This is a genomic window from Candidatus Methanoperedens sp. (assembly GCA_012026795.1).
Taxonomy (GTDB): Archaea; Halobacteriota; Methanosarcinia; order Methanosarcinales; family Methanoperedenaceae; genus Methanoperedens.
In genome coordinates this window covers 115344-172502 of record VEPM01000007.1, presented here as the reverse complement: position 1 = coordinate 172502, position 57159 = coordinate 115344, and the positions used below count along the sequence as shown (strand labels likewise).

Annotated in this window: 59 protein-coding genes (1 of these 59 cut by a window edge); 41 read left to right on the top strand and 18 right to left on the bottom strand. The window is 38.7% G+C overall.

Annotated features, from left to right (window positions below):
• Nucleotides 1-14 precede the first annotated feature (14 nt).
• Entirely contained in the window at nt 15-284 is a 270-nt protein-coding gene (locus FIB07_03540) for a hypothetical protein (GenBank protein NJD51920.1), read from the top strand.
• Complete coding sequence (locus FIB07_03535; protein ID NJD51919.1) at nt 284-877, top strand: sarcinarray family MAST domain-containing protein; 594 nt, start codon at nt 284-286, stop codon at nt 875-877. Before FIB07_03540 ends, FIB07_03535 begins: the two co-directional genes overlap by 1 nt.
• 235 nt (nt 878-1112) lie before the next feature.
• On the opposite strand, the gene FIB07_03530 is transcribed toward FIB07_03535, so the two are convergent.
• Entirely contained in the window at nt 1113-1982 is an 870-nt protein-coding gene (locus FIB07_03530; GenBank protein NJD51918.1) for a hypothetical protein, read from the bottom strand.
• 423 nt (nt 1983-2405) lie between these two features.
• On the opposite strand from FIB07_03530, the gene FIB07_03525 reads away from it, so the two are divergent.
• The 11 genes from FIB07_03525 to FIB07_03475 are packed head-to-tail and all read left to right on the top strand — an operon-like array spanning nt 2406 to nt 14436.
• Nucleotides 2406-3446 (top strand): (Fe-S)-binding protein, encoded by a 1041-nt coding sequence (locus FIB07_03525; GenBank protein ID NJD51917.1) that lies wholly within the window; start codon nt 2406-2408, stop codon nt 3444-3446.
• Nucleotides 3443-4012, top strand: coding sequence for a heterodisulfide reductase subunit C (locus FIB07_03520; protein NJD51916.1), 570 nt, complete (start codon nt 3443-3445; stop codon nt 4010-4012). The genes FIB07_03525 and FIB07_03520 overlap by 4 nt, the downstream gene beginning before the upstream one ends.
• Entirely contained in the window at nt 4009-4923 is a 915-nt protein-coding gene (locus FIB07_03515; GenBank protein ID NJD51915.1) for a heterodisulfide reductase subunit B, read from the top strand. Before FIB07_03520 ends, FIB07_03515 begins: the two co-directional genes overlap by 4 nt.
• Nucleotides 4920-7979 carry a CoB--CoM heterodisulfide reductase iron-sulfur subunit A family protein gene (locus tag FIB07_03510; protein NJD51914.1) on the top strand — a complete coding sequence of 1020 codons (3060 nt, stop codon included), beginning with the start codon at nt 4920-4922 and terminating at the stop codon, nt 7977-7979. Before FIB07_03515 ends, FIB07_03510 begins: the two co-directional genes overlap by 4 nt.
• Nucleotides 7976-8485 (top strand): hydrogenase iron-sulfur subunit, encoded by a 510-nt coding sequence (locus tag FIB07_03505; GenBank protein NJD51913.1) that lies wholly within the window; start codon nt 7976-7978, stop codon nt 8483-8485. Before FIB07_03510 ends, FIB07_03505 begins: the two co-directional genes overlap by 4 nt.
• Complete coding sequence (locus FIB07_03500; GenBank protein NJD51912.1) at nt 8482-10491, top strand: CoB--CoM heterodisulfide reductase iron-sulfur subunit A family protein; 2010 nt, start codon at nt 8482-8484, stop codon at nt 10489-10491. The genes FIB07_03505 and FIB07_03500 overlap by 4 nt, the downstream gene beginning before the upstream one ends.
• The gene (locus FIB07_03495; GenBank protein NJD51911.1) at nt 10488-10946 is read left to right on the top strand and encodes a hydrogenase iron-sulfur subunit; all 459 of its coding nucleotides are present in this window, start codon (nt 10488-10490) and stop codon (nt 10944-10946) included. The genes FIB07_03500 and FIB07_03495 overlap by 4 nt, the downstream gene beginning before the upstream one ends.
• The gene (locus FIB07_03490) at nt 10946-12100 is read left to right on the top strand and encodes a formate dehydrogenase (GenBank protein NJD51910.1); all 1155 of its coding nucleotides are present in this window, start codon (nt 10946-10948) and stop codon (nt 12098-12100) included. Before FIB07_03495 ends, FIB07_03490 begins: the two co-directional genes overlap by 1 nt.
• On the top strand, nt 12093-12509 hold the full coding sequence (locus FIB07_03485) for a hypothetical protein (GenBank protein NJD51909.1): 417 nt from the start codon (nt 12093-12095) through the stop codon (nt 12507-12509). The genes FIB07_03490 and FIB07_03485 overlap by 8 nt, the downstream gene beginning before the upstream one ends.
• Nucleotides 12506-13921, top strand: a complete 1416-nt coding sequence (locus FIB07_03480) for a hypothetical protein (GenBank protein ID NJD51908.1) — start codon at nt 12506-12508, stop codon at nt 13919-13921. Before FIB07_03485 ends, FIB07_03480 begins: the two co-directional genes overlap by 4 nt.
• A gap of 5 nt (nt 13922-13926) precedes the next feature.
• Nucleotides 13927-14436, top strand: coding sequence for a hypothetical protein (locus FIB07_03475; protein NJD51907.1), 510 nt, complete (start codon nt 13927-13929; stop codon nt 14434-14436).
• 28 nt (nt 14437-14464) lie between these two features.
• Here the strand turns inward: FIB07_03475 and FIB07_03470 are convergent, their stop codons facing one another.
• The 9 genes from FIB07_03470 to FIB07_03430 all read right to left on the bottom strand — a co-directional run bounded on the left by FIB07_03470 (nt 14465) and on the right by FIB07_03430 (nt 24776).
• Nucleotides 14465-15973 (bottom strand): SAM-dependent DNA methyltransferase, encoded by a 1509-nt coding sequence (locus tag FIB07_03470; GenBank protein NJD51906.1) that lies wholly within the window; start codon nt 15971-15973, stop codon nt 14465-14467.
• Nucleotides 15974-15998: 25 nt separating this feature from the next.
• The gene (locus tag FIB07_03465) at nt 15999-16469 is read right to left on the bottom strand and encodes a hypothetical protein (protein ID NJD51905.1); all 471 of its coding nucleotides are present in this window, start codon (nt 16467-16469) and stop codon (nt 15999-16001) included.
• A complete protein-coding gene (locus FIB07_03460) occupies nt 16469-16804 on the bottom strand; it encodes a hypothetical protein (protein NJD51904.1) in 336 nt (111 codons plus the stop codon). Before FIB07_03460 ends, FIB07_03465 begins: the two co-directional genes overlap by 1 nt.
• Before the next feature lie 72 nt (nt 16805-16876).
• On the bottom strand, nt 16877-18076 hold the full coding sequence (locus FIB07_03455; GenBank protein ID NJD51903.1) for a hypothetical protein: 1200 nt from the start codon (nt 18074-18076) through the stop codon (nt 16877-16879).
• A gap of 133 nt (nt 18077-18209) precedes the next feature.
• Nucleotides 18210-18620 (bottom strand): hypothetical protein, encoded by a 411-nt coding sequence (locus FIB07_03450; protein ID NJD51902.1) that lies wholly within the window; start codon nt 18618-18620, stop codon nt 18210-18212.
• Nucleotides 18598-20094, bottom strand: a complete 1497-nt coding sequence (locus tag FIB07_03445) for a hypothetical protein (protein NJD51901.1) — start codon at nt 20092-20094, stop codon at nt 18598-18600. The genes FIB07_03450 and FIB07_03445 overlap by 23 nt, the downstream gene beginning before the upstream one ends.
• Before the next feature lie 165 nt (nt 20095-20259).
• A complete protein-coding gene (locus FIB07_03440; protein NJD51900.1) occupies nt 20260-20472 on the bottom strand; it encodes a hypothetical protein in 213 nt (70 codons plus the stop codon).
• Entirely contained in the window at nt 20469-23315 is a 2847-nt protein-coding gene (locus tag FIB07_03435) for a DEAD/DEAH box helicase (protein NJD51899.1), read from the bottom strand. The genes FIB07_03440 and FIB07_03435 overlap by 4 nt, the downstream gene beginning before the upstream one ends.
• Before the next feature lie 564 nt (nt 23316-23879).
• On the bottom strand, nt 23880-24776 hold the full coding sequence (locus FIB07_03430) for a Fic family protein (protein ID NJD51898.1): 897 nt from the start codon (nt 24774-24776) through the stop codon (nt 23880-23882).
• A 158-nt stretch (nt 24777-24934) separates the two neighbouring features.
• Between FIB07_03430 and hemB the strand changes: the two genes are divergently transcribed.
• Nucleotides 24935-25912, top strand: a complete 978-nt coding sequence (gene hemB, locus FIB07_03425) for a porphobilinogen synthase (protein NJD51897.1) — start codon at nt 24935-24937, stop codon at nt 25910-25912.
• Nucleotides 25912-26346 carry a hypothetical protein gene (locus tag FIB07_03420; protein ID NJD51896.1) on the top strand — a complete coding sequence of 145 codons (435 nt, stop codon included), beginning with the start codon at nt 25912-25914 and terminating at the stop codon, nt 26344-26346. The genes hemB and FIB07_03420 overlap by 1 nt, the downstream gene beginning before the upstream one ends.
• Here FIB07_03420 and FIB07_03415 read toward each other — a convergent pair.
• The 6 genes from FIB07_03415 to FIB07_03390 form a co-directional block, all read right to left on the bottom strand.
• Nucleotides 26305-27273 carry an SDR family oxidoreductase gene (locus FIB07_03415; protein ID NJD51895.1) on the bottom strand — a complete coding sequence of 323 codons (969 nt, stop codon included), beginning with the start codon at nt 27271-27273 and terminating at the stop codon, nt 26305-26307. The genes FIB07_03420 and FIB07_03415 overlap by 42 nt on opposite strands.
• A gap of 32 nt (nt 27274-27305) precedes the next feature.
• Nucleotides 27306-28310, bottom strand: coding sequence for a nucleotidyl transferase (locus FIB07_03410; protein NJD51894.1), 1005 nt, complete (start codon nt 28308-28310; stop codon nt 27306-27308).
• A gap of 25 nt (nt 28311-28335) precedes the next feature.
• The gene (locus tag FIB07_03405; GenBank protein ID NJD51893.1) at nt 28336-29619 is read right to left on the bottom strand and encodes a UDP-glucose/GDP-mannose dehydrogenase family protein; all 1284 of its coding nucleotides are present in this window, start codon (nt 29617-29619) and stop codon (nt 28336-28338) included.
• An 89-nt stretch (nt 29620-29708) separates the two neighbouring features.
• Entirely contained in the window at nt 29709-30314 is a 606-nt protein-coding gene (locus tag FIB07_03400; GenBank protein NJD51892.1) for a rhomboid family intramembrane serine protease, read from the bottom strand.
• Nucleotides 30311-31537 carry an NADP-dependent malic enzyme gene (locus tag FIB07_03395; protein NJD51891.1) on the bottom strand — a complete coding sequence of 409 codons (1227 nt, stop codon included), beginning with the start codon at nt 31535-31537 and terminating at the stop codon, nt 30311-30313. Before FIB07_03395 ends, FIB07_03400 begins: the two co-directional genes overlap by 4 nt.
• Nucleotides 31538-32209: a hypothetical protein gene (locus tag FIB07_03390; protein NJD51890.1), complete on the bottom strand. Its 672-nt coding sequence runs from the start codon at nt 32207-32209 to the stop codon at nt 31538-31540. It lies immediately after the preceding gene.
• A 320-nt stretch (nt 32210-32529) separates the two neighbouring features.
• Here FIB07_03390 and FIB07_03385 point away from each other — a divergent pair, with 320 nt between their 5' ends.
• The 20 genes from FIB07_03385 (at nt 32530) to asnB (ending at nt 49004) form a co-directional block, all read left to right on the top strand.
• On the top strand, nt 32530-32784 hold the full coding sequence (locus FIB07_03385) for a DUF2283 domain-containing protein (GenBank protein NJD51889.1): 255 nt from the start codon (nt 32530-32532) through the stop codon (nt 32782-32784).
• Nucleotides 32785-32850: 66 nt separating this feature from the next.
• Nucleotides 32851-33054, top strand: coding sequence for a DUF104 domain-containing protein (locus tag FIB07_03380; GenBank protein ID NJD51888.1), 204 nt, complete (start codon nt 32851-32853; stop codon nt 33052-33054).
• Nucleotides 32987-33451 carry a PIN domain-containing protein gene (locus FIB07_03375; GenBank protein NJD51887.1) on the top strand — a complete coding sequence of 155 codons (465 nt, stop codon included), beginning with the start codon at nt 32987-32989 and terminating at the stop codon, nt 33449-33451. Before FIB07_03380 ends, FIB07_03375 begins: the two co-directional genes overlap by 68 nt.
• Nucleotides 33452-33803: 352 nt before the next feature.
• On the top strand, nt 33804-34025 hold the full coding sequence (locus FIB07_03370; protein ID NJD51886.1) for a hypothetical protein: 222 nt from the start codon (nt 33804-33806) through the stop codon (nt 34023-34025).
• The gene (locus FIB07_03365) at nt 34022-34474 is read left to right on the top strand and encodes a type IV pilin (GenBank protein ID NJD51885.1); all 453 of its coding nucleotides are present in this window, start codon (nt 34022-34024) and stop codon (nt 34472-34474) included. Before FIB07_03370 ends, FIB07_03365 begins: the two co-directional genes overlap by 4 nt.
• A gap of 52 nt (nt 34475-34526) precedes the next feature.
• Complete coding sequence (locus FIB07_03360) at nt 34527-34739, top strand: hypothetical protein (protein NJD51884.1); 213 nt, start codon at nt 34527-34529, stop codon at nt 34737-34739.
• 434 nt (nt 34740-35173) lie between these two features.
• Entirely contained in the window at nt 35174-35545 is a 372-nt protein-coding gene (locus FIB07_03355) for a VOC family protein (protein NJD51883.1), read from the top strand.
• Nucleotides 35546-35575: 30 nt separating this feature from the next.
• Nucleotides 35576-36103 (top strand): SRPBCC domain-containing protein, encoded by a 528-nt coding sequence (locus FIB07_03350; GenBank protein NJD51882.1) that lies wholly within the window; start codon nt 35576-35578, stop codon nt 36101-36103.
• 57 nt (nt 36104-36160) lie between these two features.
• Nucleotides 36161-36841 carry an isoprenylcysteine carboxylmethyltransferase family protein gene (locus FIB07_03345; GenBank protein NJD51881.1) on the top strand — a complete coding sequence of 227 codons (681 nt, stop codon included), beginning with the start codon at nt 36161-36163 and terminating at the stop codon, nt 36839-36841.
• 178 nt (nt 36842-37019) lie between these two features.
• Nucleotides 37020-37733 (top strand): class I SAM-dependent methyltransferase, encoded by a 714-nt coding sequence (locus tag FIB07_03340; GenBank protein ID NJD51880.1) that lies wholly within the window; start codon nt 37020-37022, stop codon nt 37731-37733.
• Between the two features lie 12 nt (nt 37734-37745).
• Nucleotides 37746-38753 carry a radical SAM protein gene (locus FIB07_03335; protein NJD51879.1) on the top strand — a complete coding sequence of 336 codons (1008 nt, stop codon included), beginning with the start codon at nt 37746-37748 and terminating at the stop codon, nt 38751-38753.
• A 15-nt stretch (nt 38754-38768) separates the two neighbouring features.
• Complete coding sequence (locus tag FIB07_03330; protein NJD51878.1) at nt 38769-39476, top strand: class I SAM-dependent methyltransferase; 708 nt, start codon at nt 38769-38771, stop codon at nt 39474-39476.
• A gap of 92 nt (nt 39477-39568) precedes the next feature.
• Complete coding sequence (locus FIB07_03325; GenBank protein ID NJD51877.1) at nt 39569-39991, top strand: hypothetical protein; 423 nt, start codon at nt 39569-39571, stop codon at nt 39989-39991.
• Nucleotides 39988-40917 (top strand): hypothetical protein, encoded by a 930-nt coding sequence (locus FIB07_03320; GenBank protein NJD51876.1) that lies wholly within the window; start codon nt 39988-39990, stop codon nt 40915-40917. The genes FIB07_03325 and FIB07_03320 overlap by 4 nt, the downstream gene beginning before the upstream one ends.
• Nucleotides 40917-41849 (top strand): asparagine synthetase B, encoded by a 933-nt coding sequence (locus FIB07_03315; protein NJD51875.1) that lies wholly within the window; start codon nt 40917-40919, stop codon nt 41847-41849. Before FIB07_03320 ends, FIB07_03315 begins: the two co-directional genes overlap by 1 nt.
• Before the next feature lie 32 nt (nt 41850-41881).
• Entirely contained in the window at nt 41882-43450 is a 1569-nt protein-coding gene (locus FIB07_03310; GenBank protein ID NJD51874.1) for a polysaccharide biosynthesis protein, read from the top strand.
• A 99-nt stretch (nt 43451-43549) separates the two neighbouring features.
• Complete coding sequence (locus FIB07_03305) at nt 43550-44842, top strand: 4Fe-4S ferredoxin (protein NJD51873.1); 1293 nt, start codon at nt 43550-43552, stop codon at nt 44840-44842.
• A 4-nt stretch (nt 44843-44846) separates the two neighbouring features.
• The gene (locus tag FIB07_03300; protein ID NJD51872.1) at nt 44847-46085 is read left to right on the top strand and encodes a polysaccharide pyruvyl transferase family protein; all 1239 of its coding nucleotides are present in this window, start codon (nt 44847-44849) and stop codon (nt 46083-46085) included.
• Complete coding sequence (locus tag FIB07_03295; GenBank protein NJD51871.1) at nt 46085-46996, top strand: glycosyltransferase family 2 protein; 912 nt, start codon at nt 46085-46087, stop codon at nt 46994-46996. The genes FIB07_03300 and FIB07_03295 overlap by 1 nt, the downstream gene beginning before the upstream one ends.
• 64 nt (nt 46997-47060) lie before the next feature.
• Nucleotides 47061-49004: an asparagine synthase (glutamine-hydrolyzing) gene (gene asnB, locus FIB07_03290; GenBank protein NJD51870.1), complete on the top strand. Its 1944-nt coding sequence runs from the start codon at nt 47061-47063 to the stop codon at nt 49002-49004.
• Between the two features lie 55 nt (nt 49005-49059).
• On the opposite strand, the gene FIB07_03285 is transcribed toward asnB, so the two are convergent.
• On the bottom strand, nt 49060-50121 hold the full coding sequence (locus FIB07_03285; protein ID NJD51869.1) for a glycosyltransferase: 1062 nt from the start codon (nt 50119-50121) through the stop codon (nt 49060-49062).
• 13 nt (nt 50122-50134) lie between these two features.
• Nucleotides 50135-51388 carry an alginate lyase family protein gene (locus tag FIB07_03280; GenBank protein ID NJD51868.1) on the bottom strand — a complete coding sequence of 418 codons (1254 nt, stop codon included), beginning with the start codon at nt 51386-51388 and terminating at the stop codon, nt 50135-50137.
• 144 nt (nt 51389-51532) lie between these two features.
• Here FIB07_03280 and FIB07_03275 point away from each other — a divergent pair, with 144 nt between their 5' ends.
• The 6 genes in view from FIB07_03275 to FIB07_03250 are tightly spaced (at most 18 nt apart) and all read left to right on the top strand, a layout consistent with a single transcriptional unit that may run on beyond the window.
• The gene (locus tag FIB07_03275; protein NJD51867.1) at nt 51533-52987 is read left to right on the top strand and encodes an MOP flippase family protein; all 1455 of its coding nucleotides are present in this window, start codon (nt 51533-51535) and stop codon (nt 52985-52987) included.
• A 14-nt stretch (nt 52988-53001) separates the two neighbouring features.
• Nucleotides 53002-53973 (top strand): glycosyltransferase family 2 protein, encoded by a 972-nt coding sequence (locus FIB07_03270; protein ID NJD51866.1) that lies wholly within the window; start codon nt 53002-53004, stop codon nt 53971-53973.
• A gap of 18 nt (nt 53974-53991) precedes the next feature.
• Nucleotides 53992-54846: a glycosyltransferase gene (locus tag FIB07_03265; GenBank protein ID NJD51865.1), complete on the top strand. Its 855-nt coding sequence runs from the start codon at nt 53992-53994 to the stop codon at nt 54844-54846.
• The gene (locus FIB07_03260) at nt 54843-55754 is read left to right on the top strand and encodes a glycosyltransferase family 2 protein (GenBank protein NJD51864.1); all 912 of its coding nucleotides are present in this window, start codon (nt 54843-54845) and stop codon (nt 55752-55754) included. The genes FIB07_03265 and FIB07_03260 overlap by 4 nt, the downstream gene beginning before the upstream one ends.
• A gap of 1 nt (nt 55755) precedes the next feature.
• Nucleotides 55756-56676, top strand: coding sequence for a glycosyltransferase (locus FIB07_03255; protein NJD51863.1), 921 nt, complete (start codon nt 55756-55758; stop codon nt 56674-56676).
• A gap of 18 nt (nt 56677-56694) precedes the next feature.
• A protein-coding gene (locus tag FIB07_03250; protein ID NJD51862.1) for a hypothetical protein crosses the window boundary here: on the top strand, nt 56695-57159 show its beginning. Its footprint extends 1206 nt past the window's final position; only the first 465 of its 1671 coding nucleotides appear in the window; it begins with the start codon at nt 56695-56697; its stop codon lies off the right edge, out of view.

Sequence of the window (57159 nt, the reverse complement as noted above, 5' to 3'; positions counted from 1 at the left end):
CGTGGTCGATTGATGTGGAAGGTGAATTCGTGAAGTTTGAGGTGCAGGATATTGATAATGAAGTGCATCCTGATCCGATTTTCGGGCATGAGGCGCAGGTGTATGTGAGGGAAGAAAAATTGACAAAGGATATTGTAACTAATTCATATATTGGATCCAATAAACCAATCCAGTTTAATTTCACTACAGGAACCTTCATCATCGTACCGCCGGGTAAATTAGCAGGAATAGGAGATAAAGAGGGAGATATTATCGAAGAGTCCCCGGGATTTAAGGTGATATAATGAAAATTAGAATATCAATATTGTTTTTTTTAATAGTTTTATTTTTGGTTATTCAAATAGCATCAGCTGAAGAAAATGAATATGGTATCGTTAGAGCATGGTTTAACGGACAAAATGCTACTGTAGAAACAATAAATGGCATTAAACTTAAAATTGGACAACCTATTGAGGTAAAGGTTGAAGTAATTTCAAAAATTAAAGGCGACACTTCATTAAAATTGAAAGAACCAGGAGTAACTAAGGCTTTTGATGTTTTAAGTGGACCAAGTCAAGAGGAAGAATGGCTAACAAACATGAATATAGAATCTGGTTGGTCAAAAACATATACTTGGAAATTAGTCCCTAATGGAGCTTGGAAAGGCGGAAACGCACCTATAAACATAGTGGTTCAATTCAATAAAGGAATGAATGATAAAACCATCCAATTCACCATCGCTAACCCCTACATCCTCGATGAGCAGTACTCCGGCGCCGCCACGACTCCCGCGCCGGAAATAACAGGAACTGGCGCTCCGGCGAAAGAGACGCCGTTTCCTTCAGTGGTGTTTACGCTGGCGATCTTGCTTGCTATCTCGTGCCGGAGGCGCGGATAAATTGAACCTATCCTGAAAATAAACGATTATATTTGGAAATGAGAAGCAGGCAAATAGGGATGCAGTAAAGTTCCTGTCCCGCGGATTCAAATTGCCGTTTGCTGTGAGTATGAGGGCATACCATGTGGATGAGAATATGCTGTGTTGAGTAAATTTTCAGTGATCCAGTATTTTTCTCTACGCTTATACCCCAACGTTATGAAGATTATCTGCAGATCGTGAATCCTGTAATGGTTCACTTTCCCTTGCCAGGCGGAACATGTGGCATATATGGGGTGGGAATGAACTCAACAGAAGGTCGGCGCATGCCCGATTGCTGGTATAGTTCCATGAGTTCATAGACTTCCATGGGCATCTGGTCATTGACCGGCAAACCCAGTTCTTTTGCCTGCTCAAAATCAATCGGATAATCATGCGTCCACCGTCCTTCGCTGAGCATCCTTGCAAGTTCTGAGGCTTTTTCAGGAGTATTGTGTTCAAGCAGCAGGGAATATACTGCATTATATACCTGGTCAATAGCCTTTTTTGCCACATCACCAAGAATGAGCGTCTGGTCATTCCTGTTAGGATTTGGCTGCTCCAGTGCCTTCAGGATTGAAACCGCGGGATAGTACCCCTGCGGCCCGCCAAGCTGCGGATCGACCGGGCCCAGGACTGCATTTGGGTCCATGACAATCTCATCGGCTGCCATAGCTATCAGGGAACCGCCGGACATTGCATAATGAGGGATAAAAACAGTTACTTTTCCTTTGTGGCGTTTAAGGGCGCAGGCTATCTGCTCAGCAGCAAGCACAAGTCCGCCCGGCGTATGCAGAACAAGGTCGATTTGCATATCAGGCGGTGTCATGCGTATAGCCCGAAGTATGGCCTCAGAATCCTCAATATCTATGTACCGGGCAAGCGGAAATCCGAAGAAGCTCATGACTTCCTGCCTGTGTATCATACTGATTACGCGGCTATTGCGTTTTGTCTCAATAGAACGCATGATCATCTGACGCTTTGACAGAAGTATCCGCTTTTGTAATACAGGTATAAAGAATGAAATAAATATGAGTATCCACAGGATGTCCGTGATATTGATATTGAAACTATCCAGAATCGCCATATAGTCACCTGTTTATCATTTTATAATTCTATGCAAAATTTCCATTAGTTTATTATCTCACTTCCAAGAGTTTATAATTTATCCTGACTCCCTCTATCCCCCACTTTTATCATAATCAATCATTTCATTCGTATTAATACGAACCAAAATCTTTATTACTGTACATATCATTTACATGAATTGTAAATATGACCCGACAAAGCAGGAGAAAAACAACTGATAAGCTGCATTGCACATTCAGCGCAATTATTGATATGTTCCAGAGTAAAGTAACATGATTAATAATTATGCTCCATTATTAATAATGAAGTTGTATTAATAATAATTCATCTCTGCATCGTTAAAAATAGAAAGATTTAAAACCAATCAATCCCTCTCAATATAAAAAAACGTTACAAACAAATTAAATCTGATGGGTACAAAATGAGTAACGCACAATCATGTTATCAGTGTGGTAAATGCACATCCATATGCCCCATGCGGCGAGTGTCAAGAACATCTCCTCGAAGCTCCATTTACAATGCTAATATCTATGGGCTTGAGACACAGGATCTCTGGACATGCCTGACATGCGGATTATGTCCGCAGGAATGTCCCCAGCAGGTGGATTTCCTGGGTTTTATCAGGGACGAACGGCAGGGAAAACAGCCTCTTTCTATTGCGCATCTTGGCGTGTTCACTGAGCTTGCTGAGTTGAGTTCAAAACTCAATGGGAACACTGCTGCTAATATTACTGCTAAATCCGGCGATTCAAAAATCGGATACTTTCCCGGCTGCGTGGACTCACTTGATTTATTCCTGCATGATGTCAAAACCAATTTCGGGGAAATAACAACTTCATCTGTCAGGCTCCTTGAAAAACTGGGTATGAAACCCCAGGTCCTGAATATGAAATGCTGCGGCCATGATGTCCTCTGGCAGGGAAAAAAAGATGCCTTTGATGGCCTTAAGGCATATAATAAAAATTACATAAAGGAAAGCGGTATAGATACCCTTGTAACAAGCTGCGCCGAATGCTACCGCACTTTTTCAAAGGATTATGACCTGGGGATAAAAGTAGTTCATACATCACAGCTCTGGGATAAACTGGGATTGAATATCAATGCTGATGTTACATATCATGACCCTTGCAGGCTGGGAAGGCACATGGGAGAATTTGATGCGCCGCGAAAAGCGCTCGTCTCAAACGGTGTCACGCTAAAAGAGATGGAGCATTCAAAGGAAAAAGCCCTGTGCTGCGGTGTGAGCAATTTCATGAACTGCAATGAGCAGACAAAAGCGCTTCGGATTGCAAGGATGAATGAGGCTGAGGCAACAGGCGCAAAGACCCTTATCACCACATGTTCAAAATGCCTTGCTCATTTTAATTGCCTGAAGAGTGAAAAAGATGCGGTAAAGAAGTATGATTTTGATGTTGTTGACCTTAGCGTATTCCTCGCAAGACAACTGGAGGCGGGAAAATGATTAAATCAAGCGATCTTGATCCGAATTTCAAATATGAGATATCAAATGAACCAGGCGGTGAAAATATAAAGAAATGCTTTAACTGTACAGGTTGTACGGTTGGCTGCCCGGTTATGGAAATAGATAAAACATATAATCCGCGCATGATAATCCGGAAAGCCCTTCTTGGAATGAGAAAGGAAGTCCTGACCGATGATTCGTTGTGGCTCTGCGCCTCATGTTATATCTGCTATGAACGCTGCCCGCAGGATGTTAAAATAACCGAAGTGATAGGAGCAATAAGGGCGATAGCCCAGCGCGAGGCAAAAGCCGGGAAAATTAAGCTCACAAATGAAAAACCACTGTTCGATCATCTGTTTATTGATTCTGTAAAAAGTAATGGCAAATGGTATGAAGCAGGGGTCAGCGGCACATTCATGCTTAAAACAAAAGGTATCGGAGGAGCAATCGGGTATGCTCCTATGGGATTTGAATTATTCAAAAAGAGAAAATTGAGTATCCTGCCCCATAAGATTAAAGGAACAAAAGAAATAAAGCGCATTTTTGAGGAAGTGGAGAAGAAATGAAGCTTGCTTATTATCCCGGATGCACGCTTCATGGCACAGCGCGCGAATACGATGCTTCCACAAAGGCTGTTTGTAAGGCAGCAGGCGTTGATCTTGTCGAGATCGATGACTGGAACTGCTGCGGCGCACTTGAAGCCATATTTGATAAAGAATTATCGATGGGTCTGTCCGCACGCAACAACTTCAAAGCCCAGAAAACAGGTCTTGACCTTGTGATCCCGTGCAGTATATGCTCACACAATCTTTCAAGAGCAGACACTGCTTTGAAAAATAATGAAGCCTTCAGGGCAAAGATCGAAAGAGCCCTTGATGAAAAATACAAAGGCGTAAAAATAAAACACCTGCTGGATGTCATGGTAAATGATATAGGAACAGATACGATATCCAAAAAATTCACAAAATCATTAAAAGGCATAAAAGCGGTTGCTTATTATGGCTGCCTTCTTGTGCGGCCCTCTGAAGTTTCAAAATTCGATAATCCTGAAAATCCCATGTCTCTTGATAACCTGATCAAATCAACAGGCGCAGATTGTCTTCCTTTCACCCAGAAAACAAAATGCTGCGGCGGGAACCTACTTATGAGCAAGCAGGATTACGCATTCCTCCTCACGAAAAAGTTATTCGATGAAGCAAAAGCAGCTGGCGCAAATTGCGTTGTTGTGGCATGTCCCATGTGCCATATGCTGCTTGACGGCCAGCAGACAATGATCGAGAAGGCCAATAATATTGTTATCGATATGCCTGTCCTTTATTTTACACAGCTTATCGGGCTTGCCATGGGTATTAGCGAAAAAGAGCTTGAGCTTGATAAGAATATGGTGCCAACTTCTAAGCTAATCGGATCGATCGGAAAGGGAGAAACAAAACTGGAAGTAAAAGCTAAACCGGAAGAAGCGGAGGCTGCAGAATGAAAGGCTCGGTAGCTGTAGTGGGCGGGGGCATCGCCGGAATACAGGCAGCTCTTGATCTTGCTGACAGCGGTTTTAAGACTTATCTCATAGAATCAAGGCCAAGCATAGGCGGGGTAATGTCACAGCTTGATAAAACATTCCCCACAAATGATTGCGCCATGTGCATCCTATCCCCAAAACTTGTGGAAACTGCAAGGCATCCTAATATTGAATTACTCGCTTATAGCGATGTTAAATCCATCAGCGGCAAAGCAGGTGATTTCAAAGTTAAAGTGATAAAGAAAGCGCGCTATGTTGATGAAACAAAATGCACAGGCTGCGGATCATGCACTGAAAAATGCCCATCAAAAGTCCAGGATGAATATAATGCAGGAATGAGTAAGCGCAAATCCATTTATATCCCGTTTGCACAGGCGATACCCAGGATTGCCACGATTGATGCTGCCCACTGCATGTTCCTCACAAAAGGCAAATGCGGAGTATGCAAGAAAGTTTGCGGCCCAAAAGCTGTGGACTATGAACAAAAAGATAAAGAGATCGAATTAGATGTAGGTTCAGTTGTGCTTGCCACAGGTTTTAAGCCATTTGACCCCTCCATTCTCAAGAATTACAGGTTTGATCATCCTGATGTGATCACATCACTGCAGTTCGAGCGCCTGCTCAGCGCAAGCGGCCCGACACAGGGACACGTCACAAAACAATCTGATGGCAAGGTCCCGAAAAATATTGCTTTCATCCAGTGCGTGGGCTCACGGAATCCGCACATCGACAGGAAGCACTGCTCTTCAGTGTGCTGCATGTACGCAACCAAGGAATCCATAATTGCAAAAGAACATGACCCTGGACTCAATATTACTATTTTCCACATCGATATAAGGGCCTATGGCAAGAATTTCGAGGAATTCTACAACAGGGCGCAAAGAGAGTATGGTATCAAATACATCAACTCCCGCCCTCCCGAAGTGATCGTGGGCGCAAATAATGCCCTTTCCCTGAAATATGAGGATTTCAAGACAGGCGGCCTTGTGACGCAGGATTTTGATCTTGTTGTTCTCTCGATCGGGCTTGATCCTGCCGATTCAACCCGCGCGCTTGCACAGTCATCTGGTATTGAGCTTGATGATTTCGGGAATATCGCTACAAGAATAGAGAGCCCTGTTGAGTCAAGCGTTCCAGGCATATATGTATGCGGCGTGGCACAGGGACCAAAGGATATCCCTGATACCGTGGCACAGGCAAGTGCTGCCGCATCAAAAGCCGCAGCTCTCCTGTCAGGTGAACGCGGGACGCTTATCAAGGAGAGAAAATTCCCTGATGAAAAACAGCTTTCACCAGAGCCGCGCATAGGGGTATTTGTGTGCCACTGCGGAATAAATATCGGAAGCGTTGTCAATGTTCCAGGCGTTGTGGAATATGCCAGAACCCTTCCTGGTGTAACGCATGCGCGGGAGATGCTGTATGCATGCTCCTCTGATTCCCAGGCCGCAATAAAAGATGCGATCGCAAAAAATGACCTGAACCGCGTGGTAGTTGCGTCATGCACGCCGCGCACTCATGAGCCTTTATTCCAGAATACATGCCGTGAGGCAGGACTCAATCCATATTTGTTCGAACTTGCCAACATCCGCGAGCATTGCTCATGGGTTCATTCAAAAGAAAAAGAGAGAGCTACCGAGAAAGCAAAAGGCATCGTGCAGATGGCAGTCGCAAAATCCGCTTTATTCCAGCCGCTTTATAAACAGCAAGTTTCGCTCATTAATAAGGCAATAGTACTTGGCGGCGGTGTTGCTGGCATGACTGCTGCGCTTGATATAGCCAATAATGGTTATAATGTGACAATCATCGAAAAAGAAAAAGAGCTTGGCGGGATGCTTCGTGAAATGACGGAATTGTATGATGGTAAGAAGCCTGCTGATGTGTTAAAAGAACTTACAGGCAAAGTACATGGAAATAAAAATATCAACGTAATAAATGAGGCAAAACTCCTCGTAGTCGAAGGTTATCTTGGCAACTTCAAAGGAGTTGTCCTTGCAAACGGAAAGGAGCTAACACTTGATTTTGGGGCAGCAGTGGTTGCTACCGGAGCCCGGAACTTTGAACCATCGGGATTGTTCAATTATGGCAGAGATCCCCGTTTGGTCACGCAGGCGCAACTTGAAAAGATGCTCGGTAAGGGCATCAGTGCGAATAATATTACGATGATACAGTGTGTCGGAGCCCGCAACAAAGAACGGGAATACTGCGGTAGAACGTGCTGTGTGGATGCTGTCAAGAACGCAATAAGAATAAAGAAAGCAAATAGCAAAGCAAATGTCTTTGTCCTGTACCGGGACATGAGGACATATGGCGTGATGGAAAAACTCTATGAAAATGCCAGGGATACTGGAGTAATATTTATTAAATACGAAGCTGATAATCCGCCGAAAGTAGAGGGCGGGTCGGTTTTAGTACATGATCCAATGCTCAACCAGGAGATTGAACTGGCAAGCGACCTTGTGGTCCTGAGCACGCCGCTTGTTGCCGGGGAAAACGAAGAAATAAACCAGCTTTTCAAGATACCGCTTGATAAGAACAAATTCTTCCTTGAAGCGCATCCCAAACTGCGGCCGGTGGATTTCGCGACTGATGGCATATTCCTGTGCGGAAGCGCACAGGCTCCAAAACTCATGGATGAAGCCATATCGCAGGCAAGTGCCGCAGCATCGCGTGCCTGCACAATTCTTTCGAGGAAATTCATTGAAACCGAAGGCGCAGTATCAGTTGTGAACGAAGCCAAATGCATTGGCTGCGGCACATGTGTTGCAGCCTGTCCCTATAGTGCCCCTTCATTGTATGATGCGACCGTGAAAGCAGAAGAGGTCACATACACCACAAAGAAATCAAAAATAAACGCAGCATCCTGCAAAGGTTGCGGTTCATGCGCAGCCGCCTGCCCGGCCGGAGCTATCACTGCGCAGCATTTCTCCTCAAAAGAGATTGGCGAAGCTATTGACGCTTTCGATAAGGGTGTTAAGAGCATTTCAATTGAAAAAGGCATCGTGGAGGTGACAGTATGAGCACTGAAGCGGCAGCAGGAACACCAAAACCAGAGGGCTGGGAACCGAATATCCTCGCTTTTTGTTGTAACTGGTGTTCATACGCAGGCGCTGACCTTGCAGGCGTGAGCAGGTTCCAGTATCCGCCAACTGTTAAAGTCCTGCGTGTTATGTGTTCGAGCAGGGTTGAACCGGCATTCATTTTAAAGGCATTGAAAGATGGAGCTGACGGCGTTCTTGTGGCCGGATGCCATATCGGGGACTGCCATTATATTGATGGAAATAAGAATGCAGAGGTCAGGATAAATAATACTAAAAAAGCGCTGGAAAAACTCGGATTCGATAAGAGGCTCAGGCTTGAGTGGATATCTGCCAGTGAAGGATTGCGATTCTCAGAAGTTATTCGAAATTTTACAGAAGAGATAAAGAAACTGGGACAAAATCCAGTGAAAAAACCGCAGATAAATGCGGATGAACGCAGATTGAATGCATCGGCGGCTAATGTTCAAGGAAGTGAAGTTAAATGAGTGATAATAAGGGCGATGAGAAACCTGTTGAATCAAAGGTTGATCAGGAAGAAAAACGGGTTGGAGTATTTGTTTGTGAATGCGGCGTAAATATCGGAGGTGTCGTAAATACTAAAGCAGTGGCCGAATATATAGGAACGCTGCCTGGCGTAAAAGTAACATCCGTTAATAAGTTCACATGTTCTGACTCAGGCCAGGCTGATATCCAGTCTAAAATAAAAGAACACAACCTAAACCGTGTGGTAGTTGCAGCATGTTCTCCCAAGACGCATGAACCGACATTCCGTGCCTGTATTGAAGAGATGGGTTTGAACCAGTATTTCCTTGAATTCGTAAATATCAGAGATCATTGCTCCTGGATCCACATGTGGGAGAAGGAGAAAGCCACCGAGAAAGCAAAAGATCTTATTCGCATGGGAACTGAACGTGCCAAGCTGCTTGAACCCCTTCAGGCAAGCGAGGTACCTGTAACTGATAAGGCTCTTGTCATCGGTGCGGGTGTTGCGGGAATGCAGTCAGCCCTTGACCTTGCTGATATGGGTTTCCAGGTTTATCTTGTGGAGAAGGAGCCTTCAATAGGCGGAAGGATGGCTCGATTTGATAAAGTATTCCCGACGAATGACTGTTCGATATGCATCCTTGGTCCCAAGATGGTAGAAGTCGCGCGTAATAAGAATATCAAGATAATGAGCTATTCAGAAGTGAAAGCAGTAGATGGGTATGTAGGTAATTTCAATGTGAAGATCGAGCATAAGCCCAGGTATCTCGATGTCGCCAAATGTACAGGCTGCGCCAAATGCAGCGAAGTATGCCCTGTTGAAGTTCCTTATGATTTCAATGAAGGCTTCGGCACACGCAAAGCGATATACGTCCCATTCCCGCAGGCTGTTCCTCTTCGAGCCCTTATTGACAAAGAGAACTGCATCAACTGCAAGGCATGCGCAAAAGCATGCCAGAGCGGGGCAATAAACTATGATATGCAGACTTCATATACTGACCTTAATGTTGGTGTAATTATAGGAGCAGTGGGTTTCAAGACATATGACCCGGAGCCAAAGCACGATTTCGGATACGGGTTATATGATAATATTATTACTGCTATGGAATTTGAGAGGCTTCTTAATGCAGCCGGGCCAACCGGGGGCCACGTTGTGCGCCCATCGGACTGCAAAGAGCCAATACGCGTGGGCTTCGTTAACTGTGTGGGTTCGCGCGATAAAGCTACGAATATTTACTGCTCAGGTGTGTGCTGCATGTACACGATAAAGAACGCGCAGCTGCTTAAGGAGAAGCGCCCGGAGACAGATCATACTATAATGTATATCGATATCAGGACACCTTTCAGGGCATACGAGGAATCATATAACAGGTCGCGAAACCTTGGTGTTAAATTCCTGCGCGGAAGACCTGTGGAAGTGAAAGAAGACCCTGTTACAAAGAATATCAAGGTGCGGGTCGAGGATACACTTGCTGGTGAAATGAGGAATCTTGAATTCGATCTTCTTGTACTTGCAACCGGCATTGTCCCAAATGAGGGCATAGGCCAGATACAGCAATTATTAAAATTATCAAAAGCAGCAGACGGCCTTTTGATGGAAGCTCATCCAAAATTAAAACCAGTTGATACCACTATCGATGGCGTATTCCTTGCTGGCTGCGCTTCAGGTCCCAAGGATATTCCATACGCAGTATCCCAGGGCAGCGCATGCGCAGGCCGCGCCACCATTTTGCTCAAGAACAAGAAAGCAATAACAGAAGGTATTACTGCTGTTGTTAATCCCGATGTGTGCGTGGGCTGTAATGTGTGCATCCCAATGTGCCCGTTCCAGGCTATCAAGTTTGATGAAAAAGCCGGAAAGGCGAATGTTGTAAAAGCGCTCTGTAAAGGATGCGGGACATGTGTGGCAGCATGCCCGACTGGCGCGCTTGAGCAGAGCCATTTCAAGAATAAACAGATACTTGCCCAGGTCAAGAACGTGTTTAAGTTCCAGGAGGTAGCGGCATGAGCGCAGAAGCTTCCACAGCCACAACTACAAAAACCGATGGCTGGGAACCCAAAATCGTGGCCTTCTGCTGCAACTGGTGTTCATACGGGGGCGCAGATAGCGCAGGGATGGGAAGATTCCAGCAGCCGGCTTCAGCAAGGATCATACGTGTCATGTGTTCAGGCAGGATCGACCCGCTGCATGTGTTCAATGCATTCCTGGAGGGCGCAGATGCGGTACTTGTGACAGGATGCCATATCGGCGACTGCCATTATGTTAACGGTAACGACAAAACAAAAATAAAATACAAATATCTTGAGAATGTGGCGCATGAGCTTGGTATTGAAAAAGAGAGGCTCCAGCTTAACTGGATATCGGCAAGCGAAGGCGAAAAGTTCGCAAATTTCATCCGTGATGTGACTGCCCAGATAAAGAAGCTCGGGCCGAGCCCCTTAAAACCTGAGGGGGTGGCGTAATGCAAAAAGGCGAGATATATGTTGGATGGTCAACAAAAGAAGATGTAAGAAAGCGCGGAGGCTCAGGGGGTCTTGTTACTTCCATGCTGGCTGCTGCTCTTGAAAAAAAGTTAGTTGATGCTGTTGTTGTATTAAAGAAAATAAATGAGTTTGAGGCTGTTCCTGTCATCACTTCTGATGTGAATGAAGTATTGAATTCAGCGGGTTCATTGCACTCAGTCCCGAGCAACTTTGCAAAGCTGATCGCGAACAGGAACTTAAAAGTTGCACTTCCCGCAAAAGGATGTGATGTACGCGGGATAATCGAGCAGGGAAAGCGCAATGCGATTAACCTTGATAATACCTTCATCGTAGGATTGAACTGCGGCGGCTCGATGCATCCGGTTGTTACCCGTGAGATGCTTGAAGTTATGTACAAGATAAAGCCGGAAGATGTCCATGGCGAAGAAATCGAGAAAGGAAAATTAATTTTTGAGACAAAAGACGGGAAAGAAAACGCCATTACCATTGATGAGCTTGAAGAAAAAGGGTATGGAAGGCGTGAAAGCTGCCGATATTGTACTATAAAGGTCCCAAATAATTCTGATATTGCATGCGGTAACTGGGGCGTTACAGGGGACCTTGCTGGAAAAGCCACATTTGTTGAGATTAACTCGGAAAAAGGCGCTACGCTTTTGCAGAATGCAGTTGATGCCGGATATGTGCAGGTGCAGAAGCCGGATGAGAAGGGTGTTGCGATGCGCGCCAAGATAAAAGGCGTGATGGAAGGCCTTGGCCAGAAATGGAAAGCGAAAGTATTCGTGCCGATCGAAAACGGTAGGCTTGAATATTTCAGGAAAGAACTTGAAAACTGCATTGACTGCGGCGCATGCAGGGCTGTATGTCCCACATGTTCCTGCGGTGAAGTTTCAAAGTGCACAGAGTATCATTCCAGAAGCGATGCTTATAAGATGTCGATGTATCACCTCGTTCGCTTTTTGCACCTTGCAGATGCATGTATCGGGTGTGGCCAGTGCAGTGACGTATGCCCGGTTGATATTCCGCTTACAAGATTATACAGGAGATTTGCAAATCCTGTGCAAGAGCAGTTGAAATATGAGCCAGGGATGGATATGCGAAAGCCTCCCTATTTCGAGGTGAAATTAAATGAGTGAATATAATCAATTTATTGAATACAGACCACAGATAAGTAAAGATAAATGCACAGGTGAGCTGGATTTACGTTTGGGAGAAGGGATGTTGAATACAGAAGCTATAAAAAATGCTCCAGGATTAACTCCTTTGAGATTTGTTAATGAAATCGCTGATAAGGAAATTTCAGTCATAGAAGAAAACAAGGAACAAAAGAGCTTTTCAGAAATATCTGTACCTCTCACTGGCGAGACATTGAAATATTCATCAGGATTAAACACTTTACATCCATTTGAAATTCATAATATGAATCCGGATCGCGATTTTGCGCGCCGGGGATTCCCGGCCGCAGAAAGTACATGGAGAACTTCTTCAGGATTGACTCCATTGCGTCCTGGAAGCAAGATAAATAGAATACGGGTGATTGAATGAGCGATAATGTTTATTCAACAATATGCCCTGGCTGCAATTTCGGCTGCGGATTATATATCCGGGAAAATGACGTCCTGAAAGTTGATTTCAGGAAATCATCACCTGCTAATGCCGGGAAACTGTGCAGGTTCGGGATGAGTCTTCCACGGTTCTATAAGCCGGTAAAGTCAATGGTGGACAACAGGGAAACAACACTTGATGAGGCTGCAAAGGAAGCTGCAAAGAGAATTTCAGAAAGTAAGGGTTTTGTTGCATTTCTCTCAACTGGCAATACCACAGGTGAAGAACTTCTTGCATTCCAGAAAATAGCTGGATCATATTTATGCACAGGTGCGAATTTTGAGGCGCTTCCGAAGGATGTATATCAGACTATAAGTGTGGGAATTCCTTACAGCGAAATCGAGGCTGCGAAGCACATCGTGCTTTTAATTGACCCATATGAGCAGTATCCCCTGATCGTACGGCGCCTGCTTTCTGCGAAGAATAAAGGCGCAAAAATAACATCAGTCTGGTGGAAAGACCTGCCTCTTGCAAATGAAAATATCAGGCTGAATGATATCTCAAAATTGCAGATCACAAAAGATTCGGTGATTATTGCTGATTTCCATCCTTTCTCTGATATTGAGCAGGTTAAAAGCGTCCTGGCACTGGCAAAAAACGCAGGAGCAAAAGTTATGTTCCTCAAGCCATTTGCGAATTCAACCGGCGCATATATACTGGCAAAGGATGCAAAACAGAAACCGCTTTTACAGCTTGTTGATGACATTAATAAAGGAACGATCAAGACGCTTTTTGCTCTTGAATCCGATCCATCAGTGTTGATGCCGCCTGAGACCCTTTCAAAGCTCACCAACCTGATAATCCAGACAGGACAGGAGGTTTCTGCAAAAGTGAACATCATTATTGCACATGAACCGCTTTACAAGAAAAAAGGCACGCTTATTAACAACGAGGGAAGGGCGCAGGCACTGGGCGGCGTAGGGACAAACGGGCTTGACGCGCTCGGGATTATTGCAGGCTCCAAATTTGATTTTAATGCACTTCATGAATCAATAAAAAAGGCGATCGGCATCACGGCAGTCGATGAATTTACGATCCCGAAATATGATAGGGCCGCATACGGTGCGATACAGGCAGCGCCAAAACCACTGGAGACAAAGCCTGTGCTTATTGATGTGTATAATCCTTTCATGTGGAATAATCTGGAAGATGACAATGATTTTGTGGAACTGAACCTGAACACCGTGAGGGCGCTCAAGCTCTTTAAGGGCGGTACGTTAAAAATAAAACCAGATGGCAGCGCTATCGAAAAGAAATTCAGGGTGGCGCCGGTGCAGGATAATATTTTGCTCACAGGGAAAAGGTTCGGGATAGAGAAGGGAACTATTACGCCAGTTGAAATATCGAGGTGATGGGAATGGCAGAAGCAGCAAAGAAAGCAGTAAAAAATGAAAAGCCAAAGATCGATGATAAGGCAGCAAAAGAAGCCGCAAAGACCACGTTGCAGGCACTTGCTCAGACAGATGCTCAGAAGGCAGCGACAGTCAAAGCGTCATCTGCGGTGCAGAACGTTCAAAAATCCGAAGCTAAACCTGCGACGCCAAAAGTTGAAGCTGTAAAGGCTGAGCCAGCAAAACCGACCGCGCCTGAAGCCAAAAACGAGGCGCCAAAAGCTGATGCTGCAAAGGCAGAACCTGCACCTGAAATAAAAACAGAAGCTTCAAAAGCAGTAAAGAAGGAAGACCCCAGCAAGGAATTTGTTGATAGCATTATGGCTGAGATGGCGCTTAAGGGCGCATCAAAGAAGAGGCTCATAAAGATGCTGGGCGAGCAGTTCAATTTTGATAAGCAGAAAGTGATTTTCAAGCTCAAGCGGGCACTGATAAGCGAGAGGTATGCGGCGGCGCATGCTGAGGCGGGGCATTAAACCTTTTTTTGATTAACTCCTCCTCATTTCAAGCTTGTTTCAACATACTTTTTAACTCAGCAATATTTTCTTTTATATGATTCTCTAATTCCTCTATTTTATCCAATATGACCTCAGGTTTTTCATAGGCAACTTCCTCATATTCAATCTCTTTGTACTTTGAGATTGAAAGGTCATATCCATTCTCTTTAATTTCATTAAAAGGAACAAAGAAGCACTTTCCTTTCCTATCAACAGGATTTTCTTTTTCCCGATTCCTGAACTTCTGGATAATATCAGTTATATCCCCTTTCCCATCTATGAAATTCCTTTTATCATCAAGCGAAAAACCGTCTGCGTCCATATCATAGAACCAGACTTTCCCGGTTTTATCTCCTTTTATGAAAATAAGAACCGCAGTTGATACGCCAGCATACGGTTTGAAGACCCCGGAGGGCATGGATATGATAGCTTCAAGCTGGCATTTTTCAAGCAAAAGCTGCCTCAGCTTTTTGTGCGCATTTGAAGTCCCGAACAGCACTCCGTCTGACACTATGACCCCGCATTTTCCTCCGATTTGAAGAAGGGTCATCATTCTTTCTACAAAGAGAAGTTCAGTCTTGGTAGTTCCAACAGTCAGATGGTCGTTTATATCGCCTTTATCGATGCTGCCTTTAAATGGCGGATTGGCAAGCACCACAGTATATTTGTTCTCTTCGGTGAAGCGTTTGGATAATGTATCGGTAAGTGTTATTTTAGGAGTCGCAATGCCGTGAAGCACCATATTCATGAGGGATATTCTTACCATCGTGGAATCAAAGTCAAATCCGTAGAATGAACTCCACAGCATGTCCCATGCTTTCTTGTCGGTTATTTTGTCGCCATAAAGCCCGTAATACTGCCCTTCATCATCCTCATGCACCATCTCAGAGCTTGTATGCTTCCTGATTATGTACTCATAGGCGTTAATAAGAAAACCCGCAGTTCCGCAAGCAGGATCACAAATCCTGTCCCCGATATCAGGGTCAACAAGTTCCACGATCATCCCGATTATATGCCTTGGCGTCCTGAACTGGCCATTCTTTCCAGCAGTCTTGAGCTCGGAGAGGAGGTATTCGTAGATGTCGCCCTGCGTGTCCCTGTTCTGCGCTGTAATGTTGAGCTCATCAAGTATTGCAACAGCCTCCTGGAGCAGAGAAGGCTTGGGTATAATGAAAACCGCATCCTTCATGTGCTCCGAAAAGAGCGTTTTTTCCCCATCGTGTATGTTCTTGATAAATGGAAAAACAATGTCTCTCACATGTGTAAGCATCTTTTCCGCCGGATAGTGTTTCCAGCTTGACCACCTGCAATCCTCATGATTCTCGAAAACTGATATATAGGGCTGCTTTTTTGCCTGAGCCTTCTTCTGCTCCGCAGCATCCATATCCTCAAGGCGCTTCATGAATATCAGGTATGACATCTGCTCGATGGATGAGAGGGGATTCGATAAGCCACCACTCCAGAATTTATCCCAGAGGGCGTCTATTTTGGATTTGAGTTCAGGGGCAAGGCGCATTTAATCAGTTCCTTTTTACTAAATTTCATCTTAGCAATAATTTTCTCTGTTCCTGGCTGAATTCCATATAATCATATTTATTTAATGAAAACATTATGTTTTTAATATCGTCCACGCTAATTAATTCTATTTCCTTGCAAAGAAGTAAAAACGAAACAATATCCAGCACTTTAATTCTTAAATCTTCAGCGAACTCACCTGCTTTTTTATCGTTGGTAAGAAGAATCGAATTCGTTTCTAAAGCATATGAAATCGATTCGAGTTCTCCTTTTCCCAATTTTGATGATTGAACATTTTTATGCAGCTTATCTATTCTAATGAGCTCGATTTTTTCCATACGTTCAACTAAACGATCGAAAAACGGAGCTTTTGTGAGTTCTTCAAAAACAGCTTGCGTAACGCATAATTTATCCGTTTCCATTGCTTCATAAATTAGTCCCACTCGATTGATCTTGAAAAATGCACTTAAAAAGTCGGTATCAACGACGGTTTGCATTAATTGCCCCGAAGTATTTTGAGCACAGCCTTCGCACGACCTTTTGTCTTTGGAATAGATGCGCCAACCTTACGTTTTATCCCGTGATCTGATAGGATTTTTTTCATCTCTTCAATACTTGTACCAACGATCTCTGCGGCCTTTCCGAGTGAAATCTCTTCTTTTTCATATAGTTTGCAGGCTATTGCAATTCGCAAATTCCTGTTAGCAGAAAGCATTGTATTTATCGCGTCAAGTATGAAGTCTTTCTTGTCTTTGTACAATCCAAGTTCATGGATTACATCTAATTCCTTCGCGATATTTGGCGGTGGTGTAAAACGTATGGCTTCTGACATGTTTTAAATATAAAATATGATTACTTGTTTATTAAGTATTTGGAACATCAAAAATGATAAACTCCTAATGTCTTATATTTCCCCCCTGAACGCCTTCTGCACCAGGGCACTGAACAAGTCCTCTATCTGCTGCTTTGATTGAGCCTGAGATTGGCGCATGGCTTCGACTTTCTCGACGAGGCGGGCGAATTGTTGCTGGATGGGGAGGGGAGGGAGAGGAATCACATAATTCTTAATAATCTCACCATTAAGGTTTGGTTGATTTCCACCACGTCCTAAATTCCTTAGATTATCATATGAATTCCTTAATAATTCAAAAAGATAGACACTATCATATTTTTGATTAGGTTTAAGAACACAACATGCTTGATTCGTAGCTGCATCAATCTCAAGTAGACCTACATTTCCTCTGGTTTTTCCTTGACCATACATTGCAATAATTATGGACTTCTTGGGATATATTTTACAGCTGGAATTATTTAACCCACTCATAGTAATGTATTCCTCGGTATTATGAATTCTAATTCCTTTTACCTCAGTTGTTTTAACCCAAGGAATTTCTCCTCCAAAATATGCTGGAACATCTCTACTCGGAGTACTACCTGATGATATTTCAGTCAATTCACCAAGTTTTATCATTTCCCACCCCTTCGGATTCTTCACCGGGTCCCCGAACATCTCCAGAAACACGCTCTGAAGCAGCCTATCCGTAAGCTCATCCGCCTGCGCCCGCAACCTCTTTGTCCCCTCGGCTTTTTCAAGGATCGACACGATGCGGCGCTGGGTTGTGAGAGGGGGGAGGGGGATTCTGGCAGATTCTAGCTCTGAAAGCCTAAGCGAAGGATAATTTATATCATGAGTCAATTTCTTGGAATCGAGAATTAATGACCAAAAAAATAGATATTCAGGCAGCAGACGATTACTCGGCACTACCGTTGCAAGATGAGAGGAAACATAAGATGGCTTGCCTAAAAGAGCACGATGATTTAAAAATGTTGATTCTCCACTTTTTGGGATAAGAAGTGTTTTAACAGGCCACAGTTTTAAATTAAAATCCTTGACAGCAAGATCATTTATTTCATCTTTCGTTTTTACTAAAAAAATCGCTGCTTTTTCTCTACCTACGTCTTGCGTTCTTACAAACGGATATTTGCCATCATTGAAATAATGATCGCCTTGAGGCGCACTATTTCCTGCACCAACGGTTGCCACTTCTCCCAGCCTCTTCCATTCCCACCCCTCTGGCAGCGCGCGCTGCCCATGAGCCTCCATTTATTGCTCTCCCCTTTGTGTTCTTCGCACTCTTTGCTGTGTATATTTTAATCTCACCGCAAAGTACGCAGAGGGCGCAAAGATTGGTTTTAAGGTGTAGATGAACGAAGGCAGCGAGAATCGCTCATGAAGATTATCCATTTACTGCGCCTCTAAAGAAATTATCGTCAATATAACAAAATGATTGTGGCGGAACAAAATCAGGATTTAAAATTCTTGGGTCGGCAGGGCATTTGAAAACTTCTAACTCTCCAATTTTAATGGCAAAACCTTTTTTCTTGGCTCCAAAATAATCAAAAAATTCCTTCTCATCATTGATTCCCGAAAATTCCTTGAATTTCTCCCATAGGACTTCTGGATGATCTTCAATAATGTTTTCGATTATAAAAGCGCCAACAATTTTTTTCACCGGAGAAGAAGAATAAATATACACCATTTCAAGATCTTCTTTGCATTTGAAAATCACTTTGCGGAACTCGTATTTCTTATTCCCGTTCAGTATCTCTTCGACATATTTCGGTTTAATGGACAGTAAAACGTTCATCGATTCCACCTTTACTTTTTATTTTGAGATATTTTTCATGGGATATTAGGGTCATAGATTGCGGAGCGAAAATATTCATCCCTTTCAAATCTGAAAGTTTTAATGGATTCGCTAAATGAAAATGCCATGTAAATAGAATAACCATTGTTGGCTTTTCTGCCATTTTTTCAATTTCATAAACAGAATAGACTGTTCTCTTTCCAACATGCTTTATAATTTCATCTTTATCTCGCAAGCCAGGAAATACGTTTTCAACCACTCCCAGAGAAGTTATTTCCTTTTTATCCACTGATCGATAAAATAACAGGATATCCCCTGGTGAAATCCTCGTATTCCTGGAATGACTGAGATACGCTTTTTTTATGGTATTGCCTTCAATAATAAATTCACCAAGATGCTCAGATAAAGTCGTCTGCCTTTCTTTGTAATCGGTAAAAAGCCTCTCGTGATATTCAGGACGAATCGGGATTATAAATTTTTTTATTCCTATACCATCATAAAAAGTAGGATAAAACTTTTTAGAGATTTCTATCGGTGGCAAAGATGTGATTTTTTCTTTATTTGCAGATAGTTCTTTAATGAAAATATCTTCACCCCTCCTGTTTTTAGCAGCATGATAAAAGCCATATTCAGTTATTAATTCAACTAAATAGTCGTCTGGCTTTGTAAAATGAGTTAAATAAATCTCTGTGAGATTGTTTTTAATAGAATATTCTAATGAAAGTTTTATAAATAGTTCTCCAATCTTATAACCTGTATGAATGACTTTAAATGTCGATATTTTGAGTCTCCTTTTAGCAGGAAAGGACGGATTGGAGTCAATCGGCTCATTTTCAAACTTATAAATTAATAAAGCCCCTATCGAACCATCCTCTTTAAAATAAACCCAGCATTTTCTCCCCTCCTTCGAAATTTTCTTAAACCATGCCTCGAACTCTCCGTAATCTTCTTTCAATGAATCAAAAAACGGATCATCGGTTTTCAGATTATAGACAAGCTCTTCCTTAAGTGCTGGAGGATGAGCCACATTTTCATCAAAAATATTTTTTCCAAATATTTTCAAAGCCTCATCAATATACAGAACTCTGTCCTTTATTCCTAACCGATCGAACTTCTTTTGTATTCCTTTATCCTCTGTAATCAAGAAATCAACTGCGTCTTTATAAACTGAATAAAGTATCGCATTATCAACATAATTGTTGGCATTTGAGGGATATCCAACCAAATTTAAGAAATTATTATCCGCATCCGGGTCAGGTGGTATCTCTAATTGCGGATATATATTTATTTTAGATAACGCAACTTTCTTTCTATTTTCATTCGGGTCTCCTTTTAATTCTTCGACTGATTTGGGGTGAATGAGTATTTTTGCATTTATAACATTTAATATTTGTAATAATTTCTCTAAATTAGTTGGGAGAACTTGGTCATTTTCCCTGTAAATGAAGATATTCGTATCAATTAATATACGCATTCTACCACTCCTTCCGGCAGCGTGCGTCGCTCATGAGCATCCATTTATTACTCTCCCCTTTGTGTTCTTCGCGCTCTTTGCGGTATGCGCCGCAGAAATCCCAAATATTTAATCTGCGTTCATCCGCGTTTTTCTGAGGTTCAAAATTTTTCAATATGTATCATCCTATAATAGTTCTGTTAACTCTTTTGCCTTTGCTTTCGGTGCTTTTAGCGACACATGGCCTTTCCTTATCTCAACACTATTTTTAACCAAAAGTTCTTTCATTTCCTCATATGGTAAACCTGCAATTTCACACACCTTACAGAAGCTTGCCTTTCCCTCCCTATAGAGCTGTATGGAGAGTATTTCTGGTTCCCTCTGCGGTTTCTTTATCATCCTTCAACCCTACGCCTTATTTCCTTCTCTATTGCGCCGCATATATTAATAAAATCATTCAATTCATTCTCTGTGAACATAGGCATAGGCGCATTTATTCCAAAATTCGTGAACGGCGCATCAAATAACTCCATATACTCAATATGTTTTCTCTTTGAAAAAACTGTCTGCACAGTCCTGATAAAATTAAGCTGGTCAGCGTTATAATGCCTGCTATTCTCGATAATGTATGTACTGAAAGCATCCTTTATCCTTTCCTTCGGGTCAGGGAATTTATATAGACCCAGGATATTTTTGATGAACTGCACCAGCGTCCCCTTATTCTGGTTATACACCTTCTGAAGGACATCCTCTGTGACATACAATTCAGGATTATTGAGCGTAATTTCAAGGTCATGAAGGTCAGACTCAGTCAAAGCCTCATCATTCTTGATTTTAAGAATAACAGGGTGATCATCAGCAAGCTTCTTGATCCTGTCCTCCACTTTCTCTTTATAAACTGTAACATACTCCTGCTTTGCATCAGGCCCAAACTCGATAAGCTTCCTTTGCTGTATCACGTCATCCATGTCAATCACTATCGTTTTTCGAGGCTCAGGAGCCATGTATTTCATCAGCTTTGCAAGCTCTGAAATTAGCATCTGGGAATCCTCAAAGGAAACATTTTCCCAGAACCTGTTTGAAAGCACTTTGTCTTTAAAAGCAAGCTTTAACTTGATTACATTCAACTCCTCAGGCAGGCAGTCAACCATTTCTCCTATCTTTGGTTTTAACCGTTCGATCTTCTCTTTATCTCCACGCAGAACGGCAGTGCCAAGTTTTTCACATTTAAGAATAAAAGACGCTTCGTTAAGATTGACATCCTGTTTGAACCTCATAAGCGGAGTTATCTTCTTTTTAAGGAATTCAACCGGGTCAACTCCAACATTATCCCAGAGCTTTGGAGATAGTGCTTTTTCTATTTCTCTCCGGTTCTCACGAATGCTTACAGAATCCATTGGTAGTGATGCAATATCTTCCAGGATTTTTGTCTTAACACCCTCAGCATTTGTTGAGTCTTTTGTATTAAGAAAATGTTCAAGCTGCTTTAACCTTGCAAGAAAAATGCGGTTGGTTATGGCTTCACCGGATTCTTTCTGGTCGCCCTCAGGATGCATATCCCAGTACTCGAAATTATCCCAGAAATCAAATACTTTAAAATATTCTTTCTTCCCGTCTGGCAGCCATTCCTTGTGCTTGCAGGCATTATCAGACCGCGTACCTCTGCCAAGCATCTGCCAGAACTTAATTCTTGAGAACACCGGCTTTGCAAATACAAGGTTGCATACCTCAGGGACATCGATGCCAGTATCCAGCATGTCCACCGAAATCGCCACTCTGGGAAGCGATTCAGTCTTGAATTGTTTGATCGAATCCTGCGCTCTCGGATCATCTGAAACAATCACCCTTGCAAGCCTTCCCTTATATTCAGGATAGAGTCTCTCAAACGCTTCCCACAGCCTTTTAGCATGCATTTTTGAGATAGCAAATATTATGGATTTTGCAGGAAGGTTCCCCGATTGGTCATCCTGCCGGTTATCCATGAACTCCCTGACAATGGCTTCACTGGTTCCTTTTACAGCTACCTTTTTTTCAAGATCAGTCCCTTCAAAGTTTATTTCGAAAGGATCAATGCCTTGTCCTGACAATCTATTTTTTTCACCAGTTGATATATCATCAGGTTTTATCCCTTTAATCTGGAAATGTGTTCGGGCGCCGAAAATGTGTTTTCGAAAATCGCACAGCACTCCGTCTTTTACAGCTTCTTCATAATCATAAAGCGCTGTTGCAACTTTATTCTCGCAACCAAAGAATCTGAAAGTATCCCTTTCGATAAAATCAGCAGGAGTGGCGGTCAATCCGATCTGTATTGCATCAAGATAAGTGAAAACATCCCTCCATTTGTTGTATATGGAACGGTGAGCTTCATCAGAAATTATTACATCAAATTCACCAGGAGAGATCATATATTTCCCGGAGCTATCCTTCTGATTGTATATCTCCATGAAAGTCTGGATTGTGCTCACATAAAGCCTTGAATTCCTGTTAAATACACTAGAATGTATCATTGATTTTGATTCTTCAGGGAAAAATTGTTTGAATCCATCATCGCATGCCTGTTTTCGAAGTGCCTTTCTGTCTGCCAGGAAAAGGATTTTTTGAGCCCGGTTCGCTCTCAGGAGGACATTAATGATCGCCATGGCAACTCTCGTTTTTCCTGTCCCTGTAGCCATCACGATAAGTGCTTTGCGTTTTCCTGACTGGATATGCTCCAAAACTCGTTTCGTACTCTCGATGCTTTTAGATCGGTCAACGATCCCTTTATCTATTTCAATATCTGTGAGATTTTTCTTTGTAATACCCTGAAATCTCATTCTTTCAAGATCGCTCCGGGAAAAGAAACCTTTCACTGCCCTTGGGCCATAATGTTCCCTATCCCAGAACCATATTTCATATCCATTCGATAAGAAAATAAAAACATCTTTCCCTGTTTGCGCTTTTATGTGATTTGCATATTCTTCGGCTTGTTTTTGTGCCGTAAGTATAGGGTCTTTAGATGTTCGTTTTACTTCTATTATTGCAATAGGCGCTTGGAACATATCAAGAAGTAGATAATCAACGTACTTGCTTTCCATATCGTTTCTTAGCGTTTCTGAGACTGTTTTGTAGTTTTGGGCGCGAAAATCCGATTGTTTTGTGTCCGCTTCAGCGATAACTTTTGTTCTATCACTGACCAACCACCCCTGCTCTTTGAGCATGACATCTATCATTCGTTTTCGAGTTAGAAATTCGTTAAGTTCCATGCTTTGGTATTTCCTCAGAGTTATTTTCCAGCAATCTAAGAAGTATCCTGTCGTATTTAAATTTTTTTAAAGTAATTTCTTATGTAGAGTTGCAGTCCCTTCAAATGCTTGAATTCTTCATAAACGAGCAGCGTCACGATATTCTAAAAGTTAAGTATGTATTGCATCCTCAGGCCCTTTCCCTCACTCCCCATGCGCTCTCCCTGCATCCGGCGTCCTCATCTGCACGCGGAGGCGCGGGCCGGGATTGGTTAAATATATCCTGAAACAATATAGGAAACATGCCCCATGAGATCATTATCCCTGAAAGGAACTATTCTTTCATTAAATCACGGAGCTTCTTGAATTTACCAGAATTGTAATCCTCTCTACTCTTTTTGATCTGGTCGATGAGTTCGGAATCCGAAAGAACTTCCAGAGTAGATTTCATAAATTCATATTCATTATTACCTTAATCTATATTGAAGCATTGTTTCCCTGATTCTCTTTTTGGTTACTAAATTCTTTGTGTAGCGCCACAATTTTCAAAATAAGTTAAGTTATTCCTGCCAGATCGGTCACTGCCTATTTCTTTTTTTTAAGATATCCGCTATGTTCTTTCAAATACTGTTTAAAGAACCATTGCAGGAATATACTATCCTCTCTTTTGGTCTGAGACCGTTCCAGGGCCCCATAATAACCCGCTCTTTTTTCATAAGATATATTGAGCATAGGGAAGCCATGCTTATTTAAAACAAAGTTCATCATTAACCTGCTTATCCTGCCATTCCCATCTGCAAAAGGATGAATTGTTACAAGTTTAAGATGGACAAGCGCCGCGAGTTCAACAGTATGCATTTTGTCCTTATTTTTGCGATACCACTTGAAAAAATCCATTAGCAGAGGATATATTTCTGCGGGAAAAGGCGGCATGGATTTACTTCCTGCGATTGTTACCTGATGCTGCCTGATCTTCCCTGCTATGTCTTTTTTTGTGTCTTCAAATAATTTTTTGTGAAAGTAAAGGATAACATCAAGTGACAGCTCCTTCTTAGAATTAAGCAGCTCATAAAATACTTTCCGGTGCGCTTCTGCCTCTTTTGCATCTCGCATGGGTTTAGCATTTGGAGTTATGCCTTTTTCAAGGAGAAGTGAGGTTTCCCTGAAAGTGAGCGTTGATCCCTCTATCCTGTTCGTATCATAAGTGAATTTAATAGCGAAGTTCTCTAACTCTTTTTCCTTTGCCGATGGAGGGGTGCTTTTTTCCTGCACTGAATATTCTTCTTTTATCCTGTCAAAAAGAAAAAACCATTTATCCCTGTAAATTTGAGAAATAAACTCCTGCTTCAACTCTTCGATATTTGGCGGCAAAGTTTTTCCAAGGTATTTTTCCTTCTTCTCCACATTGCCATTTTCACGGAAGCTGTGCTCAAGGTAATAATATGTCTGTTTTCCTACTGTTTTTTTTCTGATTGATACCATGAGATCATATTATGTTATCCATACAAACATATAAATTTTTGCTTTTTTCATAAAATGTAGGGACAAGGAAGTAAATAGAATAACTGACTTAAAATATTTGTCAAATAAACAACCCGAATCGGTAATAATTAAGTACTTCCCATCCAATTATAACAAGTATGTTCCCCACGATGCGCATGAGAAGATTGCGCACATCAAAATTCAGGCCCATGGTCCGTGAAACGACTCTTGATGTCAGGGATTTGATATGTCCCATATTTGTCGATGAAACAATATCAAAACCTCTTGAAATTAATGCAATGCCAGGCGTTTTTCGCCAGTCCCTTAAAACTGTTGCAGATGAAGCAGCAAGTATTTCAAAGCTTGGTATCCCCGCAATAATTATTTTTGGAATCCCTGCTGAAAAAGACGAAGCAGGAACCCATGCATACGGCGACGATGATATAGTCCAGAAAGCTGTGAGGGCAATAAAAAAGAAAGCAGGAGATGACCTGATCGTGATCACTGATCTTTGCCTTTGCGAATACACATCTCATGGCCATTGCGGCATGGTAAACGAGAAACATGAAATACTCAACGACCCTACCCTTGATATCCTTGGAAAGACAGCAGTGAGCCATGCCCATGCAGGTGCTGATATCGTTGCGCCTTCGGGAATGATGGATGGCATGGTGGGAGAGATCCGCAGGGCACTTGATGATAACAATTTCAATGATACACCAATAATGTCCTATGCTGCAAAATATTGCTCCGTGTTCTACGGCCCGTTCCGTGAAGCTGCAAGTTCGGGCTTTTCCTTTGGCGACAGGGCTTCATACCAGATGGACCCTGGAAATTCCGATGAGGCGCTTCGCGAAGTTGCGCTTGATATCGAAGAAGGCGCAGATATAATAATGGTCAAGCCTGCAATGTCTTATCTTGATATTATTTACAGGGTAAAGAAGAAATTCAAGATGCCAACTGCGGCATACCATGTCAGCGGAGAATATTCGATGATAAAAGCGGCAGCCCGGAATGGCTGGATCGATGAAAAAAAGGCTATGTATGAATCACTGATATCGATAAAGCGAGCAGGCGCAGACATGATATTGACATATTTTGCAAAAGATGTAGCTCTTGACCTGAATTCAAAGTAATGCCGGGATACAACAAACACAGGATATTCAATTATATTATTTTTATAACTGTTGCCCTTATCCTTTATTTTGAAAATATCTTTAGTTTCAGTCCGGGAATGCTGCTTGCGATATGTCTGGGATTTTACATAGGCACTGAATTTGTAACCCCTGACCTTGATGTCGATAGCACAGCGTATAAGCGATGGGGGAGGCTAAAAATCCTTATGCTTCCCTATAAGTTTTTATTCAAACACAGGCAAAGTTCACATAATATTTTTTATGGGGCGATCGTGAGGATATTATATATCGGAATAATAATCCTGGGATTTTACTATCTCATGTTTAAATCGCTTCCACAGGAATCTACTTTTTCATATGTTTATGTGATTATTTTCTTAACTGGAATAATATTAGCTAATGCCCTGCATGTGATCCTGGATAAAATCTTTTGACGACAGAACACCCTTAAAGTACTGTATAGTATTTTTTAACCCTTGCTCAAGATAGACTTTTGGTTCCCACTTCAGGATTTTCCTTGCTTTTGTGATATCGGGTCTTCTCTGTTTCGGATCATCCTGTGGCAATTCCTTGAAAACGATCTTTGAATGTGTCCCTGTTAACTTTATTATGAATTTTGCAAATTCAAGGATAGTATGCTCTTCGGGATTCCCGACATTTACAGGACTGGAATAATCAGACATCATCAGGCGATATATTCCCTCAATTTCATCACTCACATAGCAAAAGCTTCTTGTCTGGGAGCCATCCCCATATACGGTGATGTCTTCCCCATTCAAAGCCTGTCCTATGAAATTAGGAACAACGCGGCCGTCATTTAAACGCATACGCGGGCCGTATGTATTGAAAATGCGTATTATCCGTGTTTCAACGTTATGATACCTGTGATATGCCATAGTAATGGCTTCAGCGAATCTTTTTGCCTCGTCATAAACTCCGCGTGGGCCTATAGGGTTTACATTCCCCCAATATTCCTCACTTTGCGGATTCACAAGAGGATCGCCATAAACCTCGGAAGTTGAGGCAAGTAAGAACCGGGCGTTCTTCTCCATGGCAAGACCCAGCATGTTATGAGTACCAAGAGCGCCCACCTTGAGAGTCTGGATAGGCAGTTCCAGGTAATCTATGGGACTGGCGGGACTTGCAAGATGGAAAATATAATCGATATTTTCTTCAAGATAAAGAGGTTTTGTGACATTATGTTCAATAAATGAGAATTTTTCATTTTCGATATGAGCAATGTTATTTTTATTTCCTGTGATAAAATTATCTACACAAATGACCTCATGGCCTTTCGCAAGCAACAGGTCGCATAGATGCGACCCGATAAATCCTGCCCCGCCCGTAATTAATGTTTTCATATGTACCTCATAATATTATAATTTAAAAATCTTTAGAATTCAATTGATGATGAATCACCGATATTAAGGGAATTATGCTTACCGTGTACGCTGGCATCATCTCCGATTATAGAACTCTGGAGATTAACTTTAGATATGTGAGAGCGCGAACCTATAACGCTATCTGAGATTATACTGTTCTCAATATAAGAATCACTTGCGATCGAGGCATGCGGCCCGACAACCGAATTAATGATCGTAACATTATCCCCGATTGCGACCGGTTGAATAATTACAGAATCTTTTATCTGGTGGATATGATCCACATCCTCTTTTTCATCAAGCAGCACACGGTTTGTTTGCAGGAGAGAATCAGAATGCCCGCAATCGTACCAGCTTGAGACAGGGAATGTCTTGAGACTGTAACCCCTGTTTATCATTTCCTGTAATGCATTTGTGAGCTGGTACTCACCCCGCGCCCTGATATCGTTCATTATCATTTCTTCTATGATCGATATAAGAATTTTTGTTTCTTTAATAAAATATACACCTGCTATCCCCAGATTGGATTTCGGATGAGCCGGCTTTTCTTCCATGCTTTTTATGAAATATCCGTCAAGTTCAACTATTCCGTATTTTGTGGGATCTTCTACTTCCCGCACTCCAATTGAACCTGATGTATTCCCGTTTTTCATGTGATGATTATAAAATTCGATGTATCCTGCCTTGAATATCATATCTCCAAGAGCGATCATTATATCAGAATCGCCAATTTCTTCCCTTGCCACATAAATAGAATGAGCAAGACCTAACTGCTCATCCTGGTCAATATAACATATATTAAATTGATCTGAATAATTTGCATCGACATAAGATATGATCTGTTCTTTCTTGTAACCCACAATAATTATTATTTCCTCAGGCCTGGCATCCTTCATCCTGTCAAGTATATGGCCGATAATGGGTTTTCCTGCGATATACACCATCGGCTTTGGTTTTGTGTATGTATGGGGAAAAAGTCTTTTTCCAGCCCCGGCTGCAGGAATAATAACTTTTATTTTATTTGTCGTTATTTTCTTCATTTTACCAGCAAAGTCCTACATATTTAGTACCTTTTCGCGGTGTAAGCATATGACGCCCGTCGATAATAAGTTTGTTTCCCATCAGGTCAAATTCCTTATCAAGCTTTTTGAATTCATCCCATTCGGTCATTACAAGGCAAGCGTCTGCTCCTTTCAGGGCATCGGAAGCACTTGAATTATACTTAATATTACCAAAAATCCGGCTCATATTCTCATTTGCCATCGGGTCATAAGCGCTAACTTCCGCTCCATTTTCAAGCAACTCATTTATTACCGGTATTGCTCTTGATTCCCTTATATCATCTGTATCGTTCTTGAAAGCCAATCCCAGGACAGCAATCTTTTTTCCTTTTAGCTCTCCAAGTTCTTTCTTAAGCAATAATACCATCTGTCCGGGCTGCTTTTCATTTACCTTGATGACCGATTCAAGGATCAAAGGTTCATATCCTATGGCTTTTGCCTTGCCGATAAGCGCTTTTACATCTTTCGGGAAGCATGAACCTCCAAAACCCGCCCCGGAGTTAAGGAAATGCGGACCGATCCTGAAATCTTTTCCAACGGCTTTCATTACTTCGTAGGTATTGATATCCAGTTGTTTACAAATATTTCCGACTTCATTTGAAAAGGATATTTTTGTTGCCAGGAATGCATTATTAACATATTTGATCATTTCAGCGGTTCTTGGATTTGTCCTTGTTATCTCGCAATCAAGACCGCTGTAGAGTGATGCTACGAGATCGCCTGCCTTTTTATCAGTTGATCCGATGACTATTTTATCAGGATGCATGAAATCATAAATTGCTTTTCCTTCCCTGAGGAATTCAGGGTTCATAGCTATACCGAAATCCCCGGGATGTTTCTTTGAATATTTTTCAATTATTGGCAATACTACTTTTTCTGTTGTCTCAGGAACTACTGTGCTTTTTACAACAATAACATGGTAATCTTTTTTATCTTTGAGAGCATCACCAAGGCTTGCACTCGCCGCTTTAACAATACCAAGCTCTATATTTCCGGACGGGCCCGATGGTGTCCCCACACATATGAATGAAACATCGGAATTCATAACCGCATACCTGTAATCAGAAGTCCCGCTCAATTTTTTCCCGGCATGCTTTTTTAGAAGTTCGGCCAGCCCTTCCTCATATATAGGAGGAATACCTGCATTTATCATATCAATTTTTGATTTATCAATATCCACGCAGATTACTTCATGCCCAAGTTGCGCAAAACATGCCGAGCTTACAGTTCCTACATAACCTGTGCCTATCACTGATATTCTCATAATTTAGTCCTATTACATATTATTTTTATTTTAATCTTTTCTTTATTTATTGTATCTTTATTTATCAAATTCAAACTATTCATATCCACCTAAACCCATTTACTCAAATAAATATATACTATCAAATAAACGATTAACAAAGCAAAAGTAAGAAACAGGCTCTCTTTCCACTTCTTGTTCCATTTTGCCCCGAAAAACATTCCTATGATAAACCCGAATATGTGTGACAGATACGCAACATTCCCACCAGTAGCGTTTTTAACCGCCATTATATTGAAAATAAAATACAAAAGCGCAAGGGGCCCGATCGGTGAAAGGAATTGGACTGAATACCCGGGGTGCCGGGCAAGCAAGAGCGCGGCCATCACTGAAAATATGGCGGCAGATGCCCCCAGCATGCTCGTTCCCGGATAAAATGGTATACTGATAATAAATGATAATATGCCGCCTGTAAAAAAAACAAGGGCCAGATTGAAGGCTCCGACTTCATCTTCAAGGCTGTTCCCGAAAACATAAAGGAAAATCATGTTCCCGGAAAGATGGACAAAATTTGCATGAACAAAAAGACCGGTCAATAAAGTATAATATGCTCCGTGGAAAAGGGCATATTCACTGAATGCAAGATTCTCTTTTGAGACCCAAGAATAAAGGCTTAAAAATATGCATAATATTATCAGGAAATTCGTGAACTTCATTGATCTTGGACCAGTTCTCTTGTATGCCTTGCCACTTCTTCGGGAGAAACCCGTTTTCTTGCAACTCCACTTTCCATGGCAGCCAGGGCAACAGCAGAGGCAACCTGCGGCGCGACTTCCGGATCAAAAATGCTTGGAATTATCATTTCTTCCGAAGGTTCGGGCACAAGCGATGCCAGCGTATTTGCCGCTGCCATTTTCATTTTTTCATTAATATCCCTTGCCCTGGCATCCAGAGTTCCCCTGAATATCCCGGGAAAACCAAGGGCATTATTTATCTGATTGGGACAATCCGAGCGGCCCGACCCTACAATACGAGCTCCTGCTTTTTTTGCTTTTTCCGGCATGATCTCAGGGATGGGATTAGCAAGCGGCAGGGCTATTGCATCATCGGACATGGATCGTATCATTTCCTCAGATACTATTCCCTCCACAGATAAACCTATAAAAACATCTGCTCCCTTCATGGCATCTGCAAGATTTCCCATTATCTTATTTTTATTAGTAAGCCTGGCAAGTTCTTCTTTATAAGGATTAAGCTTGGCCCTGCTCTCATAAATTATACCTGTTGAATCGCATATTATGATCTCCCTCACCCCTTCGTCTATAAGGAGTTTTGCACTTGCCGTAGCCGCTGCGCCCGCGCCGCTTATAACAACTTTTATATCACGGAATTTCTTTCCCACAACTTTCAGGGCATTTATCAGCCCGGCGAGCATGACGAGAGCTGCTCCATGCTGGTCATCATGGAATACGGGAATATCAAGTAATCCTTTCAGACGTTCCTCAATCTCAAAACAGCGCGGTGCGCCTATATCCTCAAGATTGATGCCGCCAAAAACAGGCGCTATGTTCTTTACGATATTTATTACTTCTTCAGTATCCTTCGTATCAAGGCATATCGGAAAAGCATCTACGCCTGCAAAAGCTTTAAAAAGCGCCGCCTTTCCTTCCATAACGGGAAGCGCGGCATGACCACCGAGGTCCCCTAATCCCAGAACCGATGTGCCATCACTCACTACGGCAACAAAATTTCCTTTTGAAGTATAACGGTAGATGTCATCCCTGTTTGATTGTATCCGCAGGCACGCCTGTGCTACGCCCGGTGTATAGGCAAGGCTTAAATCATCTTTTGTTTTTAAACTTACTTTGTTTTTCAGGGCTATCTTTCCCTGATGCGCTTCATGGAACTTTAATGAGCGTTCATAGATCGGTCCTTTCATTTAACCACTCTCTTTTAATGCTTTTTCCACTGCTTCCTTATGAATCTTCGCAGCTTTATGTATTCCGCCTTTTGTGCCCCGGATTGCCCTGCAAGGGTACTGCTGCACAAGAAGACCGCCTTTTGCAGGAGCTTCATCTATTTTTGACCCGATAAGTTTTTTTGCCATGTGCAATGTGCTTCCGCATGGGGCACCCCGGATGACCTTTACTGTAGATATTCTACCTTCTTTTGTAGTGACCTGTATTTGCGGCCTCCCGAAACATGTTGCAAATTCCGTAACGGTATTGTTGCCGGATTGGCCTATATCGCAGCATATCTCGTGTATTTCGATATGAATGCCATATTTTTTTGACAGGTTTAAAAGCTCATCCCTTCCGCCTGCTGTCGCTGCGCCTCCTGCGATAATGACAGCACAAGCCCCGTTTTCGCCTGCAAGCCGGACAATTTCAGGTGCCAGGTCGGGATGCATTATGTAAGCTATTATCAGGTCATTTGAAAAAAAGGTTTTATCCAGATCCAGCCCTTTGATAAATTCTTCCGGAGATTCTATGAAATCCGGAAGTGATTCGGGAATCTCTAAAGATGAAACCCTGAAACTGGAATTATTCCTTATATTTTCGATCAGGCGCAAGCCGTATTTTCCCCGCGTTAATACACCTATGGTGATCATTCTCAGGCTATCATTTGTTCTTCCAACTTTAAAAATTCTTCTTTATCTTTTTAGCAGAAATCATGGTTATTTATAACATTTAAAATAATAGATACAACAATTAGACTGTCTGGTCAGGTGCCATTGAATGGATTTTGTAGATATACTCAACCGAAAAATAACACTCACATCTGAGAGGTGGAAGCATATTATAGGTTCACATCCTGAACTTAAAGACTTAGTAAAAGATATAGGAAAAACTCTATTAGAGCCAGAATTAATTACAAAAAGCGTTTACGATGATAATGTGTTACTGATAGAATAAAGAGCGGAGTTATAATATGGAAAAAAATTTGAAGTTCTTTTTTGATAAAAAGGGGGACGTATTGGATATTGCGATCGGAATGCCAATAGGTGCTATTTCCAAAGAGATTGGAAATGACATTTTAATGCGAGTTGACCCAAAAACAAAAGAGATAGTAGGATTTACTATTTTAAATTTTGAGAAGAGATTTGAACATTTGAAAAAAGCAGAAACATTGCCTATTACTGCCACTTTTGCTGAAATAAGTAAAGCTATGGAAGCAGAAGGATAAAGAGGAATATATTTGAATCATAATTCAGCATAATTACTATATACAAAGGCAACCTTTTAAAATAAAATGAGAGTAAGAGCAATTTACATGGACAAGATGTTGAAACCAAATAAAAAGTTGAACCTTTCCGAAGGTGAAGAAGTCACGATAGAAATACGGAAATCCAAAGTGGATAAGCTTGTGGGTCTTCTGGGAGATATAGATATTGATTCAGTCGAATTACAGCACAGCACGAAAGGAATCTGGGCAAAAAAAAGCTTATCTCATTGATACTAATATTTTCCTTGAGCTTATTTTAAATAGAGCTTTTAAGAACGATTGTGCGCGATTGCTTAAAGAGGTGGAGAATGGCAATTTGGAGGCTTATGTATCTTCATTTTCCATTCATTCAATAGAAGTTATATTAAGCAACTTCAATAAACAAAAAGAACTCAAAATATTCTTGAGTAGCATAATCGATTTCGAAGGTTTATCTGTTTATTCAACAAATATTGAAGAAGAGCTTGAGGCTATTGAGGAGATGGAAAAAGGACTTGATTTTGATGATGCGCTGCAATCATTTATTACAAAAAAGCTGAAAGCTTCAATAGTCAGCTATGATAGGCATTTTGATAATATTAAAGGATTGAAAAGGCTTATACCATCCGATATTTTAAAAAATTTATAATTTTGAGTAGTTAGAATCCTGTTGAAGCAGATGAGGACACATGGGAATTGCGTTAGGGGGCAGGCCGGGATGGTAAGCAAAATATAACTTATCTGGACTGTCCCGGCGCTTTAAAAATGGCAGGTAATGCACTGACACTTTTGTAATTCTCGTTTTTGAATTCATATATATTTTTTGATTGTTTATTACATAAAACGCTATCAAAAGAATCAGTCTATATTTTTTGAAAAATGCTCATTCTCATTTTAATGTCCTGACTCCCACTATCTTTAAATATGTCATAATCATAATTATAGTTATAAGAAAAATTATACTTCTAATAGGGTATGATTTCTCTTGAAGGAGACTAAAAATGGCGAAAATAATGCATGTACAAACGGTTCTCATGGTAGAGGATATCGAAGCCCTGAAAGAAAAAACGGGTGAGACCAATACCAAAGACGCTCTCGCCAAGGCAGTCTCACATTATCTTGAATGTGAATATACACAGGTTCAGAATATGTGGACTACAAAACTCGAAAACGTTGTAAAAAATAGAACTAAAGGAATATATCAGGAGGAAAAACAAAAATGAAACTTAGAAACAATGAAGAGGCAGTATCGCCAGTCATCGGTGTAATTCTGATGGTTGCGATCACTGTAATATTAGCAGCAGTTATCGCTGCGTTCGTATTCGGTATGGCACCCCCGGCAAAAGCGCCATCGGTGCAGTTGAGAATTCAGGCAGATACCGGAAACTTAACACTTACCCATAATGGAGGCGATGCACTGATTCTGAAAGATGAGAGAATCACAATAACTAATGCAGTCAGTAATATACCAGTTGATGCTATTACAGCTATCGCTTTAAGAGGTAATACGACTGAATTCCAAAACGGAACTGCAGTCGATACTCTTGGTGCAGGGGCAAGCATTGTCCATAGATGGGCATCAGCACCTGCAAAAGGAGATATTTTGAATATTATGCTGCAGGATGTCCCATCAGGCCAGGTTATAACCCAGATGAAAGTAACAGTAATTTAAACCTGTGAAATGCCCCCTTTCATGGGGGTCATTTTACTTTTTAGGAAGGTTTATGACCTCAAAACAACTCTTCTTAATGCTCTTATTATTCATCCTTGCATTAGTTGTCATGACGCTCCCGGTCTGGATAGACAGGGCTCTTCCGATGATGAGGAACAGTATCAATTCAGCGGGTAAGACTTTTGAGGATATGTGGGTTGCCCTGAAGTATATTGCCGACAGGCTTTCAGAGGATATCCCGAAGCTGATGGATAAGTATTTGTAACAGGGTTGAATAACACTATGATAAAATGTTTCTCGTCCCCAAAAATTATATTCATCTGTGCAAACACAAAGCTTTTTGGATGGAAACGCATATGATTACAGGATAAAATGTCAATACTTGTTGATGCTACCATAAAAAAGGGATTATTTTTCCGAAGAAGCGCCTTGATATAGAAGATCAGGACATCGTAATAAGGATAAAACGCGTTCATACGAGCGACACGCTGAACCTCACCTGAGAGCCAGCACACATCTATCCTTAGAAACACATATTTTCGTGCGCCTTCACTGTAGAATAATCTTGCCTGTATATCGGTTTGTGCCATAAGAAATAATATTGAATATTTATTTTAATATATATAGAATAGTTTTTCATCCCCTCCATCCAAAACCTATATCCCTTCCGGCCACCCAATATCAATCAAGGTGAGTGTAATGCCAACAATAATCCATTTTGACCTGCCAGCAGATGATCCTGAACGCGCCAAAAAATTCTACGAAAAATTGTTTGATTGGAAATTCGATAAAGTACCGATGCCAACTCCCTATTATCTCATAGAGACCGCAGACCTGGAAGGAAAGCCCGGAGTCAGGGGCGGGATGGGAAAAAGAGGGCTGCCCGGACAGCAGGTCTCGAATTATATCGGTGTCCCTTCAGTAGATGATTACTTGGCAAAAGTAAAGAAGCTGGGCGGCAGTATCATCATGCAAAAAACAGCAGTGCCGGGCTGGGGATATCTTGCGATATGCGTTGATACCGAGAACAATACATTCGGGCTGTGGGAAGAAGACAGGAATGCGAAGTAATTTTTTCGCAATTTAGCGGGGAGGAAATATATGGCCGAAAACAAAAAAAGAAGAAACGTCGCAGAGAATACTGAGGAGAGAGAACTCGCCATCATGCGCATATTTGACGCACCGCGCGAGCTCGTGTGGAAGGCGTGGAAAGATCCTGAACTCATGAAGCGCTGGTGGGGGCCGAAAAACTTTACGGCGCCCGTTATCAAGATCGATTTCCGCATTGGGGGCAAGTACCTGTATTGCATGCGATCGCCGGAGGGACAAGATTTCTGGAGCACTGGCGTCTATCGCGAAATAGTTGAACTGGAGCGTATCGTCTGCATTGATTCCTTTGCAGATGAGAAAGGCACCAGGGTTTCGCCTTCGCATTACGGAATAAGCGGCGACTGGCCGATGGAATTTCTGGTGACGGTGACATTCGAAGAACATGAAGGCAAAACAGAGATGACTTTGAGGCATGCCGGTATCCCGGCCGGGCAGATGAGCGATATGGCAGAAGCCGGCTGGAACGAATCCTTCGACAAGCTTGCCGAAAGTCTAAAATATGTAAATGACAAAAAATAAATAGACAAAAATTACAGCAACACCAGGCATTACAAGGGAATTTGACGCACCAAGAGAATGAAAACTGAAATACCAGGATTAAAAAAACAGGTCATTTTAAGATTCATAATGGTTCTCATTTTTATTGGCTTGATGCTGTTCTTACCAGCGGGTACATTGTATTACTGGCAGGCGTGGATATATTGCGGCATTCTTTTTATTCCAATGTTTTTTATGTTATCATATTTGTTAAAGAAAGACCCTGAACTGCTGGAGCGGCGAATGAGGATGAGAGAAAAGGAAGAAAAGCAAAAAAGTATCCAGATATTCACAACTATTTTTTTCTTCATTGGCTTCATAATACCCGGTCTTGACTATCGTTATCACTGGTCAAATGTACCTGTCATTCTCGTTATTGCGGCAAATGCTATCGTTTTGTCAGGCTATATTTTTGTTTTTTTCGTTTTTCGGGAAAATAGCTATGCTTCCCGCATCATTGAAGTTGAAAAAGGGCAGAAAGTTATCACAACAGGCCCTTATGCATTGGTTCGTCACCCTATGTACCTGGGAGTATTGCTGATGTTCTTATTTACTCCGCTTGCTCTTGGTTCATATTGGGCATTGTTTTTCTTTCTGCCCCTGCTTCCACTGATTGTATTGAGAATATTAAATGAAGAGGAAGTATTGTTAAGGGAACTTCCGGGTTATGAAGAATATTGCATGAAAACGAAATACCGTTTAATTCCATTTATCTGGTAAATTTTTTCATTAACCGAATCTCACAACCTTGGAATTAATATACTAAAAAGATCAAATACCGCAGGAACTACAGGAATCAAACCTGTCTGAGTAGCCTGAGCACAGACACAATGACGCAGGAAGCCTCACAGACCGAGCGTGAGGGATTGCACAGAGTGACTAAAGGAAGACGATAGATATGGATATAGAAAAATTTTATGACGAGTACTGGACGAACATAGGAGATACTGTAGATCACGACAGATTAAATATGATTGTCAGGCGCATCGAACCGGGAGAAAAAGTTCTTGAAATTAATTGCGGATTAAGCATTCTTGCTGAAAAAATAGCCAAGAAAGGTGCTGATATAACTGTTACGGATTTATCAAGCGTTGCGTTAGAGAGAGCAAGATCAAGAGGATTGCAAAAAAGATTTAAAGTGGATATAGATACCCAACCCTTACCAGTATCTTTTGAGTCATCGAAATTTGATACAATCGTAAGTAGCTCAATGATCGAACATTGTTTTTTTCCGGAAAATACTCTCAGGGAAGGGGCAAAAGTTTTAAAGGATGGCGGAAAATTTTATGCAATGGTATCAAATATCGGACATTGGAGATTCAGGTTATGGCTATTGTTTGGTAGATTTCCTTATCTGGAAGGCACTCCTACTGATATGTTACATTTAAGATTTCTTACTGTGCATAGTTTGAAAGAATCAGGAAAAAAATATGGATTAGAGGCTAAAAAAGTTGAAGGTCATCCAGGATTATGGGCTGGCTCACTTTATTCGTGGTTATTTACTGTTCGTCCTATAAAACAGGTGTATGAATTATTGACAATGGTTTATCCGTCTTTATTTTCCAGATATATGTTAATTACTTTTGAAAAGAAAAAAGAACTGAAAATGTAAAAAGGGATCAAAATGAAAAATATGATGAGGAAAATAGGCCATATTAAAAAATATTTCTATTATAATCAAAAAAGAACAGAACTTTCTTTTTATCCTGACAGAATATATTTAGAGTTGACTAACCACTGTAATTTCCAGTGCATAATGTGTCCTAATGGCAGGGGATTAATGAAAAGAGAAAGGGGATTTATAGATTATAATTTGTGTAAAAATATTATAGATGAGATGGCGCCTCACGTAGATACTATAGTACTTCACAGCTGGGGCGAATCGCTGCTTCATCCAAGAATATTTGAAATTATTAAATATTGCGGAAAATACGGCGTAAGAACAGAGTTATCGACGAATACAAGCTTACTGAATGAAGATATCGACAGAAAGATCATTGATTCTGGTTTGTCTATGATTTATCTGTGTATCGATGGAGTTACAAAGGATACTTATGAACGTATTAGAAAGAATGGGGATTATGAGAAATCGGTACATAATGTAGAGGACTTCCTTAACATAAAAAAATCTACAAAAAGTAAGAAACCTTTTGTAAATCTCCAGACAGTTATTATGAAAGAGACAGGTAGTGATATAGAGAATTTCAAAAAGAAATGGTCAGTTGAAGGAGTAGATAAAATTAATTTAAAACCTCTGGATACATGGGGGGGTCAAATATCCGAAATAAACCAATTAAATCTGAATGAAAGTAATGAAAATAAAGAAGAAAGTCACAGACCTCATTGTCCGAATCTCTGGTATCATGCGTATATTTTCTGGGATGGTAGCCTTGTATGCTGTGAAAGGGATTTTGATGTTGTATATCCTATAGGAAATGTCAAAGATGGGGTAATGAAAGTCTGGAATGGACCTAAAATGCAGGATTTAAGAAGAAAGCATGTTAATTTAGACCTTGAAGATGTTCAATCATGCAGGAATTGTAATGAATGCCGCTGGTGGAAACCTACTTTGTTCTCCTCCTGGGGAAATATTCCGCAGAACACAGCGAAAAAAGCATCTAAGGATAACTAAAATTGGGAGATAGTTATGGACATGGAAAAATTTTATGATGATTACTGGGCAAATAAAGAAGATTCCGTAGATTATGATAGATTGGATATGATACTTAAACATATCGAAACGGGACAGGAGGTTCTTGAAATCAATTGTGGGGCAAGTCTTCTTGCAAAAAAGATAGCGGAAAAAGGTGCTGATATAACAGTTACAGACATATCAAACGTTTCTCTGGAGAAAGCAAGATCAAGAGGCATACAAAAAACATTTAAAGTGGACATGGATACCCAATCATTGCCAGCATCTTTTTACTCATCGAAATTTGATATAGTTGTAAATAACTCAATGATCGAACATTATTTTTTTCCTGAAAATACTATAAAAGAAGGAGTAAAAGCCTTAAGAGACGATGGAAAGTTCATAGTTATCGTACCTAACATCGGACATTGGAGATTCAGATTATGGTTATTGTTTGGCAGACTTCCTTATTTGGAAAATACCCCTTCTGATATGTTACATCTAAGATTTCTTACTGTACATAGTTTAAAAGAATTAGGGAAAAAATACGGATTAGAGGCTAAAAAAGTTGAAGGTCATTCTGGATTATGGGTCAGTTCACTTTATCCAGGATTATTTAGAATTACTCCTGTAAAACAGATATATAATTTTTTGACGATGATTTATCCATCTTTATTTGCCCGATATATGTTAATTACTTTCGGAAAAAAGAAATCAAAATGAAAAATACTGATTTTAACGAAGATTATTCAAACACATACGAATTTGATACATAGGTTATTTAGAAAACGTCCAAACGCATATAAAGTGCGAATATGAGAAAGAGCCTCACAATATTAACTACATTTGGTATTTTATGGAATGGATTTTCCCAGTTTACAACACAGCTCTTTCAATTTATAGTTCTCATAATTCTTGCCAGACTATTATCTCCAGAAGAATTTGGAATCGTGGGCATGACGACGATTTTTTTAGGATTTATTATTTCCATCAATGAGTTGGGGCTAAGCGCAGCGATAATTCAACGAAAAGATGTAAATCAAATGCATCTCTCAACATCATTCTGGGCAAGCGTGGGTACCGGAATAGTACTTTGTCTTTTAACGATACTTTTATCTTCATTCATCGCAGACTTTTTCCAACAGGAACTTGTTAGACCTGTACTGATTGTAAGTTCTACGGGCCTTATAATAGGCTCTTTAAGTATCGTTCCCAGAGCAGTACTTGAAAAAAAATAGAGTTTAAATCAATAACAATTGTAGAAATTTGTGCTGCATTTGTTTCTGGTATCGTATCTATTTTTCTGGCAATTAAAGGTCTTGGGGTTTGGAGCCTGGTGTTTGGTACCCTTTCAGGTAGTTTGATTTCAACAATTATCTTATGGAAAATAGGTTCATGGAGGCCTTTATTGAATTTCAGTTTCGTCCATTTCAAGGAACTTTTTGGCTTCGGAGGTAATGTAATGGTTTCTTTTCCCCTGGAAAAGATATCATGGATGATAATGAGGGTGACTTTTCCTGCATTTTCAACAATCCAGCATGATAACAATATCCTGAGAAAAGGGTATCTTAAGGTAATTAATATTATCTCCTTAATTACATTTCCAATGCTTGTCGGACTGTTTGCTGTTGCTCCGGAATTTATTTTATTTTTTTATGGTGAAAAATGGACTTCAATGATTATCCTGGTGAAAATACTTTGCATGGTGGGGGCTTTGCATTGTATTGGTGCGGTTACAAGCACAGTACAATATTCAAAAGGCCGTGCAGACCTTCAATTCAAATGGCAAATCTTTACTGCGATCATGATATTAATAGCAGTAATAATCGGAGCAAATTACGGGATAGTTGGAATTGCCTCTACGATTACGATTATGACATATATTCTGGTATATATAATTCAAAATATAACGAATAAATTAATTGATTTAGATATGTATGTTTATCTGAAAGAGATTTTCCCGGCAACATTAGCTTCAATAGTTTTAGTAATCATTATTGAAATATATAAAGGAATGATTTCCGCATATGAAGTTCAAATTATAAATGTGTTGTTAAGTTCTATAATTATTGGTATTGTGGCTTATATGCTATTAATCCGGATATTTTTTGGTCATCTCTTTGGTGAAATAAAATTATTGATATATGAAGCAGGAGGCCAATAATGGTTGGACTGGCTGGGGTTGTGTCAACTGATAATAAAGAAATAGATATTGAAAAATTATCCTCACTTATGTGCCAGGTGATCAAACATGAAGAACGTCATAAAACAGAACTTTATATTAGCAATGGAATAGGAATGGGTAGAGTCCATCTGGGTATCCTGAATCCAGAACCACAGCCAATGTTCAGTAAAGACAGATCTATATGGATTATGATGGACGGAGAGATATATGATACCCAGGATATAAAAACAGAATTGATCTCAAAGGGTCATATTTTTTCAATTGACAATGATCCGGAATTGATTTTGCATTTATATGAGGAATTGGGTAATGACTTTGTTGATAAATTAAATGGCAGTTTTTCGCTTGCAATCTGGAATGAGAAATCTCAGAAATTACTCATTGCCAATGATAGATATGGATCAAGACCAATTTATTACACTAATTCAAATGGATACTTATTATTCGGATCGGAAATAAAAGTTATACTTCAGGATGAAACTTTTAAGAAAAGAGTCGATGATAGATCAGTTACAGAGTTTTTCTCTTTTGGACACATCCTTGGTAACAAAACCTTTTTCTATGGAATTGAACTCTTACCGCCTGCTTCAATAATGACCTTTGACAGAAGAAATGTTTCAATAGATAAATACTGGGATTTAGAGTTCAATACAAAATATGAGAATCATACGGAAGATTACTACATTGAAAAATTATATAACCTTGTATTGCAGTCAGTTGAAAGACGTATGAAAGGAAAGAAAAGAATAGGTGTTATGTTAAGTGGCGGTTTGGATTCGCGGACGATCGTTGCATCTATCCAGAGAAAGCATTATCCATTTGATACCTTCACCCACGGTGAACCCGACTGTAATGATTTGATAGGACTGTTAATTACTTTTGAATTGTGGAATAGAAAATTTATTGATTAAAAGAAATATGGAATTTTAAAAATATTCAAATCATGATTAAAAAAGTGAATGGAAAATATGTGCTAAAAGTAAGTAATAAAGAGGATTTTGGCAAACAGGTACCACGAAATCTTATTACAAACATAATATTTTTTCTAATAAATATTTTAATAGGTATATTTTTAGTGCCTTTTTTTATCGATACTCTGGGAGTTGCAGGTTACGGTCTCATTCCGTTAGCGACTTCGGTCACTAATTATGTGGGTCTGGTAACACAATCTCTTAACATATCTGTTTCAAGATTTTTAACAGTTGATTTGAGGAGAAAAGATTTTAAAAAAGCAAATATAATATTTAATACAGCTTTTTTTGGAACTTTTGGGATTATTTTACTTTTAATTCCTGCGGTTTTTATAATATCTTATTATGCACCCGACTTTTTTAAGGTTCCATCAAATCAAAAATACGAAGTTACTCTGTTATTTCTTGGTATTATGGGTGCTTTTTTAACAAAGACTTTAAGCAGTGTTTTTGGAGTATCGTTGTTTGCATACAACCGTCTGGATCTACAAAATATTATAGAATTATTTAATATTCTTCTTCAAGTTTTTTTAATAATTATGCTATTTTCAGTATTTTCCCCCCGGTTAAGCTTCATAGGACTTTCTTACTTGATAGGAGCAATTTTTGCTTTTATAATAACATTTTATTTTTCAAGAAAAGTAAATCCTCACTTTAATATCAATTATCTGGATTTTAAGCTATCTCAATTAAAAGAAATAGCGGGCATGAGCAAATGGTTAATTTTAAATCAAATTGGTGCCCTTCTTTTTCTTCAAATCGACCTTATTGTTGTGAATAAATTATTTGGAGCCGCAGCAGGTGGAGAGTATGCTTCAGTATTGATCTGGAGTATACTGTTAAGATCAATGGCCGGCGTATTATCTGGCGTTCTTACACCTGTTATTCTTACCTATTATGCAACGAACCGGTTCGAAGAGATCATTAATATTTCAAAAAGTTCGGTAAAATTTATGGGTTTTGCAATGGCTTTGCCGATAGGTTTTATATCTGCTTTTGCTCCACAGATTCTCTCAATCTGGCTGGGGCCAGGTTTTATGAAGCTTGCACCTTTAATGTGGATTTTTCTATCCCACCTCATCATAAATTTGTCAGTCCTTCCGCTTTTCTCCATAAATACAGCTTTTAATAAAGTGCGTATTCCTGGTATTTTAACCCTGATTATGGGAGTTGGAAATCTTTCGCTGGCATTAATAATACCCCATATCACAGGCTGGGGCTATTACGGAGTAGCTGTTGCAGGAGCCATTGTTCTTACATTTAAGAATTCATTATTTATTCCATGGTATGCGACAAAAGTTCTGGGTATTCCAAAACATACATTTATAGGTTCAATGCTTCCAGGAGTTATATCCACAATAATGATAGCGGGAGTTATCATAGGAATAAACCGAAACATTAATATATCTACAATAATACCGATGATAATCACAGGGATTGTGATGACTATGATTTACTTATCAATAATATGGTTAGTAGGTTTAAATAGCTCAGAACGCAAGATCATTAAATCATTCATACCATTCCAGCAAGGAGATTAGGGATTGAATTCTACGAATGTAATTAATACAATTGTTAAAAATGATCTTTGTTGTGGCTGTGGGGTCTGTTCAGGAATATGCCCGCAAAAAAAGTTAGTTATGAAATTTAATGAATATGGAGAATATATACCTTTTCAAGAAAAAGAATGTTCCAGAATATGCGGGATTTGTTTAAACGTCTGTCCATTCCATGACCAGAACACTAATGAAACAGAATCAGGAAAATCACTGTATGAGGGAATAAGAGATATTAAATATTTGCCCGAAACGGGTTATTATCTTGATTCTTATGCAGGCTATTCAGCTAATTTCAGGCAAAACAGTGCATCCGGTGGAATGACTACATGGTTACTTACAACATTATTACGAGAAAAGTTAGTTGATTATGTGATCGCTGTTACTGCATATCCCAATCCGGATCAACTTTTTCAATATACAATATTTGAAGATGAGAAATCAGTTTTGACATCATCAGGATCAGTATATTATCCTGTGGAAATGTCTAATGTAATTAAGACCATACTGGATAAACCTGGCCGTTATGCAATTGTTGGTTTGCCATGTTTTTTGAAAGGATTGCGATATGCAGCTCAAAAAAACAAAAAATTAAAAGAAAGGATATCTGTTACAGTTGGTCTTGTCTGCGGACAAATGAAAAGCAAGCATTATACGGCATATCTTTCAGCATTAACAAACGCGGGTGGTAAACTTCGAAATGTACATTTCCGGGGAAAAAGTCCCAATAAACAAGCCAGTAATTTTTATTTCTATTGTGTTAATGAAAATGGTGATGAAGGAAAGATCTTTTCTAGTGATGGAGTAGCAGAAGCCTGGATTAATCGGTGGTTTACTCTAAATGCCTGTAATTATTGTGATGACGTTTTTGCAGAACTGGCTGATGTGACGTTTATGGATGCCTGGTTGCCGGAATATTCATCTGATAGTAGAGGTACTAATTTAACTATTGTAAGAAATCCATTTATTAATGACCTTATCCTTAAAGGTAGTAAAGAAAATCAAATTAATATTGATAAAATATCCATAAAAAAGGTAATTGAGAGCCAGCAAGGTGTCATAGACTTCAAACAAAGATCAATTTCGTATCGATTGTATCTGGCAAAAATAAAAGGATTGAAGGTACCGGACAAAAGGCTGGATATGTCAAATAAAATCGATCTTTTTAAAAAGCAGGAAATCAAAATCAAATATGAGATGCAGAAAGCCAGTAAACATCTTTTTATTGCAAATTACAAAGGAAATGGGTTTAATATCGAAAATTTTCGGAATGGAATGCAAATCTATCTTATAAAAATGTCAATTCAAAAAACAGTTTATAGTATATTTACAGATGCTTATTTTATGGTCAAAAAAATCAAAATAATTTTGAGTTGAACTTATGACGGAAAAATCCCCGCTATTTATTCTTGCCGGTAATGGGCCATATGATAATCGCGGGTGTGAAGCTATTGTCAGGGGAACTGTTAAAATATTGAGACATTATTATGAAAATCCGTCGTTTTTATGTATAAGTCATTTCAGGAATGATAAACAATTTAAAAAGCAGCGTGCAGAGGAATTTGATGCTTCGATAAGTCATAACCAAACAAATTTGCCAAAAGAAATATGGACAACGCAAGGATTACTCAACAAAATTCGAGAATTTGTTAATCCGGAAACAACCAAAAAAGATTATATGTATAAAGCGATGCTCCCGTATATACGGGATGCCAGATCGGTATTATCGATCGGAGGAGATAATTACTCTCTGGATTATAGCATACCGAAAAGATTCACGGATTTAGATGATATTGTTATAGAAAAGGGTAAACCAATGATTATCTGGGGGGCTTCAGTTGGACCATTCAGCAAAAATCCGGATTATGAAAAATATATGATAAAGCATCTTCGTAATATTACTGCAATTTTTGTAAGAGAATCAGCTACGATTGGATATTTGAATGAAAAAGGAGTGATAGACAATGTATACAGGGTTGCAGACCCGGCATTTCTTATGGATCCGATAAAACCGAAAGAAAATAAACTTGAAATTGAGGAGAGGTCAATCGGAATAAATCTCAGCCCATTATTGTCCAGGTATGTAACCGGTGGGAACATAGGTGAATGGACAGAAATCGCTGCTAAATTAATCTCAAGAATCAGTGAATCTACTTCTCGAAAAATATATCTAATACCACACGTGACTAATCCCGATAATTTTGAAAATGATTATGCATTTTTAAAAAATGTTGTTATAAAAGCAAATTGTGAGAAAAATTCAATATTTTTGATTCCTCCAATATACAATGCTGCAGAAACAAAATGGATTATTGGTCAAATGGAAATTTTTGTTGGTGCAAGGACGCATTCTACAATTGCCGCTCTATCTTCGTATGTCCCAACATTATCTTTTGCGTACAGTATAAAAGCTCAGGGAATTAATAAAGATATTTTTGGAGATGAATCCTATTGTTTGAATCCCAAAGAATTGAAATCAGGGACGATCATTGAAAAAATCCAATATATGAGTGATAATTCTCCAATAATAAAAAAAAATCTGCGTACTAAAATTCCGGAAATTCAAAAGATGGCATTATTAGCAGGCAAATACCTTCAGGAAATTATAAGGGAAGTATAATGAAATGCAATTATATAGAGGATTTAGAACGGTCATCGATATCAGAAATCCATAATTATGGGAACAATAACATCCTACCTAAAGCTTCTGTTGTCATTGTGACCTATAATACGGATAAGGATCTGTTATCACAGAATTTGAAATCTTTGAAAGAGCAAACAATCAAAGATTTTGAGATATTGGTTGTGGATAATAGCGATAAAGTAAATCTCCGGGAAATAGTCTCTAAATACAATTTGAAATACCTGAGGCTGGAAAAGAATTATGGCCCTATGCTGGCAAGAAATGTGGGAATTAAATATTCAAATGGAGATATTATAATATTTCTCGATGATGATGCAATTCCTGCTGGTAACTTTGTCGAGCAACATATTCGTGCTTATGATGAAAACAATATATTGGGACTTAGAGGAAAAGTATTGCCCAGGACTTATAGTATTTACAATTATTTTGCATCGCATTATGATCTTGGCAATCAGCCAATTACCTGCCCCATTAATATAGAGGGTAATTCATCCTTTAAGAGAACTGTTCTTTTTGAAGTAGGGGGTTTTAATCCTAAATTGTTGAAGGTTTTAGGTCACGAAGGGATAGAACTGACATATAGAATAATTTGTAAATACAAAGATAAAAGTAAATTGATATATTGGCCATGTGCCACTATATATCATAATTATGCAAATACTTTTATTAAATATCTAAGAAAAAGTTTGAGACATGCAGGAAATGCGGATATGTTAAAGACTCAATATCCGGGCATATTTAAATTTTTCCAACAATATAATTTAAATCCAAATAATAAAAAGAATAAAACTCTAAATTTGATTGATAAGATAAGGTTGAAGGTAATAATAGGATTTGTTCTATTAATTTTAAGAACACGAAATCTTATATATAAATATAATAAATAATTCAGACACGCTCATAGCTTTTGAACAGTACATTATAATAACTTTAAAATCTGTTTAAAGCCTTATGTGTGGCATTACAGGATATTATGATCCAAAGAAATGCGAATCAATTATTAGTCGAATTGTTGAAATGACCGATCTAATTCGACACCGTGGACCCGATGATGAAGGTTATGTCTTTATCGATACTCATTCGAATATTTCTATAGATGCTGCTGGGGATGATACGCAGGATACAATTAAAGCAAATTTTGAAAATGTTAATTCATTAGGTAAAGTTCCTCATAACCTTGCTTTTGGTCACCGTCGCTATGCTATTATAGATTTGACACCAGGTGGCCATCAACCATTCTGGGATGATAACCGGTCGGTTTGTGTTTCATATAATGGTGAGATTTACAATTATATTGAGCTAAGAAACGAACTAGAGCAAAAAGGACATAAGTTCTTAACATCATCTGATACCGAGGTCCTGGTTAAAGCATATAAGGAATGGGGTGTAGGTTGTTTCCAGAGATTCAATGGGACATGGGCGCTAAGTCTTTACGACATGAAAGAACGCAAATTATTATTATCCCGTGATCGAATTGGGAAAAGTCCGCTATATTATACGATTCAAAATAACATTCTATATTGGTCTTCGGAAATTAAATCATTACTTCACGCATGTGGAGCTGATAAATTATCCATAAATAAGCAAGCGATATATGATTATATTAATCATGGTTGGAGAGATCTGGATAATAGCACATTCTGGAGGGAGATACATACTCTCCCTGCAGCTTGTTATGCATCTGTTGATAACTCATTAAATTTCCAAATGAATACATATTGGACAATTCCAAATAAAAGATTTGACCAATCTGAAATTAGTTTTGACGATGCAAAGAAACAGATTCAAAACTTACTTGTTGATGCCCTGGAAATTCGTCTTCGTTCTGATATTCCAGTTGGTTTTGCTTTAAGCGGGGGGATGGACTCATCAACTCTCCTTGCACTATATACAAAAGTCCTCAATAAATCTACAGTTTCATTTACAGTGAAATTTCCTCAAAAAGGAGCAAATGAAGAATCTTTTGCTCGCATGGTTGCCAAAAGTTGCGGAAAGCTTGTAGATTATAGAGTGATCGAACCATCATTCAATGATTTTTGGAAGGATGCCGATGAATATATCTGGCTCATGGAGGAACCTTTTCATAATCCTGTTGTTCAAATTGAACAATTGCTTCAAAAAAAATTAAAATCCGAAGGTTTTGGAGTTATTATTAATGGTAATGGAGGAGATGAAATATTCGCTGGCTATGAATATATTTATTTTCAAGCTTACCTTGATTATTTATTGAGAAAAAAGAAATATTGGGCATTTATTAAAGAATCTTTTTCCTGGATAGATAAGGATTTTAAAGCATTCAAACGTATCAATAGTTCAATTCTTATTGCATTAACATATAATTTAACAATTAAAAATATTATTAAAAAATATGTGATGATAAAGGAAAAATCATTACTTCAAGGCTTCGACGATGTCGTGGAAAGAAACATTCCAAAAAATTTTAATGAAATCATGATTGGTAATATGGGGCAGTGGTTAATGAACTATTGGTTGAGAAATGGAAATAAAAATTATTTTGCTATTCCAATGGAAACCAGGTCGCCATTTCTCGATTATAGATTAGTGGATTTTGCATTCAGACTGCCACCAGAATATCTTATACACAATGGATGGCATAAATTCATTTTACGCAAAGCTATGGAAGATTTATTACCAAGTGCGATTATTTGGAGAATAAATAAGATGGGTTTTCCTTTCCCATTATCTGAATGGCTCAAGTCATCAAAAAATATTATAGAAAAGAACTTAAAAACAATTAATTGCCCATATGTAGATGTCGAGCAGCTATTTGAGGAATATGATACTTTGACAAAATCCAATCCTGATCTTCTATGGCGTTATATTTCTTTGCTTCTTTGGTGGAAAAGAGTCGTCCTGAAACAACATTTAATTTAATATTTTATAAATATTATTATTATTATTATTATTCACTGAAAATCAACAACTTAAATTATTTTGAACATTTCATGTAGACATTACACGTCTTCTTGGCAATCTCATCCCATCCAAGACCTTCAGCTAATCGAAGATTATGTGCCCCCATACTCTGGAGTTTAGCTTTATCAGTATTTAAAACTCGCTGCATTGTTTCAAGCAAACCACCCTCCGTCTTCAGGTACAAAAAACTTCCTTTCTCATCCAGTGTATCTGCCAGGCATCCTGTTAATGTAGCTATTATGGGCCTACCAAAAGACATGGCTATTATAACTGCGCCTGAAGTCAAAATATCTTTATAAGGAAGAATAACGATATCCGCAGCATTCATATAGACCTGGACTTCATTATCTGGAATAAAACCAAAGAAAGTCTTTATGTGCGTATTATTTTGACATCTATCCAATATATCCTGTGCGACTTTATTATTCAATGGTTTTCCAACTATCAATAATCTAACGTTTGGATTGTTCAAGGTCTCAAACGAAGTGATAAGCTCATTAATACCCTTGTAGGGTCTTATTTGTCCGAAATTTAGAAATACAATATCTTTCATATTAAGCTTCAGTCTTTCCCTTGCCTGAGAATAGCTTATTACATTTTCGTAGGAACCGATGTAATTCCCATGTGGTATAACTGTAATATTAGAGCCATTTATTCCATATACTTTCATGACCTCTTTTTTTGCAAAAGAGCAATGAACAATCACATTATTGCACAGCCTGGCCAATATTTTGTTAAAAAATAACTCAACGTTTTTGAATTTCCCCTCATGATTAATTATATTATGTACAGTCCATATTACGCTAATTCCTGATAGTTTCAACAGAAACAATTCAAAGATAAATTCACTTGACTTAATAATAGTTATAATTTTATTATCTCCAAAAATATACGGATATGTCCAGTGAATATGTATAATATCTGGTTTCCAGAATTTCCATACTGATCTAAATACTGCAAACAAACCAAAAAATGTGCCAAAACAAACCTCAGCATCTTGCTTTGAGAGTGAATCTGCAAGATTTCTCTGATAAGCATTCGTATGTTTATAATCCGGAATAAATATTATTTTCAAAATTAATCATCCATTAATTGATACCTGCAAAAGTAAAAGGATATGCGTTAAAGGAATGTGTAAGCGTCACCGGCCCCATAGTTCTGCTTTCATACATGGGTCTCTTCCACTTATTGATGATATCAAGATACGAAGGTTTCCGCCTGAATGAATATGCCAGTTCATAAAGTGCTGCATTATCCCCTGCATAGGCAGTTATTTGCTGATATGGCCATTTCGACGGATCTGCTGCATAGGGAGCATGGAAATCCAGGGCTTTCTCCAGGCCTCGTCCATCTTCGAGTCTATAATCATAAAGATCCACCCCGTAATGCCTGGCGATTTCTGCTGTCTGGATCATCGCATTTATAGCATAAAGGGAATAGCTGAGGGAGTTTGTTCTTCCTGTTTCTTTTATCATACTCCCATTTAAGTCCATCTGACTGGAGATTATAGCCTTCCATTGGTCGAAAGCGTAAGTCATACTTTCTGAATCTTCTGTTATCACCGAGGCAGAACTGATGAACACGAGTCGCCAGTTCTCAAAGTTATTCTCAGCTGACCAGTTTTTTGCATCCTCAAGTATTCTTGCGGTCCATGATTTGAATGCATCCTTATCTGCAGGAGTCCAGCCCTGATAATTCCATATAAGCTCGGCTCCATAGAACATACCTGGAAGTGTGATTGCAATCTCGATCTTGGATTGCCAATCTGTGAATCTGGGATTCATCCTTGTCGGGGGATCAATCGACCAGACCCTGATGAATTCCAGTGCTTTATCAGCATACTTTCCTTCTCCAGTAAACGCATATGCCAGCCCCAGGCTACGCACATTTCTCCCCAGCTTTATTGCGGACTGATAGTCTGTCCTGTCACGACTCTTATCGAAGACACCGTCCGTAGAATATGGTAATTCTGAATAATAATCGTGTTTATTTCCACTGGGCGGAGTTTTCCCACCATATGTAACGCTTGGAGTTTGCTCTTTTAATACAGAATTTGCTTCTGAAATCATAGCATTGTATGCAGTTTTCCAAGGCTCTTCATTTGCATCGACCCTTACCTTGATGGCTTTGATCTCATCCATGTTGAGGTACATATTGGGATGGGTAAAATTCGAAGTTGTGGATACTGCCGGAGAATTTACATTCAGGCTAATATTTGTATTACCCGCTTTATCTGGTCCTGTCCGCCCACCATAAAATGTAGACCAATAAATATCCGGAATTATTATAACTAACAGAATAACTAAAACAGTAGATGTTCGAATGCGGATATTGTCTTTCATAGATGGAAATAGGTGCTATTCTTTTTAAACTGTATATAGCTTATGCAAGGATAATTATTTACTAAATTTATATTAATGTATACATAGTACATCATATATTTATATGGGTTAAGATTATTTAATAAAGGGACTATCTGTCGGCAAATGAAAAAAGATAATAATTTTAAACTTCTAGCTGTGTTTGGTATATTATGGAGTTGGTTTTCTCAGATTTTGACACAGATTTTTCAATTTATAGTTCTTATAATACTTGCCAGATTATTGTCTCCACAGGACTTTGGGATTGTGGGATTAGCAACTGTTGTTACAGGTTTGATTACTACTATTAATGAACTTGGACTAAGCGCAGCGATAATTCAGAAAAAACATGTGAACGATATACATCTTTCAACATCATTTTGGGCAAATATAATGATGAGTACTATTCTATTTATTATAGTTGTCTCCACATCCTCATTTATCGCAGATTTTTATAATAATGATATGGTTAGACCAATACTTATTGTTAGTTCTACAGCCTTCATAATTGGATCCTTTGGCATTATTCAAAGATCACTACTCGAAAAGAGTCTTGAATTTAAAAAATTAACGATTGTTGACGTTAATGCGACTTTAGTGTCCGGAATTATATCTATTTTATTGGCATTTTATGGTTATGGTGCATGGAGCATTGTACTTGGAAGCATTTCCAATACATTTGTTTCAGTTATAATATTATGGAAAATAAACGCATGGAGACCATTATTGAAATTCAGTTTCATACATTTTAAGGAACTTTTCGATTTTGGAGGTAATATAGTGGGGTCAAATATTCTGAGATATATGTCCATGAATATAGATTATTTGATAATTGGGAGATTATTTGGCACCTTTTCATTAGGATATTATACTCTTGCAAGAAATTTGACTTCATTTCCTGTACAAAATATCTCATGGACTATAATGAGAGTAACATTTCCGGCATTTTCAAAGATTCAAGATGATGACAATAACGTAAGAATAGGATATCTCAGGATAATTAGATATGTTTCTTTAATCACATTTCCTATGCTCTTTGGTTTGTCTGTAATAGCATTCGAATTCGTTTCAATTTTTTACGGAGAAAAATGGATTCCTATGGTCATATTGTTACAGATATTCTGTGTCAGTAGCGCTCTGGTTTCCATAGGTACAATCGCAAATACTGTACAGTATTCAAAGGGCAGGAGTGATCTTCCGTTAAGGCAGCATACTTATGGCATAATTCTTATGCCTGTAGCCGTTATAATCGGGACAAAATACGGATTAGTAGGAATGGCGATCGCTGTAGCAGTTGGAACAATATTTCTGGTATTGATTTTTCAAATGATGACAAATACATTAATAAAATTAAATATGCGTGCAATTATCAAAGAAATTATTCCTGCGGCGATAGGCTCAATAATTATGATGATTGGCATAGCGATATACAAATATATTGTAATATATAACACACAACAAATATATGTATTTTTAAGTTCAGTATTCATTGGAATACTCATATATATAATATCAATACGAATAATTTATAAAGATATATTCAACGAAATAAAAACGCTAATTCGCGAGATAAAAGGGTGAAGAATATATATATAATGGGTTTGTTAAGGATGGAATCAATGAACAAAAATGTATCGCAATGTCAGCTTATATCGGTCGTTATCTGCGCATATTCCTTAGAACGGATTGAAATGACCATGAAGTGCATACAATCCATATTGGATAATACTTATAAAAATGTCGAGATAATACTTGTCATTGATGGCAACAAAGAACTTAAGCATAAGATGGAATCTCAATTAAGGGCAGTAACTAAAATATTAATAGTTGAGAATATAAAAAATGAAGGTCCTTCTGTATCAAGAAATCGTGGGATAGAACATGCAAACGGAGAAATTATTGCATTTATCGACGATGATGCTTTTGCTTCTTCTAATTGGCTTGAAACTATTGCGAAAGATTTTTCAGAATATCCTGAAATATTGGCGTGTGGCGGGAAGCTGATACCTATTTATGAAGAAAATGCATATAAGCTTCCTGAAGAGTTGTTATGGGTAGTAGGTTGTACATATAAAGGACATCCTGTTAAGAAACAGTTTATAAGAAATGTTATTTCAGCGAACATGGCTGTAAGAAAAGATTTGTTCAATGAGATACAATTTGAAAAAATGTTTGATGGAAGAAACTGGAAAATGGAGGATACTCTTTTTGGCATCAGACTTTTCCTTAGAAATCACAATAATGTATTATATGATCCTGAAATCCTGGTTTATCATAATGTATCTAAAGAAAGAACAAAATTAATTTATTTACTTCAAAGATCTTACTCGGAAGGCTTATTAAAATATGAACTTGGTCAGGTTATCCAGACTAACTTTGCACAAAAGGAAGTTTTTTATCATGAACAAAATTATCTTAAATTAGTAGTATCTTCAATTTCAAAGAATTTTTTTAATATACACCAAATGAATTATTTCTTATTACTTTTTTCAACGACATTTGCTGTAATTACCGGATATGTAATGGGAAATATACTTAATAAAATTCATTACAAACAGGATTATTAGAGCAAAAAAAGGTGTATAATGGGTATTGACAAAATCAGTGTAATAGTTTCTACTTATGATGATCCCATTAATCTTATAGATCAATGCCTGAACTCATTATTATCTCAAGAAGCAATATATGAAATCATAATAATAGATAGTTCGAAAAAGGAAGATATAAAGAAATTTTGTCATACGTTAAATATTGATAAAATCAAATATTTTTATACACCTCCAAAAGGACTGTCTGAAGCACGAAACGAAGGTATCAGAGTCTCTAAAAAAAACATCCTTGCATTTACGGATGCTGATTGTATAGTTGATCTGAATTGGGCAAAAAACATTTCCACTTCCTTTGCCGAAAATGTTGCAATTGTTGGGGGAAAAGTCCTTCCAAAATGGACTGTCAAACCAAATAAAATATTTTCCAACTCATCTATTGCCCAGGGATTTTACTCGCTATTTGATATGGGTAGTGATTTAAAGGAAGTTGATCAGATTTTTGGAGGAAATTTTGCAGTTAATAGAAATTTAATTTCAAATCAGAATTTTCTAGCGCATATAGGAAGAAGAAAGGAAAATCTATTGTGTGGCGAAGAAATTGATTTTTGCAGGCGTATCAAGAAGAAAAATTTGAAAATAATATATAATCCCGCAGCCATTGTTTGGCATCAAATACCCATAGAAAGAACAAAGTTCAAATGGATGTGGAAAAGGATGTATTACTCAGGGATTACAAGGGCAATGCTTGGCGGTAAGCCTACCCCAAGAACAGTAGAATATGCCAATTATAATATATTTGATTTACTTTTTATTATTTTTTTCTCAATTCCGTATGTTACAGGCATAATAAAAACACTATTATTCAATATAAATATAAAATTTAAATCATGAAAATATCAATAATTATATGTACCAAAGATAGACTACAAGATTTGATGAATTGTTTGGAATCTATTTTAGCTCAATCAATCATGCCCGATGAAATTATAATAATAGATTCAAGTAATTCTGAAGAAAATATCGATAAATTGAGAAAATTTATACATAAAAACGATTTCATAAAACATTATACTATCAGAGTTGGCCTGACAAGGGCAAGAAATGCCGGAATCGAAAAAAGTAGGGGAGAAATAATAATATTTGTTGACGATGATGTAATATTAGATAAAGATTATTTATATGAAATTTTAAAAATATTTGATTCTTATGAAAATGTTGGATTAGTAACAGGAGACATAATTCAAGCTGATATGTTAACAAGGACATTTCCAAAGTTAATAAGATATTCTTTCATAAAGGATATAAGGAATGTTTTTTTCTTCCTGTTTTTTTTGAGCAGATTTGGTAATGGATATTTTCTACCATCAGGATTTCCCAGATATATAGTAGGCCACAACAAAATCAAAAGAATCGAATGTGTACAGGGCGCAAATATGGCATTTAGAAAAAATGCTCTGGATGAGTTTCATTTTGATGAGTATTTTAAAGGATATAGTTTTATGGAAGATTGTGATATATCATACAGGATATCAAGAAAATTCAAAGTAATATTCACTCCATTTGCAAAACTTATTCACAAAGCATCCCCGGTATCAAGGGACTCTGACAGTGATAGGGCGAAAATGTTAGTAGAAAATCACTTTTATTTATTCAAGAAAAATTTTCCTCAGACAATTCAACATAGATTTGCATTTTTGATCTCGATTATTGGTTTATTTTTATTGGCCGCGCTCAGATTTAGTTCAAATGAATTTCGGGGATACTTCTACGGGTGTATTGAAATTTTAAAAAAGGAGTGATATTTTGGAGAAGCCTTACTTATCAATAATTGTACCTGTTCTGAATGGTGCTAACCATATTAACAATTTGATGAACTCCCTGATTAATATCAATTATCCGGATAATAAATATGAGATTCTTATTGTAGATAATGGGTCCAGGGATACGACAGTTGAATTAATTAAAAAATTTCAAAAAAATATTCCAGAATTAAAGTTGTTTTTTGAAAAAAGAAAAAGTTCCTATGCAGCAAGAAATACAGGGATCAGGAATGCTAAAGGAGAAATATTAGTATTCACTGATGCTGACTGTATTGTTGATAAAAACTGGTTAATTAATATCGTTGAGGGTTTCTCAGAAAATTCAGTTGGTTGTGTGGCAGGTGAAATTTTATCAGGAAAATGGTTTAATATCGTGGAGGAATATTATACAAAAAAAGATATAATGTCCCAAAAAAATACATTGAATTCAGAGTTCTTACCATATCCCATGACAGCAAATGTTGCCTACAGGAAGGTGATATTTGAAAAAATAGGCTATTTTGATGAAAAATTAATTTCAGGTGGCGATGCTGATTTTGCATGGCGGATGCAATTAGAAACAGAATATAAGATAGTATATGACCAAAATGCAATTGTAATTCATAAACATAGAACAAATATAAAATCCTTATTTAAGCAACAATTTAGCTATGGATACGGAAGTGTGCTTCTATATGAAAAACATAGTTCTTTTATGAATTTTAATCTAAAAAGTACATTAATAGATTATTTAAAGCTTGTGCTCAGTATCGCCTTATTCTATTTTCGGTCATTTACCAGGCTGTTCTGGAAATGTGGCAGATATGGTTTATTCGAACCCTTATTAGCATTCTTATGCATATCCGGTTATCGTCTCGGAAGATTATATGGATCAATAAGATTAAAAAAATTATTTATTTAGGATAATTGAGGTTTCAATATGTCAAAAATTAATATTAACATAAGTCCATCAAAAAAATTGGAATTTCCTGAATCAGGATTTCATTCATCACTTGATTCAAAAACATATCTGATTCTTATTTCTATTAGCCTGATATTTTTATTCTATAGTATCTGGGAAATAAAACCGGTTGTAGTCAACAATACAGATTTTCTTGGATTAACATCTCATTTGACTCTTGCCTACTGGATTGGATTTTTGATACTAATATTTAGTTCAATACGTTTATATTTAGACACACAGTATAAAAATACATCGATATATATAATACATTTATTAACTCTTGGTGTGTATCTTTTTGGTTTACCAGTATTTGCCGAGGAAAATGCATGGTTTGCCTGGTCTTATTATCCAGCAGGAGAAGTTCAAAATGTTTTGATAAATAAATATATTAATATCAATTCTGAGGATCTTTTAGCCTATAACATGTGGCCAGCTACTCAT

Bases quoted from the DNA above. Each gene is read 5' to 3' on its own strand.
- FIB07_03485 (NJD51909.1), top strand. From the start codon at position 12,093: ATGAGTGAATATAATCAATTTATTGAATACAGACCACAGATAAGTAAA.
- FIB07_03535 (NJD51919.1), top strand. From the start codon at position 284: ATGAAAATTAGAATATCAATATTGTTTTTTTTAATAGTTTTATTTTTG.
- FIB07_03400 (NJD51892.1), bottom strand. From the start codon at position 30,314: ATGAAGTTCACGAATTTCCTGATAATATTATGCATATTTTTAAGCCTT.
- FIB07_03270 (NJD51866.1), top strand. From the start codon at position 53,002: ATGGGTTTGTTAAGGATGGAATCAATGAACAAAAATGTATCGCAATGT.
- FIB07_03315 (NJD51875.1), top strand. From the start codon at position 40,917: ATGGTTGGACTGGCTGGGGTTGTGTCAACTGATAATAAAGAAATAGAT.
- FIB07_03295 (NJD51871.1), top strand. From the start codon at position 46,085: ATGAAATGCAATTATATAGAGGATTTAGAACGGTCATCGATATCAGAA.
- FIB07_03415 (NJD51895.1), bottom strand. From the start codon at position 27,273: ATGAAAACATTAATTACGGGCGGGGCAGGATTTATCGGGTCGCATCTA.
- FIB07_03405 (NJD51893.1), bottom strand. From the start codon at position 29,619: ATGAGAATATCAGTGATAGGCACAGGTTATGTAGGAACTGTAAGCTCG.
- FIB07_03430 (NJD51898.1), bottom strand. From the start codon at position 24,776: ATGGTATCAATCAGAAAAAAAACAGTAGGAAAACAGACATATTATTAC.
- hemB (NJD51897.1), top strand. From the start codon at position 24,935: ATGTTCCCCACGATGCGCATGAGAAGATTGCGCACATCAAAATTCAGG.
- FIB07_03305 (NJD51873.1), top strand. From the start codon at position 43,550: ATGAAATTTAATGAATATGGAGAATATATACCTTTTCAAGAAAAAGAA.
- FIB07_03480 (NJD51908.1), top strand. From the start codon at position 12,506: ATGAGCGATAATGTTTATTCAACAATATGCCCTGGCTGCAATTTCGGC.
- FIB07_03520 (NJD51916.1), top strand. From the start codon at position 3,443: ATGATTAAATCAAGCGATCTTGATCCGAATTTCAAATATGAGATATCA.
- FIB07_03420 (NJD51896.1), top strand. From the start codon at position 25,912: ATGCCGGGATACAACAAACACAGGATATTCAATTATATTATTTTTATA.
- FIB07_03380 (NJD51888.1), top strand. From the start codon at position 32,851: ATGAGAGTAAGAGCAATTTACATGGACAAGATGTTGAAACCAAATAAA.
- FIB07_03275 (NJD51867.1), top strand. From the start codon at position 51,533: ATGAAAAAAGATAATAATTTTAAACTTCTAGCTGTGTTTGGTATATTA.
- FIB07_03460 (NJD51904.1), bottom strand. From the start codon at position 16,804: ATGTCAGAAGCCATACGTTTTACACCACCGCCAAATATCGCGAAGGAA.
- FIB07_03355 (NJD51883.1), top strand. From the start codon at position 35,174: ATGCCAACAATAATCCATTTTGACCTGCCAGCAGATGATCCTGAACGC.
- FIB07_03475 (NJD51907.1), top strand. From the start codon at position 13,927: ATGGCAGAAGCAGCAAAGAAAGCAGTAAAAAATGAAAAGCCAAAGATC.
- FIB07_03455 (NJD51903.1), bottom strand. From the start codon at position 18,076: ATGGAGGCTCATGGGCAGCGCGCGCTGCCAGAGGGGTGGGAATGGAAG.
- FIB07_03470 (NJD51906.1), bottom strand. From the start codon at position 15,973: ATGCGCCTTGCCCCTGAACTCAAATCCAAAATAGACGCCCTCTGGGAT.
- FIB07_03495 (NJD51911.1), top strand. From the start codon at position 10,488: ATGAGCGCAGAAGCTTCCACAGCCACAACTACAAAAACCGATGGCTGG.
- FIB07_03260 (NJD51864.1), top strand. From the start codon at position 54,843: ATGAAAATATCAATAATTATATGTACCAAAGATAGACTACAAGATTTG.
- FIB07_03530 (NJD51918.1), bottom strand. From the start codon at position 1,982: ATGGCGATTCTGGATAGTTTCAATATCAATATCACGGACATCCTGTGG.
- FIB07_03335 (NJD51879.1), top strand. From the start codon at position 37,746: ATGAAAAATATGATGAGGAAAATAGGCCATATTAAAAAATATTTCTAT.
- FIB07_03280 (NJD51868.1), bottom strand. From the start codon at position 51,388: ATGAAAGACAATATCCGCATTCGAACATCTACTGTTTTAGTTATTCTG.
- FIB07_03500 (NJD51912.1), top strand. From the start codon at position 8,482: ATGAGTGATAATAAGGGCGATGAGAAACCTGTTGAATCAAAGGTTGAT.
- FIB07_03510 (NJD51914.1), top strand. From the start codon at position 4,920: ATGAAAGGCTCGGTAGCTGTAGTGGGCGGGGGCATCGCCGGAATACAG.
- FIB07_03300 (NJD51872.1), top strand. From the start codon at position 44,847: ATGACGGAAAAATCCCCGCTATTTATTCTTGCCGGTAATGGGCCATAT.
- FIB07_03370 (NJD51886.1), top strand. From the start codon at position 33,804: ATGGCGAAAATAATGCATGTACAAACGGTTCTCATGGTAGAGGATATC.
- FIB07_03435 (NJD51899.1), bottom strand. From the start codon at position 23,315: ATGGAACTTAACGAATTTCTAACTCGAAAACGAATGATAGATGTCATG.
- FIB07_03465 (NJD51905.1), bottom strand. From the start codon at position 16,469: ATGCAAACCGTCGTTGATACCGACTTTTTAAGTGCATTTTTCAAGATC.
- FIB07_03525 (NJD51917.1), top strand. From the start codon at position 2,406: ATGAGTAACGCACAATCATGTTATCAGTGTGGTAAATGCACATCCATA.
- asnB (NJD51870.1), top strand. From the start codon at position 47,061: ATGTGTGGCATTACAGGATATTATGATCCAAAGAAATGCGAATCAATT.
- FIB07_03265 (NJD51865.1), top strand. From the start codon at position 53,992: ATGGGTATTGACAAAATCAGTGTAATAGTTTCTACTTATGATGATCCC.
- FIB07_03440 (NJD51900.1), bottom strand. From the start codon at position 20,472: ATGATAAAGAAACCGCAGAGGGAACCAGAAATACTCTCCATACAGCTC.
- FIB07_03505 (NJD51913.1), top strand. From the start codon at position 7,976: ATGAGCACTGAAGCGGCAGCAGGAACACCAAAACCAGAGGGCTGGGAA.
- FIB07_03365 (NJD51885.1), top strand. From the start codon at position 34,022: ATGAAACTTAGAAACAATGAAGAGGCAGTATCGCCAGTCATCGGTGTA.
- FIB07_03395 (NJD51891.1), bottom strand. From the start codon at position 31,537: ATGAAAGGACCGATCTATGAACGCTCATTAAAGTTCCATGAAGCGCAT.
- FIB07_03310 (NJD51874.1), top strand. From the start codon at position 41,882: ATGATTAAAAAAGTGAATGGAAAATATGTGCTAAAAGTAAGTAATAAA.
- FIB07_03345 (NJD51881.1), top strand. From the start codon at position 36,161: ATGAAAACTGAAATACCAGGATTAAAAAAACAGGTCATTTTAAGATTC.
- FIB07_03445 (NJD51901.1), bottom strand. From the start codon at position 20,094: ATGCGTATATTAATTGATACGAATATCTTCATTTACAGGGAAAATGAC.
- FIB07_03340 (NJD51880.1), top strand. From the start codon at position 37,020: ATGGATATAGAAAAATTTTATGACGAGTACTGGACGAACATAGGAGAT.
- FIB07_03515 (NJD51915.1), top strand. From the start codon at position 4,009: ATGAAGCTTGCTTATTATCCCGGATGCACGCTTCATGGCACAGCGCGC.
- FIB07_03325 (NJD51877.1), top strand. From the start codon at position 39,569: ATGAGAAAGAGCCTCACAATATTAACTACATTTGGTATTTTATGGAAT.
- FIB07_03450 (NJD51902.1), bottom strand. From the start codon at position 18,620: ATGAACGTTTTACTGTCCATTAAACCGAAATATGTCGAAGAGATACTG.
- FIB07_03385 (NJD51889.1), top strand. From the start codon at position 32,530: ATGGAAAAAAATTTGAAGTTCTTTTTTGATAAAAAGGGGGACGTATTG.
- FIB07_03390 (NJD51890.1), bottom strand. From the start codon at position 32,209: ATGATCACCATAGGTGTATTAACGCGGGGAAAATACGGCTTGCGCCTG.
- FIB07_03350 (NJD51882.1), top strand. From the start codon at position 35,576: ATGGCCGAAAACAAAAAAAGAAGAAACGTCGCAGAGAATACTGAGGAG.
- FIB07_03360 (NJD51884.1), top strand. From the start codon at position 34,527: ATGACCTCAAAACAACTCTTCTTAATGCTCTTATTATTCATCCTTGCA.
- FIB07_03490 (NJD51910.1), top strand. From the start codon at position 10,946: ATGCAAAAAGGCGAGATATATGTTGGATGGTCAACAAAAGAAGATGTA.
- FIB07_03330 (NJD51878.1), top strand. From the start codon at position 38,769: ATGGACATGGAAAAATTTTATGATGATTACTGGGCAAATAAAGAAGAT.